The organism is Kribbella qitaiheensis (genome assembly GCF_042657745.1).
Classification (GTDB): Bacteria; Actinomycetota; Actinomycetes; order Propionibacteriales; family Kribbellaceae; genus Kribbella; species Kribbella qitaiheensis.
This window is the reverse complement of sequence record NZ_JBHSKE010000002.1, coordinates 1-56,731: the sequence shown is the minus strand read 5'-3', so window position 1 is coordinate 56,731 and position 56,731 is coordinate 1. Positions and strand designations below refer to the sequence as shown.

Sequence of the window (56,731 nt, the reverse complement as noted above, 5' to 3'; positions counted from 1 at the left end):
TCGCCATCGCCATCGCCATCGCCCAGACTGCTCCGCGCCATGACACCCACGCCAGCCCCACACTCGGCGATCAGAGGCGAAGCCTCACAGGTGCTTCTGGGGGTTCGCTGCCTCCTCTGGGTTTCGCTGCCTCCTGTGGGGGTTAGCCCACTGTTCTGACAGTGGGCGAACCCCTACGGCACGGGCGAAGCACACTCTTCGGCTGCGGCGGGCGAGGTTTCGCGCCCTCCGGGGGTGCGCTGGTGCTGTGGGGGTTCGCTGCTTCCTCGGGGGGTTCCCCACTGCTCTGGGGTTACCCCACTGTTCTGACAGTGGGCGAACCCCGTCGGCACGGGCGGAGCACACTGTGCGGCTGCGGCGGGCGAGGTTTCGCGCCCTCCGGGGGTGCGCTGGTGCTGTGGGGGTTCGCTGCCTCGTCGGGGGGGGTTACCCCACTGCTCTGGGGGTTAGCCCACTGTTCTGACAGTGGGCGAACCCCCTCGGCACGGGCGGAGCACATTGTGCGGCTGCGGCGGGCGAGGGTTCGCGCCCTCGGGGGTGCTAGCGGTGCTTGTTCCGTACTACGCACGCAGCCGCCGCGGCAGGTCTATCTGCCTCGGCGGCTGCTTTGTTGTGGCGCTCAGAAGCTTCCGGCCATCAGAAACTGTTCGGGCCGAAGCGGAAGATCGCGACCACCAGGGCCAGGATCAGCAGCACGGTGTTGATGCCGATCTGCGGGTACTCCTTGCGGCGGCCATGGGTGACGATCGCGCCGAGCATGATGATCGCCAGCCCGGTCGCCGCGAGCGGCACCAGGATCGTGGCGACGTCGAGGATGCCGGGCAGGATCAGGCCGAGAGCGCCCAGCACCTCCATCGTGCCGATGAACTTGATCGTGCCGGCGGAGAAGTCCTCGGTCCATTTCATCTGCGGGTTCGCCTCGAGCTTGGCCTTGGACTGGGTCAGCTTGGTCGCCCCCGCGGCGAGGAAGAACGCGGCCAGGACGCCGGCGACGATCCACAGGAAGACATTCATCAGTGACGGTCTGCTCTCGAATAGTTAGTTGATGTTTCAAGTCAGACGCTAGCCCGAATGACTTGAAGCGTCAACTAATCGCTAGACTGAGGGCATGACGGGGGAAGATGGCGGCATGGCAGCCGAGGGTGCCCGCGCCGCGGAGGAACCTCGACCGGCGGACGAGGAGGTTCGCTGGCTGGAGCCTGCTGAGCTGGAAGCCTGGCTGGCGCTCGCGGCGTTGCTGTTCAAGCTGCCGGGTGCGCTCGACTATCAGTTGCAGCGCGACTCGGATCTGACCCACTTCGAGTATCTGGTGATGGCCGGCCTGTCGGAGTCGCCCGGGCATTCGCGCCGGATGAGCGATCTGGCCGGCTTCGCGAACGGCTCGCTGTCGCGGTTGTCGCACGTGGTGAAGCGCCTCGAGAAGCGCGGCTTCGTCGTACGCCGTCCCTCCGAGGAGGACGGCCGGATCACGGTCGCCACCCTGACGGCCGCCGGCTATGCCCAGGTCGTCGCCGCGGCGCCGGGCCACGTCGCCACCGTCCGCGAGTACGTCATCGACGCCCTCACGCCCGAACAGTTGGCCCAGTTGAAGGCCATCGGCGCCGCGATCCACCAGAAACTCGATCCGAGCGCAGGTCCCTGCTGACCTGAAGCGGCGGTCCCTGCTGACCGGATCTGGCCGTCGCCCGGCAGAAACTCTATTGCCTCGAATAGAACGGCCGTGCTTTTATGGCCGGCATGAGCAAGGGCGAGCAGACGCGCGCCGCGGTGCTGGATGAAGCTGCGCGGCAGGTGAGCCTGGTCGGGATGAACGGCCTCACCCTCGGCCTGCTCGCCGAGAAGACCGGGCTGTCGAAAAGCGGGCTGTTCGCGCACTTCAAGTCCAAGGAGCAGTTGCAGGTCGCGGTGATCGACCGGGCCGTCGAGCTCTTCGCCGAACGGGTGATCCGGCCGGCCCTGAAGACGCCGCGCGGGGAGCCGCGGCTGCGGGAACTGTTCGACCGCAAGCTCCGCTGGGACAGCGGCGATCTTTCCCTGCCTGGTGGTTGTTTCTTCGCCAGCGTCTCGGCCGAGCTGGACGACGCTCCGCCGGGCCCGGTCCGTGACCGCTTGGTCGAGGTTGAGCTCGACTACGCGGACACGCTCGCCACCGTCTTCCGGACCGGGATCAGCGAAGGGCAGTTCCGCGCCGACGCCGACCCCGAGCAGTATGCGTTCGACATCAGGGGAGTGCTGCTCTCCTGTCACCACGCCAGCCGGCTGCTGGCTGACCCGAAGGCCCAGGACCGGGCGCGCACCGCTTTCGAGGCGCTGATCCGTGCGGCCAGGAACTAGACCTTGAACTGAGCTTCAATCCCTGTGAACGAGGAGCACTTCCGTGGCGGCAAAGAAAAGCACGAACGGTCGGTCTTTAGTCAGAGCCTTCCGCGTCCTCGAGAAGGTCGCCCCCGGGATCGGGGCCGAACTGCTGGACCGCGCCTGGTTCCGCTTCCCGCCGATCTCCGAGAAGGCCCGGCGGCTGCGCGTCGAGCTCCCCACGGCTGAACCCTTCGAGGTCCCGTTCCAGGGCGGAATGCTGCGCGGTCAGGCCTGGGGTGAAGGTCCGACGGTCTACCTCGTGCACGGCTGGGGTGGCTGGGGTCTGCAACTGGCCGCGTACATCCCGCCGCTGGTCGCCGAGGGATTCCGCGTCGTCACGTACGACGGTCCGAGCCACGGTGCTTCGGACGCAGGGCGGGACGGCCCGACCCGGAGCTCACTCCCCGAGCTCGCGGAGGCCTTCCAGGCGGTAGTGGCCGCGCAGGGTCCGGCGTACGGGGTGGTGGCTCACTCGCTCGGGGCGGCAGCCACCGCGCTGGCGCTGCGGAGCGGGCTCGCGCCGCGGCGGGTGGTGTTCCTCGCGGCGGCCACGGACTTCGTGCACACGCTCGACATGTTCCAGACGGCCTTCGGGTTCGGCCCGCGGGTGCGAGCGAGCTTCCTGCGCCGGTTCACCCGCAAGTTCGGCACGATGGAGAGCTACCGGATGGACCTGGTGATCGACGCGCTGGCCGAGGACCGCGAACTGCCCGCGCTGCTGGCGATCCACGACCGCGCCGACCACGAGACGCCGTACCAGGGCACGCTGGCGGCCGCCAAGGTGTGGCCGGGCGCGACCGTCCAACTCACCGACGGGCTCGGCCACCACCGGGTGCTCTGGGACAAGGAGGTCGTCGAGTCCACCCGGCGGTTCCTCGCCGCGGCCCACCCGTACGCGAGAGCCGGCCAACGCCCGCAGGTGTCCGGGGAACGGGCGGTCGCCGACGCGGCGTTCGCGGTACAGGAGACAATGAAGGGGTGACCTTCGCACCCACCTCCAGCCGTCTGCCCGACTTCCCCTGGGACAAGCTCGCCCCCTTCAAGCAGAAGGCGGCCGCGCATCCCGACGGCATCGTCGACCTGTCCATCGGCAGTCCGGTCGACCCGGTGCCGGACCTGGTGAAGAAGGCACTCGCCGACGCGGCCGACGCACCGTCATACCCGACCACGATCGGTACGTCGACCGCGCGCCAGGCCGCCGTCGACTGGCTGGCCCGCCGGCTGGAGGTGCCCGGAGTAGATCCGCTGGACGGCATCCTCCCGGTGATCGGCACCAAGGAACTGATCATGCTGCTGCCGACGCTGCTCGGCATCGGCGCCGGCGACACCGTGCTCATCCCGGACCTCGCCTACCCGACGTACGAGGCGGGCGCGGCGCTCGCCCGCGCGACGAGCATCCCGATCGCCGACCCCACGCAGTACGACGGTGGTCCGGTCCGGGTGGCCTACCTGAACTCGCCGCGGAACCCGTCCGGCGAGATCACCTCGGCGAACGACCTGCGCGCGGCCGTCGAGTGGGCGCGGGCCAACGACGTGCTGCTGGTCAGCGACGAGTGCTACGCCGAGTTCGGCTGGGACGCGAAGCCGGTGTCGGTGCTGCATCCGGACGTCTGCGGCGGCTCCTTCGACAACCTGCTCGCGGTGCACTCGCTGTCCAAGCGGTCCAACCTGGCCGGCTATCGCGCCGGATTCGTAGCCGGCGACCAGGCGGTCGTCGCGGAACTGCTGGCCGTCCGCAAGCACGCCGGGCTGATGGTGCCGTCGCCGATCCAGGCGGCGATGGCGGCGGCGTTCGCGGACGACACGCACGTCGAGCAGCAGCGCGAGCGGTACCTGCGCCGCCGGTCCGTCCTGCGGCAGGCGCTCACGGACGCCGGCTGGACGATCACCTTGTCCCAGGGCGGGCTCTATCTGTGGGCCGAGCACCCGTCGTACGATGCGTACGGATCCGTCGCAGCACTGGCAGATCGAGGCATCCTGGTCGCTCCGGGGGCGTTCTACGGAACAGCGGGCGACCGGCACGTCAGGGTTGCTCTCACCGGTACCGACGAGCGGGTGGACGCAGCGGTGAAAAGGCTGCAGGACTAGGCGAACCTTTCGGGGCCGGTGTGACGTCTTCCTTGGTGACTGCCTCTAGTAGGTAGTGGGGGTGCCAAAAGGGCTCTCCTGGGGTGGAGAGGACTGGCCATGAAGTTTCGTAGCCTCGGCTCGGCCGCTGTAGCGGCAGCGCTGCTGTCAGGACTGGTTCCGGGAGCGGCCCTCGCCGCCTCCCCGGAGCCGACAGACACACCTGCCGCGATCGACACGGGGTCGTCGGAGGCAGGCGCTGCCTCGGACGACCCGACCACCGTGCCTCCGTCGACCGTCACCAAGTCCGAGGCCGGCGCTGCCGCCGACGACCCGACGACGCCACCTCCGACGACGCCACCTCCGACGACGCCACCTCCGACCCCGCCACCGACGACGCCGGCCGCGGTGCCGTATGCGCTGACGCTGAACCAGCCGGCGGCAGCGTGGGAGGACCGGCCGATCACCTTCACCGGCAAGGTGCTCAACGGCTACAACGGCCTCTACCTGACCCTGTGGGAGAAGGTCGGCACGACCTGGGTGATGCGTTCTCGCACCCGCTCGACCACCGGCGGCGCCTACAAGTTCGTCTACATCTCGCCGAACCCGTCGAAGAACCTCTTCCGGGCCAACGTCGGCGTCCTCTTCCCCAGTTCGAACGGCGGCTCACCCGACCGCACCGTCACCGTTCTCAACCGCACCCTGGTGATGAACAAGCCGGCCGCGTCGTACGTCGTCGTGTCCGGCGTGAAGATGACGGGCCGGCTGACCCCGGCCGAGCCCGGCAAGAGACTTGTCGGCCTGCAGGACCGGTACGGCGGCGGGTGGCGGACCCTGACGAGCGCGTGGATCGCCCCCAACGGGACATTCGCCGTACCGGTCCCGGACAACCTGCCGGCGACCAAGACCGTCCGGGTGATCACCCTCGGAGTGGGGACCGCCTCGGTGGAGGCGTCGGCGTACGCGGTGATCACGATCAAGGCGCTGGTGAACGCGAGGGTCTTCGCGGTGACCACCGGGCTCGTGTCCAAGACCTATCGCGCGGGCTGCCCGGTCCGGCCGTCCTCACTGCGCCGGCTGCTGGTGAACTACTGGGGATTCGACCACGTCGTTCACCGTGGTGAACTGATCGTCCGCGACGCCGCGGTGGCGAAGATGATCTCCGTCTGGACCGCCTCCTTCAACGCGAAGTTCCCGATCCGGCGGATGCAGCGCGTCGACGTCTTCGGCGGCAGTGACATCCGGGCGATGGCGGCGGACAACACCTCGGTCTTCAACTGCCGTCAGGTGACGGGCAACCCGTATGCCCTGTCGCCGCACTCCTACGGCTTCGCGATCGACATCAACACGGTCGAGAACCCGTACCTCGCGGCGAACAACGTCTGGTACCCGTCGAACGGCCTGGCTTACCGCAACCGCAGCGTGTCCCGTCCCGGCATGCTGTTCAGCACCAGTACGCCGACCAAATCACTGCGGAGCCTGGGCTTCTTCTGGGGTGCCGGCTGGAGTAAGCCCGACTACCAGCACTTCGAGCCGAAGTGAGGCTCGCAGTCGCGGCAGTGGCTGTTCTCGGACTGCTGGTGGGTTGCAGCAGTTCCGAGACGCCCGCCGCTGCGCCCACTCCCGCGCCCCCGGCCAACGTGGGTGGAACGGTGCCCGTTCCGACGATCACCCTGAGCACGGCCAAGCCCACGGATGCTGCCGAGCCTCCGCAGATTCCGGAGCAGGCCACGGCACCTCCACCCGCCGCGGCCGGTCCGGTGTCGGCCAAGAACCTGCCTGCCGCCGCCAAGCTCGGTGCCGGGTGGAAGACCTACACGGATCCCGGTGGGGCCGAGGCGGGGTTCCAGGGCAACGAAACCTGGACGCGTCGCCGTGAGGCTCACCAGGCCGCATTCGAGGCGCTGCCCATCGGTTGCGCCAAGCAACTGCCAAAGGACTCGCTGCCTGTCCCGCAGCACGCCCTGCAGGGTTCTTATCGCACTAGTCGCGCCATGCCCGCCACTGCGCTGGTGCTTCGCTTCGGAGACGCGGACAAGGCCACCGCCTACTACCGCGGCTACCAGGCACGCATGAGCGCTTGTGGGTCCGACGCGAACGCCCAACTCGCAGTACAGAGTCTGTGGTCTGAGGACACTGCCGCTGCATCGGTACGCCGGTACGCCGGGGCCGAGGCTTTCGTGGAGGTGTCGGTGGTTGAGGGGGCCACGGTGGCCTTGCTGGCGGCGGAATCGGCCGCGCCTGCCGGGGAGGCCGCCTGGGCCCAGAGCGTCGTACCGGAACTTCGGGCTGTGATCGACTCACCTTAAAGCTGTACTACCTTTCAGTATTTGTTGCCCTTAAACTCCAGACATGGGTGACTTCGACAGGTATGAGCGTCTGACGGCTGATCTCGAGCCGCCGTACGCGGTGGTCGACCTGGCGGCCTTCCGGCGGAACGCGGACGATCTCGTGCGTCGCGCCGGAGGGACGCCGATCCGGGTGGCGTCGAAGTCGGTGCGCTGCCGTGCGCTGATCACGGCGGCGCTCGACCGGCCCGGGTTCCACGGGGTGATGAGCTACTCGCTGCCCGAGGCGCTCTGGCTCGCGCGCAACGGGGTCGACGACATCCTGATGGGCTACCCGACCGTGCACGGCGGTGCGCTGCGCGAGCTCGCCTCGGATGCGGAGGCGGCTACGCGGATCACCCTGATGATCGACGACTACGAGCACCTCGAGCTGATCAAGGCGGCGACCGGGGGAGGCGAGCGGATCCGGGTCTGCCTCGACGTGGACGCCTCGCTGCGGATCCTCGGCCAGCACCTCGGCGTTCGCCGCTCGCCACTGCGGACCCCGGAGCAGGTGCTCGCCCTTGCCCGTCGAGTGGTCGCGGACGACGCCTTCGAACTGGTCGGCGTGATGTTCTACGAGGCGCAGATCGCGGGCCTGCCGGACACGTCGCCGGCGGTTCGCCTGGTGAAGCGGTTGTCCGCCTCCGAGCTGTCGGACCGCCGCGGCGCGGTCGTCGACGCCCTCAAGCAGGTGGCGCCGCTGCGGCTGGTGAACAGCGGAGGCACCGGCAGCATCGAGGTCAGCAGCGCCGACCCGGCCGTCACCGAGGTCACCGCCGGCTCGGGTCTCTACGGCCCCACCCTCTTCGACAAGTACGACGTCTTCCAGCCGGAGCACGCGGTCGCCTACGCGCTCGGAGTGGTTCGCCGCCCGACGCCGCGGATCGCCACCCTGTTCGGCGGCGGGTACATCGCATCCGGGCCGGCCAAGAAGTCGCGGCTGCCTTCGCCCACCTGGCCCCTCGGGCTGAAGCTGCTCGGCACCGAGGGCGCGGGCGAGGTCCAGACCCCGGTGGAGGGCGAGAACGCCCGCGGACTGCGGATCGGCGATCGAGTGTGGATGCGCTATGCCAAAGCGGGCGAGATGCTGGAACGATTCGATCGTCTGCAGGCGATCGACGGCGACGAGCTGACCGAGCTCGTGACGTACCGGGGTGAGGGGAAGAACTTCGGATGAGCACCTGGCGCAACTGGGCCGGCACCGAGTCGGCGACCGGGGTGGAGATCCTCCGGCCGTCGTCCGTGGACGAGGTCGCGGCAGCGGTCAAAGCCGCCGCGGAGCAGGGCAAACGACTGAAGGCGGTCGGCGCCGGCCACTCGTTCACCGGCTGCTCGGTACCGGAGCAGGTGATGATCCGTCTCGACCGGCTCGGCTCGATCACTTCCGCCGACTCGGTTTCCGGCAAGGTGACTCTCGGCGCAGGCACCGGCCTGGCCAAGCTCAACGCGGGCCTCGCATCGTTCGACCTGGCGATGGAGAACCTGGGCGACATCGACAAGCAGACCATCTCCGGGGCGGTCTCCACCGGCACCCACGGCACCGGGGCCAAGCTCGGCGGACTCGCCACCCAGATCGTCGGCCTCGAGCTCGTCACCGCCGACGGCTCGGTGCTGAACTGCTCGGCCGAGGAGAACGCAGACGTCTTCAACACCGCCCGGATCTCGGTCGGCGCGCTCGGTGTGATCACCGCGCTGACGGTGCAGACCGTTCCCGCCTTCCTGCTCCGCGCGCAGGAGATGCCGCTACCGCTCGGCGAGGTGCTCACCGGGTTCAATGAACTTGCCGACGGCAACGACCACTTCGAGTTCTACTGGTTCCCGCACACCGAGATCGCGCTGACCAAGCGGAACAACCGGGTCGCGCCCGGCGTCGGCCCGGCCCCGGTCGGCCGGATCCGCGGCTGGGTCGACGACGAGCTCCTGTCCAACCGGGTCTTCGAGCTGACCAACCGCCTGTCCGTACGGCGACCCGGGCTGGTGCAGCGGATCAACCGGATCGCCTCCCGGGCGTTGTCGGCCCGCGAGTACGTCGACTCGTCGTACAAGGTGTTCTGCTCCGAAAGGAACGTGGTCTTCCGCGAGTCGGAGTACGCCGTACCGCGGGAGCACGTGGTCGAGGTGGTGCGGCAGTTGCGGGCCTGGATCGACAGGTCGGGCGAGCGGATCCCGTTCCCGATCGAGGTGCGGGTGGCCGCCGCCGACGACATCTGGTTGTCCACCGCCTACGGGCGCGACACGGCGTACGTGGCGATCCATCAGTACCACCGGCTCCCGCACGACAAGTACTTCGACGCGTTCGAGCAGATCGTCGCGCCGTTCGGCGCCCGGCCCCACTGGGGCAAACTGCACAAGCTCGGCGCGGAGCAGCTCCGCGAGCGGTATCCGCGGTTCGACGACTTCCTCGCTGTCCGCGACCGCGTCGACCCGCAGCGGGTCTTCGGTAATTCGTACACACGGCAGGTGTTCGGGGCTTAGCCTTCGAGCATGACTGCACCTGAGCCGCTGGAAGCGCTGCCCGAGGACTGGACCAAGGCCCTGGCCGTCGTGGCGCACCCCGATGACCTGGAGTTCGGCGCAGCCGCCGCGATCGCCCGCTGGACCGCGCAGGGCAAGGAGATCATCTACTGCCTGCTCACCTCCGGCGAGGCGGGTATCGACGGCGTCTCGCCGGCCGAGTGCGGCCCGCTGCGTGAGGCCGAGCAGATCGAGTCCGCCCGGATCGTCGGTGTCCCCGTGGTCGAGTTCCTCGGACAACCCGACGGCACCATCGAGTACGGCGTAGAACTGCGCCGGCTGATCGCGAGTGCGGTGCGGCGGCACCAGCCGGAGATCGTCATCACGAACAACTTCCGCGACACCTGGGACGGCGACGTGATGCTGAACCAGGCGGACCACGTCAACACCGGCCGCGCCACCCTCGACGCCGTCCGCGACGCCGCGAACCGCTGGATCTTCGAGGGCGACGGCGAACGCTGGAACGGAGTACGCCAGGTCTGGGCCGGCGGCTCCCCTCGTTCCCGGCACGCCGTAGACACCACCGACACGTTCGAACTGGGCGTCCAGTCCCTGAAGGCCCACAAGGCCTACATCGAAGGCCTCAACTGGCCCCACTTCGACCCCTCCGAATTCCTGGAAGGCGTCTCCCGCACCGCCGGCACCCGCCTAGGCACCACCTACGCCGCCGCCTTCGAAGTCCTAACCCCCTAACTCCTCACCCACTCCGCCGGCAGCCGGGGGTTTCCGTCCACCCCCAATCCCGCCGCCACCCTCTCCGCCCACCGCGGGGGAGTCCGCTCACCCCCCAATCCCACCCGTACCCGCTCCGCCAACCGCGGGGGAGTCCGCTCACTCCCCAATCCCACCGCCACCCTCTCCGCCCACCGCGGGGACTCCGCTCACTCCCCGTTCCCCCGCCGCCGCCCACTCCGACCACCGCGGGGGACTCCACCCACCCCTCCCGCGCCACCGCCCCTTCCGGGCTGGTTCGTCGAGTCGTGGATCTCGGGGCGGGAAAGCGATTGCCTGGAACGCTAATCCACGAGTGAGTGGCGGCTGACGGTGTCTCGGGGGGCGGGTGTCAGGCGGCGTGGGGGGTCTCCGCTGACCCCTGACCCCGGCCGTCACCGACCGCCAGGGATCGCCAGGGAACTCCACCCACCCCTGCTCCTGCGCCACCCGCCGCTTCCGGGCTGGTTCGTCGAGTCGTGGATTTTGGGGCGGGTAAGCGGTTGCCTGGAACGCTAATCCACGAGTGAGTGGCGGCTGACGGTGTCTCGGGGGGCGGGTGTCAGGCGGCGTGGGGGGTCTCCGCTGACCCCTGACCCCGGCCGTCACCGACCGCCAGGGATCGCCAGGGAACTCCACCCACCCCCTGCTCCCGCGCCACCCGCCGCTTCCGGGCTGGTTCGTCGAGTCGTGGATTATGGGGCGGGTAAGCGGTTGCCCGGAACGCTAATCCACGAGTGAGTGGCGGCTCACGGTGTCTCGGGGGGGCGGGTGTCAGGCGGCGTGGGGGGGGGTGGGGTCTCCGCTGACCCCTGACCCCGGCCGTCACCGACCGCCAGGGATCGCCAGGGAACTCCACCCACCCCCAACTCCCGCGCCACCCGCCGCTTCCGGGCTAGTTCGTCGAGTCGTGGATTTGGGGCGGGAAAGCGGTTGCCTGGAACGCTAATCCACGAGTGAGTGGCGGCTCATGGAGTCTCGGGGGTTCTCAGGCGGCGTGGGGGTGGTGGGAGGTGGGGTAGTTGCGGGCGCGGAGGTCCTCGAGGATTCGGGCGACGACGGTTTCGGGGGCGCGGTGGAGGTCGGCGGCGGTGATGACGCGGACCAGCCAGCCCTCGCGTTCGAGGTTCTCGCGGCGGCGGATGTCCCGCTGCCACTGCCGCGCATCCTGCAGGTGGTGCCGCCCGTCGTACTCGATGGCGATCTTCAGCGCCGGGTAGGAGAGATCCGGTTGCGCGAGCCAACCCCCGTCAGCGGAGTAGACCGGACGACCGACCTCGGGCTCGGGCAGTCCCGCAAGCACCAGGAGAATCCTGAGACGAGATTCCATCGGAGAGTCCACGCCACGCCGAATAAGAGCAGCCGCCTCCCGTGCTAGCCGAATCCCCCTCAGCCCGGCAGCCGATTCCGCCGCCTCGATGAAGGCCTCGGGGCTGGCGCCGGCGTGGTGCACCAGTGAATCCCCGGCCGCCACGAGATCGCTCAATCCGCAACAGTTGGCCAAGTCGATAAAGGTCCGCACGGGTGGTGTCAGTCGCAACCCGGCCGACGTTCCGACTTCCAGGTCCCGTACTTCGTGCACCCGCAGCCCGCGAACGCGTGGCACCACCGCCTTCGGATCACGCCGCACGCTCACGTGCAACTGATCGTCCACGGGACCGCCGCCACCCCACAATTCGAGCGCCGTGTGGTGGCTCAACACCCCCTCCGGGCACCAGCGCCGCTTCAGCCCGAACCCGTGGGGAAACGACTACCTCGGCGCGCACGTACACCGAGCGCAGTACCTGCTTGTACTGATCGCCGCGGAGCATCTGTCGCGTGATCCCCGCCGCCCGTGCCTCACTCACCCTGAACGGCTTCCCCTCCTCCCTTTCCACCCCACCACGATCGCCCATCCCGCCGTACCGCGTCGCCGCTTATCCACACCCCAGCGCACCCCGCCCCCGAGTCGTGGATTTCGGGGGCAAGCAACCGATTTCCCGCAACCTCAATCCACGACTCAACGGAACTGGGGAAAGGGAGAGCGGGGCGTGAGCGATGGCTCGTGGGGCGTGAGAGCATGTCGTGCCGATGGTGGTGGCGCCGCGCTGATGGCGGTGTCGTGACAATCGGCATGATCGAGCGCCGGGGCTGCTAGGGGTTGCCAGTGTCTGTGGATGATGTGCGGGATGCGTATGGCCGACGGGCGGAGGAATACGCCGACCTGTTCGCCTCGACGGAGGCTATGGACGAACGGGACCGCAAGCTGGTGTCCCACTGGGCCGGTGAGATCACGGGCCACATCATCGACGCGGGGTGCGGGCCTGGGCAGTGGGCTGACTTCCTGCGCGGACAGGGCTGTGACGTCGAGGGCGTGGATCTTGTACCGCGCTTCGTGGACATCGCCCGATCGCGGTTTCCCGCCGTCTCCTACCGTGTTGCCGAGCTGACGGACCTCGGCGTGCCCGATCGCTCGGTGTCAGGGATCCTGTCGTGGTACTCGGTCATCCACACAGATCCGGACGACCTGCCCCGCATTCTCGGCGAGTTCGCACGCTGCCTCTGCGACGGCGGCAGCTTGCTGCTCGGCATGTTCGAAGGCCCGCAGGTCGAGCCGTTCGCGCACGCTGTGACGACCGCCTACTTCTGGTCGATCGATGAGATGTCGCAGCGGCTCATGGACTCGGGCTTTCAGGTCGAAGCAACGGAAACCCGCGCTGACGGGAAACGACCCCATGCCGCCATCGTCGCGCGGCGTGTAAGTCTCGACGAGATCTGAGGGGACTCCCGTGTCGAGTCGACGCACAGTGAAGATCCTGCTCCTTGACCAGTCGGATCGGTTGCTTCTCCTCCAGGGTGCAGAGTCAGCCGCCGGCGAATCCGTCTGGTTTCCCGTCGGCGGTGGCATTGAGGACGGTGAGGACGCCGTCACTGCGAGCCTGCGCGAGATCGGTGAGGAGACCGGCTGTCGTGAGGTGCGGTTGGGCCCGGAGGTCTGGCGCCGACGACACCTCTACTCATGGCGAGGAAAACAGACGGATACACACGAGCGGTGGTTCGTGGCGCGGACCCTGCACTTCACCCCCAAGCCACATGCCCTCACTGAGCATGAGCAGAGTTACATCACAGGGTTCCGTTGGTGGACCGCCGAGGAGCTTGTGTCGACGACGGAGCGGGTGTTTCCGCCTGATCTGGGCGCGCGCCTGACGGATCTCTTGCGCGACGGAGCACCGGCATCACCTCTCGACATCAGCGAAGGTGAGCACGCTCGGCCGTAGCCTGCGCCAGAGTGAGCGGAAGGGGTCAGCTTTCGGGGAGGTCGAGGGAGACTTCGAGGTGGGGTGGGTTGGGGAGCGGCTTGCGGGGTTCGCGGTCGCCGGCGGAGCCTGGGCCGGGTGGGTTGTCCGGACCTCGCCAGGAGCGGACTAGGGTGCGGCCTTTGCGGGAGAGGCGGTGGAGGTCGATCTGCTGGACCTGCGCGGCCGGGATCCCGAGTTGGGCGAGGCTGCGGTTGGCCATTGCGGCCGCCGCGTCGTGCTTGCGCTTGCTGAGGTTGTGCTGCAAGACGACGGCGATCCTGCCGTCGGGCAGGTCTTCGATCCGCTGCAGGTGCATGCCCTTGTCCAGCAACTGCGACATCAGGGCCAGGTCGATGTAGGTGGAGTTGGACAGGCGCCGGTCGACCTTGGCGCGGGCGATCACTTCGTAGCGGGCCATGGTTCGATCATGCGTCGCCCGCGGGTCGATTTCCAGTAACGCCGGCCGGACGCGAGGGGTCGTGGGTTAGGCCGGGTGGGGCTGGACGTCCAGGACGCGGTGGGCGTCGGCCAGGACCGCGGGGGAGGCCAGGGACTGCCAGCGGGGGACTTGTTCCTGGAGGAAGGGGCGGAGCTTGGGCTCGAGCTTCGGGGCATGCTCCAGGACGTCGAGTTCGTTGACGATGGTGAGGTCGACGAAGTCGCGGAGTTCCGCGGTGGTCAGTTCTTCTGACGTGCCGGTGAAGCGGTCGGTGACGGTGTTGTGCTCGGCGAGGTCGCGCCAGGTGGTTTCGCGCTCGCAGGAGCCGTAGCGGTAGACCAGCAGTTCCGCGTCGGTGCCGATGACGGCTTCCAGGACGGGACGTTCCTGCTGCCAGTCGAACAGGTGGGTCGGGAATCCATCCGTCCCGTACGCCGCGTGGGCGAGGCCGGCGATCACGAGGGTCTCGGAGGCGCCGAGTGTTCTGAGTCGCTTGGCGACCCGGTGGAGGTGCACGTACAAGGTGCCGCCGGCGTGGTCCAGCTCGTCCGCACCGCGAACCATCAACAGCGATCCCAGGTCTTGGAATGTGCTCATCTGACCTCTTCTGTACGGAGCGGTCAGGGCCCAACGGGACCGGCCCAGGCCAACACGGTACGTCGGGCGACACCGGCTCGCCCAGGGAAGCGGCGTGCCGGATCGGTCACACTGTGGATCACCACAGGTCACCGATCCGGCACCTCCTCATTACCTTCTCGACCACTCCGCGCCGGACGCCTCGGGCCCGGGTGGTCGAGAAACCAGATGAGAAACCACTCGCGAAGCCAATCGACAAACCGATTGGGGAACTACTCGGCGAGTTCGGCGAGCGCCTTGCGGGCTGCTTCGAGCTCGGCCTCCAGGGCGGCGACCTTGGCGGCCTGCTGCTCACGGGCCGCGTCGATGACCTCGTCGATCGGGCCGGACAGGTCCTCGTGCAGTTCCTTGGCGGCGCGCGAAACGGCGGCGGCCGCGACCGCGAGGTTGCGGGCGAGGTAGCTGCTGCCCTGCTTGAGCTCGGCGTGCCACTCACCGTCGGCCGTGCCGGTCACCGTCAGGGTGAGCTCGAGCGTCTTGGTCTTCTTCGCCGCGGGCGCCTTCTTGGCGGCGCGCTTGGGCTTATCCGCGACGGCCGCCGGGGTGTCGGCGTCCGTCGAAGAGGTGGCTGCCGAGTCGCCGGAAGTCGCTTCCGTGGCAACGGCGGAGTCGGCAGAAGTGGTGACACCTGCGTCGTCGGGAGTGTCGGCGACGTCGGTCTGCGGTTCTACTGCCAAAGTGTCTACAGTCATCGTTGCGGCGATCTCCCTGGGTGACATGTCCCCGCCGAAGCGGGCTGGCGCTGAGAGTGTATTAGAACACACGTTCGACCCAGAAAGCCAATCACGCCACGCGACGAGCCCTGCCCGCTCGGTGAGAACCGACATGGCTCGCCACCAAGATCACCCTCGGAAGATCAGCAACACCCAAGAAGCTCAGGCCTGGTGTTCCTTGCGGTCACCGGACCAGTCGAGGTGGAAGGTGCCCTCGCGGTCGGTACGGCGGTACGTGTGCGCACCGAACAAGTCGCGCAGCCCCTGGATCAGCGCAGCCGGCAACCGCTCAGCCCGCAGCCCGTCGTAGTACGACAGGGCGGCCGAGAAGCCCGGAGCCGGTACGCCGACCGTGGCGGCTGTCGCGACCACGCGGCGCCAGGCGTCCTGGCCGTTGGCGACGGCGTCCTTGAAGTAGTCGTCCACCAGCAGCGACGGCAGGTCGGCGTCGCGGTCGTAGGCCTCCTTGATCCGATCCAGGAAGCGGGCCCGGATGATGCAGCCGCCGCGCCAGATCGTCGCCATCGCACCGAGATCGATGTTCCAGTTGTACTGGTCGCTGGCGGCCCGGATCGCGTCGAAGCCCTGCGCATAGGCGACCAGTTTCGACGAGTACAGCGCGTGCCGGACATCGTCGATGAACGCGTCCCGGTCGACGTCAGCCTTCGCCTCCGACGGCCCGGGCAGCACGCCTGCGGCCGCGCTCCGCCGTACGACGTCGCCGGACAGGGAGCGGGCGAAGACTGCCTCGGCCATGCCGCTGACGGGGATGCCGAGGTCGAGCGCGACCTGCACGGTCCAGCGGCCGGTGCCCTTCTGCTCGGCCTGGTCGAGCACCACGTCGACGAACGGGCCGCCGGTGGACTCGTCGACCTGGCTGAGCACCTCGGCGGTGATCTCGATCAGGAACGACTCCAGGTCGCCCCTGTTCCACTCGAGGAACACGTCGGCGATCTCGGTCGCGCTGAGGCCGAGCACGTGCCGGAGCAGGTCGTACGCCTCGGCGATCAGCTGCATGTCGGCGTACTCGATGCCGTTGTGCAGCATCTTCACGAAGTGGCCGGCGCCGTCCGGGCCGACGTGCACGCAGCACGGCTCGCCGTTCACGTGCGCGGAGATCTTGGTCAGCATCGGCTCGAGCGCGGCGTACGACTCCGGTGAACCGCCCGGCATGATGCTCGGGCCGTTCAGCGCGCCCTCCTCGCCGCCGGACACGCCGCTGCCGACGAAGTGCAGGCCCTTCTCGCGCAGCGCGTTCTCCCGCCGCCGGGTGTCGGCGAAGTGCGCGTTGCCGGCGTCGACGACGATGTCGCCCTCGTCGAGCAGCGGCACCAGTTCGTCGATCACGGCGTCGGTCGGCTCGCCGGCCTTGACCATGATGATGATCTTGCGCGGCTGCTCCAGGGAGGCGACCAGCGCGGGCAGGTCGGCGGCCGGGGTGAACTCACCTTCGTGGCCGAACTCCTCGATCAGCGCGTCCGTCCGGGCCTGGGACCGGTTGTGGACGGCGACGCGGAACCCGTTGCGCGCCAGGTTCCTGGCCAGGTTGCGGCCCATCACCGCGAGGCCGGTGACGGCGATCTGGGCTGGAGCAGAACTCATGGAATTCTCCTGCGGGTGGGTGCTGGGAAAGAGTGCCGGGACCCAGTCTGTCGCTGCTGCCGACGGCCCCGTCTACCGGGTGCCAACTCGTGGACGGACAGGTCGATTCCGGTTCTGTCGCAATTGCGCGAGGGCGCGCGTAATAGCAGTTCGCATGCAGGAAGTAAACGCCTTCGAACCCTTCTCAAGCACCGCGCTCCGATGGTAAATATCTGAGAAATCGATTTCCCAGATCGTGAGGTCCGCCCATGACCAGGTTGCTCAGACGCACCGCCGCGGTGCTGCTCGGAGCAGTTCTCGTGCTTCCCACCGCCGCCCTGTCGACTGCCGCCGCCACACCAACCGCCCGTACCGCAGGCGCCACGCAAGCCCGTACTGCGGACGCCGCGTCCCTGGCCGGCGGCAACGGCCCGGTCGGGTGGGACGTCTACCGGCGGCTCGACCGCCTCCCCGAACTGCCGACGGCTGTCCGCAGCAAGCAGTTCTCCAGCTTCGGCCGCGACGGCACCAACAACGACGGCTTCGACGGCAAGTACTCGTGCCTCAAGACCACCTCCGCGGGCTGCGTGCTCGCTGAAGACTCCGGCCCGGGCGAGATCGCCTCGATCTGGTTCACCCGCGACGAGGGTGACGTCCGCAAGACCGGCAAGCTCACGGTCGAGGTCGACGGCAAGAAGGTCGTGGACGCGAGCCTGCAGGACGTCGTGGACGGCAAGCTCGGCTCGCCCTTCGTTTACCCGCTCGTCGCCAACGCCCTGGAGACGAGTGGCGGCGTGTACATCCGGGTGCCGATGCCCTACCAGAGCTCGATGCGGGTGACGGTCCAGAACAACCCGCTCTTCTACCACGTCGACTACCGCGAGTTCCCGGACGCGAGCGGCATCACGACCTTCGACCCGACCGACAAGGCGGCGGACGTCGTCGCACTGCTGAAGTCGTTCGGCACGAAGGACCCGAAGCCCGCCAAGCCGGGTGCCAAGACGACCGGCAAGCCGGTGGACCTTGCCCCCGGCAAGCAACTCACACTGGCCGACAACCAGGGACCGGGTGAGCTGAGCGCGCTCCGGCTGAAGTTGCCGCAGATCGTCGGGCTCGACCTGCAGTCGTTCGCCGACGACGGCCGCGCCTTCCTCGGCGGCAGCCAGTTCACGCTGAAGATCGACCCGGCCAACACCGGCGTCCAGCTGATCCGCCGGATGGATCTGCGGATCGGCAACCAGCGCGCGAAGATCTTCGTCGACGGCGTCCAGGCCGGCGAGTGGGCACCACTCCCGGCCAAGGGCGCGCAGTGGGCCGACCAGGTCGTCGACCTGCCGGCAAGCGCGACCGCCGGCAAGTCGCAGATCCAGATCCGGAACGAGTTCGTCTCCTCTGACCTCGACTTCAACGAGTTCACCTATTGGGCCGACTCGATCGTCGGCGGCACCGCCAAGCGCACCGACACCCTCGACGTCGGACCGGCACACGTCGCCGACGAGCAGGCGCACGGCTACACGATCACCAAGCAGAACTGGGAAGGCTCCCACTCGATGCCGTACGCCGCCACGGCGGAGGACGCGGCCCGGGTGAAGTCCTCGGACGCGCTGCTCTCCGGCGTACGGGTCCAGGTCACCGTCGACGGCAAGAAGCGGGTGGACTCGCCGATCGGCGAGTTCTTCGGCTCCGGCCTCGGCGAGAACGAGGTCCGCTCGCTGTTCTTCGCGATGGATCCGGACGGCTGGTACTCCTCCTGGTGGCCGATGCCGTACCTCGCCCGCGCCACCGTCACCCTGGTCAACACCTCGCAGTACAAGCTGTCGGGTGGTCAGGCGGAGGTCACCTCGGCGCGGGACGCCAAGGTCGCGGCCGATCTGATGACCGGCAAGAGCGGCTACTTCACCACGATCTCGCACCGGGCCGAGCCGGCGATGGGCAGCGACTGGACCATCGCGGACACCACCGGACGCGGCAAGTTCGTCGGCGTCTCGCAGACCATGGAGGGCCTGCAGCCCGACGGCAACACCCGCGGGTACCTCGAGGGCGACGAGCGCGTGTACGTCGACGGCGAGCGCACCCCGGCGATCCACGGCACCGGCACCGAGGACTACTACGAGTCCGGCTGGTACTTCAACCAGGGCACCTACTCGACGCCCTTCCACGGCAACTCCGGCCACGAGGTCCAGGCCGGCGAGTGCAAGAACGAGTGCGACAGCGCCTTCCGCCTGCACATCACCGACGCCGTCGACTTCCAGAACCAGCTCACCTTCGGCATCGAGCACGGCCAGCAGGACGACCATCCGGCCGTCTACGGCTCCACCGCCTACCTGTACTCCGCGGGGCAGTTCGGCGCCCGGGAGACCGACCGGATCGACGTCGGCTCGGCGCAGAGCCGCCAGCAGCACGGGTACACCGACGGCCAGGCGACACAGGCCGATCTGACCAGCGTGTACGAGGGCGATCACGACGACACGGTGCTCACCGACCAGGTGCGCGCGACGACCTCGCCGATCCGGTTCACCGTCAAGGTCGATCCGGTCAACCGCGGCGTGACGCTACGCCGTACCAGCGACCAGAACGTCGGCTGGCAGTCGGCCAAGGTAGTTGTCAACGGCAAGGAAGCGGGTACCTGGTTGCAGCCGCTGGGCAACGGCCGGCAGCGCTGGCTCGACGACAACTTCCAGTTGCCGGCGGCACTCACCTTCGGCCGGACCAATCTCACCGTCGAGCTCCAGCCGAGCGGGCCGAGCTGGACTGCGGCGAGCTACGTGGTCCAGTCCTCCGTCATCCCGTACTCCGACCGGCAGGCGCCGGGGCAGGTGCAGAACCTCACGGCCACCGGGCGCACCGACAACGCGATCACCCTCACCTGGTCCGACACCGCGGACGACAGCGGCATCGCGAAGTACAACGTGTACGGCGCGAAGGCCGGGGCGGCCGAGAAGCTGATCGGCACGAGCAACACCCCGGGATTCCTGCACAAGCGAATCGGACTGAACGAGACGTGGATGTACCGGGTCTCCGCGGTCGACCTTGCCGGGCACGAGGGCGGCAAGTCCGCCACCGCCGAGGCGACCTCGGGCAACACGGTCCGGGTCGAGGCAGAGACTCTGCTGCCAGTGGTCTCCGGGACGGTTCCGGCTGATCCGCAAGGCAACTGCTGCGGGGTCAGCTGGTCCGGTGGCGCGCAACTCTGGGTGCACGGCACCAAAGCCGGCGACAACGTCGTCCTCGACTTCTCCGTGCCGAGTGCCGGGAACTACAAGCTGTCGACCGTGCTCACCAAGGCGGCGGACTACGGCATCGCCGACCTCAGCGTCGACGGCAACAAGCTCGCTTCGTTCGACGGTTACGCCGCCGCGGGTGTCTCCACCCAGACGGTTGACCTCGGCAACGCAACTCTTGCGGCGGGCAAACATCAGCTGAAGATCACCATCACCGGCAAGAACCCGGCCGCGATCGGCTACCTCGTCGGTGTCGACCTGCTCGACCTGGAGCTGAACTGATGACTCGACGGTGGAACAAGTTCGTTGCCGCGCTCGCGGGACTGATGCTGGCGGCGGTACCGCTCTCGGCGGCCGCCAGCAGCGGGCCGAAGGTCAAGAGCGTGCCGTTCGTCAAAGTGGACAAGGTGGTCGCGGCCGGCAAGTTCGTGAAGGTCTACGACCCGAGCGTCGGCGAGACCAGTCCGTGGTACTACAACGACCACACGCTGGTACAGGACCGGAAGACCGGCACCTGGCACGTCTACGCGATCACGCACGCCGAGCCGGCGAACCCGCTCGACGAGAAGAGCTTCGGCCACGCCACGGCACCCACGCCGAACGGCCCGTGGACGAAGCAACCACCGGCCCTGGTCGCGGATCCGGCCGACGGGGAGAGCCACATCTGGGCGCCGTACGTCACGTACGACGCCGGGACCTACTACATGTTCTATGCCGGCGGAACGCCCGACCACACGGCGTACCGGATGCAGTTGGCGACCTCGACGGATCTGGTCAACTGGACCAGGGATGCCGCCAACCCACTGTTCACGGACGGGTTCGACGGCCGAGACCCGATGGTGCACAAGGTGGGGGACCAGTGGGTGATGTACTACACCGCCAACTCGACCCCGAGCGGCGGCAACCACATCGTTGCCTACCGCACCAGTCCGGACCTGCGGCACTGGAGTGACCGGCAGACGGCGTTCGAGCACCCGGCCACCGGCACGTTCGGCGGGCCGACCGAGTCGCCGTTCGTGGTGCAGCGCGGCAGCGACTGGTACCTGTTCATCTGCTGTGACGGCGGGTACGAGGTCACCAAGGTCTACAAGAGCAAGGACCCGCTGCACTTCACCATCGACCAGCAGGTCGGCACGATCGCGGCCCACGCCGCCGAAGTGGTCCAGGACGGCAGCAATTGGTACGTCACGGGCGCGGGTTGGGGGAAGGGCGGCCTGTACCTCGCGCCGCTCGACTTCGACTCGCTGCAGATCACCAAGGGCCGGGTCGTCAGCAGCAAGTACTACCGGGCCACGGTGCAGAGCCAACCAAGGGCCGCGTTGACCAAGCTCGAGGTGGACCCGTCCGGCCGGGGTAGCTACAAGCCCGCGCTGGACTCGTCCTCGCGATCCACCGCGCCTTATCTGGCTGTTGGAACGTTCGGTGCCACAGATACTGCGGGCGCCGCGGCCAGCGTCATGGCGAAGAAGGCGAGTATGGAGCTGAAGGGCATTCCCTTCGGCGACGAGCCGGTCACCGCCGACTGGTCGTTCTCCTTCGGCACGAAGACGTTCGACACCAGCCTCCGGTGGAATGTGGACGGCCAGACCACGGCACCCGTCTGGGAGGTCGCGCTCAACGTCGACTCGGCACTGGGCGACCAAGGCGATCCCGGCGGCTTCGGGCGCAACGGCGACGTCGCGGGACTACCGGACTGGTCGATGGCGACCGGCTCAGGTCTCAGCGTTGTCACCGCCTACCAGCAGGGGTCGGCCTGGTCGGCGGACAACCACTGGTACGACCCGCCCAACGGAGCCGTCGCCTGGCAGCCCCTGTGGCAACCCGGTGGCCGCGCGCTGCCCCCGGGCTCGTACTCCGGTGGTACCTGGCGCTTCGGCTTCTCCGGCGCCGAGAAGGACACCACCCTCGCCAACCTATTGGCCGACGACCTCAACTAATGTCGGCAGACGTGACCACTCTCGAGCTGGAACCGCGTCGTACCGCACTCGTCCTGATCGATCTGATGCCCCGGATAGTGGCGCTGGAGACGGCGCCACTGTCCGGGCCGGAGGTGCTGGAGCGGTGCGTCGCGCTGGCCAAGGCGACCCGGTCGGTCGGCGGGCTGGTCGTCAACGTCCGGGTCGAGCGACCGGGGGTCGACGTCCAGCCCGAGGGCAGCGGACTCGCGCCGGAACTCGACCCGCAGCCGGGTGACGTGGAGATCGTCAAGCACACGGTCGGCGCGTTCCACCAGACCGGCCTGGACGACGTGCTGCGGTCGCGGGACATCGAGACGGTCGTGCTCGGCGGGATCGCGACCAACTTCGGCGTCGAGTCGACCGGGCGCGCGGCCGACGAGCACGGCTACAACACCGTCTACGTCACCGACGCGATGACCGGCCTGGACGGACCCGCGCACGACTTCGCGGTCAGCTACATCTTCCCGCGCTTCGGCACCACCTGCACCGGCACGGAGTACATCGCAGCCCTGAGCCCACAGTGAAGGTCTATGGAGTATGCGTATCCAGATAGCGGAGCCGTCGGCGGATCGCCTCGGAGACCTCGGGTAGCAGTTCGTTCGCCTGCTGGTTGAGCTGCCAGTTCGAGTTGGACGCGCGATCCACCGCGAGTTGGCAGTCGCGCATCCAGTTCTCGGCGCTCTGCTCGGCGGCCCGGGGGAGCGAGGTGTACATGGCGGCCAGGCTGAGCAGCACGCTGTCGCCGAGCACACGGTCGGAGAGATCCATCCCCGTCATCGCCTGGTACTCCGCGATGAACGGCGCCAGCACCGCCAGCGCTCGCGTCCGGGGGCTCCGGGCCAGCCAGAACAGCCGTACCCGGTCCAGCAACTGGTTCACCGCGCGACCTCCTCGGCTACTCATACCCCTGCGACGCTACCTGCTTCCACCGCCGCCCGGGTAGGAAGTAGACCCTTAGTCCACGAATGCCGACTCCACCCGTGGGTACCGGTGCGCCGCACGACTATCGGACCCGGGAGGGGCGGAGATGCGGCGGAGACTCGCGGCATTGGGGATGACGGCCGGCCTGATTGTGAGCCTGATCCTGGGCCTGGCCGCCTGCGGTGATCCGGACCAGCAGATGCTGTCGGAAGGTGCCCGCTCCGCGCGGGAGGCGGTGTCCGGAGTCAGGACCGCACAGCTGGCGGCGCAGTCCTTGCTCGACGGCAGGATCTGGGCCCAGCCGGCAACAGTGATGGTCACCGATGCCGAGGATGCCCTCGGCCAGGTCGCCACCATCTTCGAGGCACGGCAGCCGGAGACCGACGTGTCCCGCCAGACCTACGATCTGTACTCCGAGGCGCTGGCGAACGCGGCGGACGGCGTCACCGAGCTGCGAATCGCGGTGCGCAGCGGAGACCTCGAGACCGTGCGGCAGCAGGTCGGGCAGCTGGACAAGACCGCCGAGCAACTGGAGCAGCTCGGGGAGCGCGCCCAGTGAAGAGGCTGTTCGCGGTCACCCTCGGCATCCTCACGGCCATCGGCGGCTTCGTCGACATCGGCGACCTGGTCACCAACGCACTCGTCGGCGCCCGCTTCGGGATGCGGCTGGCCTGGGTCGTGGTGGTCGGCGTGATCGGCATCTGCCTGTACGCCGAGATGTCGGGCCGGGTGGTCGCGGTGTCCGGGCGGCCCGTGTTCGACCTGATCCGCGAGCGGCTCGGGCGGCGTACCGGTCTGTTCGCGTTGATCGCGTCGTTCCTGGTCACGCTGCTGACGTTGATCGCGGAGATCGGCGGTGTCGCGCTGGCGTTCGAGCTGGCCAGCGGGGTGAACTACCTGCTCTGGATGCCGCTGGCCGCGTTCGCCGTCTGGCTGGTGATCTGGCGGGTCAAGTTCTCGCATCTGGAGCAGGTGTTCGGCCTGCTCGGCCTGCTGCTGATCGTGTTCGCCGTCGCGCTCTGGAAGCTCGGCCCCGACTGGGGCGAGCTGATGCAGCAGGTGACCAGTCCCGGCCCGATCGGCCACGAGACCTGGGCCACCTACGCCTACTACGGGATCGCCCTGTTCGGAGCCGCCATGACGCCGTACGAGGTGTTCTTCTTCTCCTCTGGTGGGGTCGAGGAGAAGTGGGGGCGCAGCGACCTGGTCACCGAGCGGTCGAACGTGTTCATCGGCTTCCCGCTGGGCGGCCTGCTGTCGCTCGCGATCGCCGGGTGCGCGGCGGTGCTCTATCTGCCGATCGGGGTCCAGGTCGAGACGCTCGGCCAGGTGACGCTCCCGGCAGCGGTCGCCTTCGGCAAGCTCGGGCTGGCGATCGTGCTGCTCGGGGTGTTCGCGGCGACCTTCGGCGCGGCGCTGGAGACCGCGCTGTCTTGCGGCTACACGATCGCGCAGTACTTCGGCTGGCAGTGGGGCAAGTTCGTCCGGCCGCGGCAGGCGTCGCGGTTCCACGTGGTGATGATCATCTGCCTGATCCTCTCGATCCTGGTGCTGATGACCGCGGTGGACCCGGTGAAGGTGACGGAGTACTCCGTGGTCTTCGCGGCGGTCGCGCTGCCGTTGACCTACCTGCCGATCCTCATCATCGCCAACGATCCCGACTACATGAGCGAGCAGAAGAACGGCCGGGTGCTCAACTTCTTCGCCCTGGTCTACCTCGGGTTGTTGCTACTGGCATCGATCGCCGCGATCCCGCTGATGATCCTGACGAGAGCGGGGCGTTGAGATGGCCGCCGAAGGAAGGGTGCTGCACGCACAGCTGCAGCTGCTGGACCGGCAGCTGATCCACGAGCGGACCGGGGAACTGCTCGGCAAGGTCGACGACGTCGAGCTCGACCTCGACGCCGGGATCCCGGTCCTGACCGCGCTGATCTCCGGGCACCAGCGGATCCCGGCCACCCAGATCGTCGCGATCGACTCGGCGATCAAGATCCTGCCCGGCGAGCTGCACCTGACCAAGGGCGACGACTGGGTCGAGCAGCACATCATCGACAAGATCCCAGGAGCCGGCGATGCGACTGAATGAGCTGCTCGGCCATCGGGTCCTCGACCGCGCCGGTGACGACATCGGCGGCGTGGCGGACGTCCGCCTGGTCCAGGACGGCCCGCTCCAGCCGTCGATGCAGGCCGCCCTCCGCGTCGACGGTCTGATCGTGGTGGAGAATCGTGCCACCCGCCTCTTCGGCTACGAACGCCACGTCGGCCCTGCCCTGCTCCGCTGGCTGGTCCACCGCCGCCTCGGCGCCGTCTGGTACCTGCCGTGGGAGGACGTCGCCGCCATCAGCGACGGCACCGTCCAAGCCCGTGCGGGCCGCGATGACCTCAAACCCCTCGACGAGATGCCCCGCTATTAGTGCCCTGCGTCGGATGTTCTTTGGCGCTTGCGGCGCCCAGGCACGCACCTCGCGGCACTGGCCAACCATCCACGATGCTCCGCATCGAGGACGCTCGTCCAGCACCGCGATGCACGCACCTGACCACCGCAATCACTCAAACAACATCCGACGCAGGGCACTAGTTGAGCAGCTATAGGTGTGGCGGCCACTCGGCGAGGGGTTTGCCGATCTCCCAGTGGTGGCCGAAGGGGTCGCGGACCCGGCCCAGGCGCCAGCCGTGTTCGTCCGCCACCCGCGCCACCTCGGTCGCGCCGGCTGCGACGGCCTGCGCGACCGAGGCGTCAGGATCAGCCACGATCAAGAGCATCCTGACCGTGCCGCCGCCGATTGACTCCGGGCTGAAGTTCTCGTGTTCCGGTGATTCGTCGGAGACCCAGAACAGGTCCTCGCCGATCCTCAGTTGCGAGACCACCTCCGGGTTCTCGTCCGTGCCGCCGACGCGGTAGATCTCGATCGCGCCGAAAGCCTGTCGGTAGAACTCCATCGCCGCCCGGCCGCGACGTACAGACAGCTGAGGCTGGATGCCCATGCGAAGGTCCTCCCCTCATCGAGGACACCCAGTCTGACATCAGACGGCGAGGCGGCCGCCGTCGATGGGGAGGGTGCTGCCGTGGATCATCGCGGCGGCGTCGGAGGCGAGCCTGAGGTCAGCTGAACAGGCCGGCGTTCTCGCTGGTCCAGTCCTGCAGCGTGCGCGCCGGATGACCGGTGACGCTCTCGATGGTCGGCGTCACGCTGGTCTCGTCGACGATTCCGTCGCCGAAGAAGCTCTCGATCGCGCTCGCGTACTGCGGAGGCATCGCGGCGGCCAGTTCGTCGTGGGACTCGGACCGGCTCAGCTCGTAGGCCACCAGTGGACGCCCGAGTGCCTGGCCGAGGATGTCCACCTGCTCGGCAGGCCTCAACGCGACCGGCCCGGTCAACCGGTACGCCGTACCCGCGAGGCCGTCTTCCGTCAGGGCGGCGACGGCGACATCGGCGATATCGGCCGGGTGGATCGTGGAGATCGGCACGTCGGGGAACTGGACGCGGACCACATCACCCGCCCGGAGTTGATCGAGCCAGCGCAGCGTGTTCGACATGAAGGTGTTCGGCCGCAGGAACGTCCACTCCAGCCCGGAGTTCTGCACGGCGGTCTCAGCGGCCAGGTGGTACTCGGCGATCGCGTTCGCCGTGTCTGTCCCGGTCACCGCGCTGCTCGACAACAGCACGATCCGCTCCACCCCGGCGGCGACGGCGTTGGCCAGCAACTCGTCAGTGCGCTCGTACCCGCTCATCAGGAAGATCCCGGATGCACCCTGCAGCGCATCGACGAAGGTGTCCGGCCGGTTGAGATCACCTAGCACGGGCTCGACCCCTGCAGGCAGCTCGACCTCACGCCGTACCAGTGCCTTGGCAGCAACCCCCTTGTCCGCAAGAGCCCGAACCACCGCCCCACCCGCATTGCCCGTCGTACCGGTCACCAGCACAGTCATCGCATCCCCCTCTGGTCATTGGTCGCCAGCCTGCCAGATGGTGGGGGTGAACCGGTTGAGGGTGGGCTGGCGTAATGGGTGGGGACGAGAGGGGAACATCATGAGTGACGTGAAGTGGATCGATCCTGGCAACGCGGATCAGCTCCGAGCCTGGGACACCGCCGAAGGTGTCTTCTGGGCCGAGGAGGCTGAGCTGTTCGAGCACGCGCTGCACCGGTACGACGACGCGCTGCTCCGCGCGGCGGGGATCCGGGACGGCGACCAGGTGCTCGACCTCGGCTGCGGAACGGGCAGTACGACGAGAGCCGCAGCCTGGCTCGCCGGTTCCGGTACTGCGCTCGGGGTGGATCTTTCGTCGCCGATGCTGGCGATCGCCGAACGAACGGCCGCCGCCATCGGCCTGCCCAACGCACACTTCGCACACGTCGACGCGCAGGTTCATCCGTTCGCGGACGACGAGTTCGACGTCGTGCTGAGTCGCACCGGCAGCATGTTCTTCGCCGATCCCGCCGCTGCCTTCAGCAATCTCGCGCGGGCGACCAAGCCGGGCGGACGGCTCGTCCTGCTCACCTGGCAGCCGCCCCCGCGGAACGAGTGGTTCACCTCGTTCACCACCGCACTCGCCGCCGGCCGGCAACTGCCCGTGCCGCCGCCGGACGCACCAGGCCCGTTCTCGCAGTCCGACCCGGACGCGGTGAGCCGCATCCTGGTCGACGCCGGATTCGCCGCCCCGACCTTCGAGGCCCAGGCCGAGCCGATGTACTTCGGCCTCGACGTCCGCACCGCCGAGCGTTTCGTCCTGGGTGTGCTCGGCTGGCTGCTGGCCGACCTGGACGACGACGCTCGCCACCAGGCACTGGATGCCCTGCGCAATGATCTCGCGAAGCACCAGACGACGGACGGAATCGCCTACGACTCCGCCGCCTGGCTGATCAGCTCTCACCTACCTGGATAGCCCGGTGGGCTAGGTAGCCGGGCGCCGAGATAGGTGACGGTTACCGATGTGGCGCAGGCCCGCGGAAAACCTACAAAGGATGCATGGGTTCTGACCGCGGACACCGTGGTGTTCGGCCCGGCCACGACGGTCACCGCCGACCAGTTGCGTGCCGTCGGCAACGACCTGACGTTCAAGGTGCACCCGGGGGTCGACCAAGACGGCCTGATGGCCGCCGCCAAGGCCGAGATCCTCGCCTGGGCAGCCGAGCGGATGCGCTGAACCCACCCCGCAGTACGGCGCGCATCACCTCAGCGGGTGACGCCCGCCGAAGTCTGTCCGGGCAACGAGACTTCACCAAAGCTACTTCGCTAGCGGGGCACCAGCGTTCTTCATCCACAGTCTTGTTGCCGTTGTGGACAAGGTGACCAGATCCGGCCAATCACGGAGTCCCTTGAAAATAAGGGCTTTCGAGTCGGAAAGTGTCGGAGCTGGGTTGTAGTGTCATCGGCATGGAACTCGTGGAGATGCGGCCGGCGTGGTCGATGAGTGGCAGCCAGCAGCTGGCCACTCTCGACGCCGTGCAATCCACGATCGCGTCCTTGCAGACCTATTGCCTGCAGCTGATGGCGGAGCTCGAGAAGTCCGGATACGCAAAGGAGATCGGCGCCCGTGACACGGTCCGGTTGCTGTCGTTTCGGCATCGCCGCGATGTCAAGGAGGTCCGGCGCGACCTGAAGCTGGCCACCAAACTGTCGAAGTACCCAGCCATCGTTGCTGCCCTGCCTGATCCGCTAGCCGGTCCGCTAGCCGACCCGCTCGTCGAGGAGCCGGCGGTGTTGCTGCACCCTGCGCAGGCCGAGGCGATCGTGAGCACCTTGGAGCAAGTGCCCGACACCGTGCCCGTCGATGACCTGGTCGTCGCCGAGGAACAGATGATCCAGGCCGCCCGGCACCTGTCGCCGTCGGACCTGCGGAGTCTGGGGAAGAAGGTCCGCGACACCCTCGACGCCGATGGTCTGGAGCCGGCCGAGGACAAGGCGGCCCGGCGGGAGAAGCTGTGGTTGAAGAACGCCGACCAGGGGGTCGAGTTCGGTGGCTTCCTGGCCAACGAGAACGCCGAACTCCTCAGAACCCTGATCCACGCCGGCGCGAAACCGCACAAGACAGTCGACGGTCAACTGGATCCGCGGTCCCGTGACAAGCGGCAGGCCGACGCCTTGGTGGTGGTGCTCGAACTGGCCGCCGGCAGCAACGGCATTCCTGGCCGCCCGCGGCTGGTGGTGACCATCGACTACGCCGACCTGTGTGATGCCACCGCCGGTGCGACCAGTGACGTCGTCTTCGGCGACGGCCTGTCCGCCGCGGCCGTCCGCCGACTGGCCTGTGACGCCGGGGTGATCCCGATCGTGCTCGGTTCCAACTCCCAACCGCTGGACGTGGGCCGCGAGGAACGGTTCGTCACCTCCGCGATCCGCACTGCCCTGATCAAGCGCGACGGCGGTTGCGTCATTTGCAAGGCACCGCCCCCGAACTGCCACGCTCACCACCTCGTGCCCTGGTACGAGGGCGGCAACACCCGCCTCGACAACCTGGTGTTGCTCTGCGGCGCCAACCACGCAGACGTCCACGCCGGCCACTGGACCATCCGCATCGCCGACGGCGTCGTCCACGTGTCCCGGCCCACCTGGGCCGAACCATCTCCGTGCAGCCGGCTGAACCTCAGACCGAACCGCCAATCATCCGCGACCGACCCACAGCGGCCGCCTACCCCTTGGCCATGGACCGGCGACAACACCTGGCCGACCTCTGCGGAGTCCGCCGCGCTCAACGCGTGGGGCGATGACCCCAACCCCCAAAACACCACACGAACCCTGCATCACCCAACCAACCACCCGGCCCCCGGCTCATCCTGGGCAGACGACAAGGCGACCTCGGCCCAAGGCCCGTAGCAGGAGCCGAGACGCAGGCCCATACGCCTGCGCCTGGATTTCCCAAGACCACGCCGGACCCCGTCTCGCGGGAGCCCGCCCTTCGCCATGCCCGCCCTTCGCCATGCCCGCCCGTCTCCACGGCCGCCCGTCTCCATGACTCCGAGATCCCGGTCCGCTGGCATGAGAAGCCGAGCTTCCTCGCTCAGGGCACCACCGACACCGTCGTCTTCCGGCCGAGCGCCAGTTGTCTGGACGGAAGTCGCCGTGAACCAAAGTGATGGGAAGGCCCGACGAGTCGAGCTCGGCGATGATCGCCGGCAGCGCGGCCCCCCAGTATGCGTGCTTGCTCTAGCTCGTCAGTGGACAGCCGTTCGCCGACCTCCCGCCAGCAGCCCGGCCAGTTCAGTGGGAAGGTTTCGGCGCGCGCAGCTCTTCAACGGCGATGGCCGCCTGTACTTCGACCCAGCGACCGAGCACGTCTTGCAAGGTGGGCAGATCTGGTTCCCAGCAGTCGATGCCGGGTGCGTGGGCCAGGAGGACCATCGGTTCTCGAGGTCGACACCGAGGACGGCGAGGCGCGAGCGCGGCGTCGTACTGGTGGACGTAGCAGATGATGTCCGCGTCCACGCTGCAGAAACCGCTGGTCGCTTTGCCTAACCGCCATGTACGGGGTGGGCAAGCGGATCAGGCAGGACAGGTTCCACGTCTTCGCCTGAGCAGGCGCCCGAGTTCCGCGTTGTCGGCGTGGAGCGGGCGCAACACCATCGCCTGGACGCCGAGGAGTTCGTCGAGGTGCCTGGTGGTCGCCTCGATCTCCGACCACCAGGGCCGATCCGCCTCGAACGTCGGCGCGCGACCGACGTATCGATCGCCGACGCTGATCAGTGCTTCTACGGTTTTCGTCTCCACCTGGTCAGTGTGGAGTCCGCCCGGACCGCCGCCAACCGGGTTTCCCGCTCAGCCACGGAAGCTAGGCAGACTCCGCCGGGAAGTTGGGTATCAGGCCGGGGGAACGAGACGGTGCCAGGTACGACGGCCCGAACGGAGGGTCGTCGGTCCGGTCAAGGTGATCGGCTCGTTCGGGTCGCTGAGCTTGCGGCCGTCGAGGGATACCGCACCTTGACTGATCAGCCGTCTCAGCTCGGATCTGCTGTCGCTTGGACGTGCTGCCAGCAACAACTCGAGCACCGTGGTGTTCGAGACGATCACCTCGGGCAGTTCTGGTGGCATGCTCCCTTCGCTGAAGAGCTGGATAAACGTTTCTCGCTCGGCCTTGGCCGTGTTGGCGCCGTGGTAGCGGGTGACGATGGCCGAGGCGAGACGGAGCTTGGCGTCGCAGGCGGGTGGACCGCCCTGCGTCGCTGCCTCGCCCAGGCCAGCGACGACGTCCAGCGGGAGTTCTGTGTAGACGCGGGCGTAGAGCTGGACGAGCGAGTCCGGCAGGCTCATCACCTTGCCGAACTTGTCCCGCGGCGAGTCGGTCAGCGCGATGTAGTTGTTCAGCGACTTCGACTGCTTGGCGCCGCCGTCGATGCCCGGCGTGATCGTGCTGGTGATCACGACCTGCGGAGCCGCCCCGAGCCGTTGCTGGAAGTGCCTGCCCAGTTGCTCGTTGAAGAGCTGGTCGGAGCCGACGATGGTGAGGTCACTGTTCATCGCGAAGCTGTCGTATCCCTGCAGCACCGGGTAGGTCAGCTCGTGCAGCGCGATCTCCCGGCCCGCGGCGACCCGCTCCCGGAACATGTCCCGCGCCATCAGTTGGGCATGCGTCACCTGGCTGAACAACCCGAGCAGCGTCGCCACGTCCATCGCGTCGTACCACTCCGAGTTCCGTCGTACCTCGAACACCTCCGGCTCGGTCCGCAGTACAAGGGAGACCTGGGCGAGGAAGGACGCGGCGTTCGTCTCGATCTCCTCGGGGGTCAGCACCGGGCGGGTCTCGGAACGGCCGGTGGGATCGCCGATCCGGGTGGTCAGGTCGCCGAGAAGGAACACCACCTTGTGGCCGAGATCCTGCAGGTGCCGCATCATCCACAGGTTCACGGCGTGGCCGAGGTGGAGGTCGGGCGCGGTGCAGTCGACGCCGTACTTGATTCGCAGCGGGCGGCCGGAAGCCAGCCGTTCGGCCAGGTCGGCCTCGCCGACGATGGTGTCGGTCGTCCGCCGCAATCGCTCGAGCACGGCACTCACTTCGGTCATCGCAAACCTCTCGGGGAATCAGGGGAGAGGCACCCAGTTCGATGCCTCCGGCAACGGAAAGAGGCAGGAACCGCAACGGGTTCCTGCCTCGGAGGCTCTGGGTAAAAGCGAACTACAGCAGGCCGGCTCGTCCCAGAGCCGGTCGATACTGCGCGAGTCGCTTGATCACGCGGTCAGGCTAGCAGCTCCGAGCCCGACCAGATACCGAGTTAGCTCCAACCGCTTCGCAACGTTCGCTGCGAGTTCGTCAGTCAGCGGCTCGGCCAACTTGTCCAGCGGCACGGACAGGAACGCGTTCCGCGCGATCAGCGAACCGTCCAGACCAGCCCGTACGTCGTCCTCGCCGATGTCCGCGCAACCCTCGGAGACCAGGCCGGCGTGGTAGCGGCGGATCACCAGTTCGCGCAGTTCCGCGAGCTCCGCGACGTCGAGCTCGCCGGCATGCGCGCGGCCGATCAGCAACTGACCGAGGTCGTCCCCGGCCGCGACCAGTCCGCTCGCGGTCCAGTCGATCGCGACGAAACCGTCCGGCTGATCGGCCGGGACCAGCAGGTTCTGCGGACACGCGTCGCCGTGGCTCATCAACTGCGGCCGGCTCGCCAGGTCGTCGAGCAGAGCCGGAACTCGGTCGGCGAGGTCGGCCAGATCCTGCCGGAGGTCGGACTCGGCCAGCAGGGGATGGGTCCAGGTCGCTGGATCCAGCAGCGGCGGGAGGGCGAATCTCTCGACGAAGCCGCTGAACATGCTCCGGGTCAACCAGCCGGGCGTGCGGACTGCTGACGCGGGCAACGCGTCGTTCCTGGTCAGGCGGGCGTTCAGCTTGCCCAGCAGTTCGGCGGCATGGCCGTAGCGCTCGCGGTCCCACGGAGCCGGCGCAGTCGCGACATCCTCCACCACCATGACCAGGTGATCGCGGTCGAGTTCCTCGACGCAGTACACCTGCGGTAGCCGAAGGCCCACCGGGAGTGAGCCGTTCAAGCCGTCCAGATATACGTCCGCCTCGTAGCGCCACAGGTCCGTGCCGAGTGCCACCGCGCGGAAGTCGTCTGCCAGGAGGTGAACCATCGGCCAGCGCTCGTAGGTGCTCAGGACCTTCACGAACAACGAGTTCCACCCGCTCGTGTACCGGATTCGGTACAGCCCGGCCGTCGTCGGCGAGTTCGCCACGTAGCCGACCTCCTCCAGCGCCCAGCCAGGGCCCTCGCCGCTCGATTCGCCCGCGTGGTCCAGGCCGAGCAGCTTGGTCAGCCGCTCTGCGAGCTGGTTCTTGATACCGCGATCCATGGTCTGTCCTCCTTGTCAGTCCTTTCTAAATGGACATGGGGAGAGTCGGCATCGGTAGTGATTGCCTATGTCTGAGCGGATACCCTCGGTCGGTGACGACGGAGAAGGTGGTGCTGGTCGATGAGACCGGCCGGGCGATCGGTAGCCAGGACAAGGCGACGGTCCACCATGCCGCGACCCCGCTGCACTTGGCCTTCTCCAGCTACGTCTTCGACGAGGCCGGGCGGCTGCTGCTGACCCAGCGCGCTTTCGGCAAACGGACCTGGCCGGGCGTCTGGACGAACAGTTGCTGCGGGCACCCACTCCCGGGCGAACCGCTGGAAGACGCCGTACGCCGGAGGCTGTCCGACGAGCTCGGGCTGATCGCGACCCAGGTGGACCTGGTGCTGCCCGCGTTCCGGTACCGCGCGGAGATGCCGGACGGGGTGGTCGAGAACGAGTTGTGCCCGGTGTACCGGGTTAGCTGCAGCGGGGAACCAACCCCCGACCCCGACGAGGTCGCCGCCTACCAATGGACCGCCTGGGCCGCTCTCGACGTACAGCTTGATGCTGATGGATCGCCCCGGGTCGTCGGATCGGGCGTACCAGCTGGGCTTTCGCCGTGGTGTCTGCTGCAGGTGGCCGAGCTGCGGCGGCTGGGGGACTCGCCGGGTGACTGGCCGGTGGCGGATCCGCGGCTGTTGCCGCCCGCGGCTCAATTGGGCACCCCTGGGCAGGTTGATAGGTAGGGCTTACCGATGCCCTGCCCACCCCGTCGCCTCAACTCTGGAGAGGACACCAGGGGAGGGGTTCGGAATGACATCGGCGGATACACAGCCGCGGGGCGAGGAGTCGCTGGGCGTGCGGTTCCAGCGAGGCGAGGACGACGCGCTGCACGAGCTGTACCGGCGGTACGCGGGGCCGATGTTCGTCACCGCGATCAGCCTGCTGGGCGATCGTGAGCAGGCCGCCGACGCGGTCCAACGGGCGTTCGTCCAGGCGTGGCGGGCCGCCGACGGGTTCGACCCGAACCGTGAGCTGAAGCCCTGGCTGTACGCGATCACCCGGCGCGCGGCCGTCGACGTCTACCGGCGCGAGCGGCGCAGCGCGGGGCACGTCTCGCTCCAGGTGGTTCGTGAACTGTCCGACGACGGCCCTTCGATGGATCGGATCTGGCGGTCGTGGCAAGTCCGCGAGGGGCTCGACCAGTTGTCGCGCGAGGAGCGTCAGGTGCTCGAGTTCGCCTACTTCCAAGGCCTGTCTCAGAGCGAGATCGCCGGCAGGCTCGACATCGCCCTCGGCACGGTGAAGAGCCGTACTTCGCGGGCCCAGCGCCGGCTCGCCGCCCTGCTCCCACACCTGCGCGAAACCGCCCAGGCGGTGGCGTCGTGACCAGGGCGCAGTCATGGGCAGCGTGATGGGGTTCGGGGCGGCGATGCGGTTGGCAAATTGCCGCGCCGATTCCGGGCGGCTGGGGCAAGCTGAGGAGGTGACGACGATGATCCGGACCAGCGAGGCGATCACTGACGCCGACTACGAGGCGTGGCGCGGCGTGCGTCTCGCAGTACTGCCGAACGAGCGGTGCCCGACCGTGCTCGAAATGCGAGAGATGGACCGGCCGGGACGGCTGCTGCTGTTGGCGGAACTCGGTGACGAGGTGGTCGGCAGCGGTCTCTCGGACAGGTCCGACGAGGCCGGCCGTGCCGGGCTCGCGCCGCGGGTGATCCCGGGCGCGCGCCGCCGGGGCATCGGGACGAAGTTGCTGCTCGCGCTTGCCGAGCATGCCGTCGGACAGGGCTATGACCGGGCTGGTTCTGGCGTGGAGGACGACGGCTCGCTCGCCTTCGCCGAGCGCTTCGGCTTCGTCGAGACCAGCCGGCAGGTCGAGCAGGTCCGCAGCATCGGGGTCGAGCCGTGGCCGGATTCGCCGACCGCGTTCGAGGTGTTCACCGTGGCCGAGCGGCCGGAGCTCTGGCCGCTCGCGTACCACCAGGTCGCGCTGCCGACCTTCCCCGACATGGACGTGTCGAGCCTGCTCAACGTGTCCGCGGTGGACTGGGAGAAGGAGTGGATCAACGACCCGGCGGCGATGTTCGTCGCGGTCGATGGCGACCAGGTGATCGGCGTGGCCGGACTGATGCTCGACGAGGACCGCCCAGAGCACGCGGAAGTCGCCTACACCGCGGTACGGCGGGAGTGGCGCGGCAAGGCGGTCGCGTCGACGCTCAAGCGAATGAGCATGGCCTGGGCCGCCGAGCACGGCATCACCGACATCTACACCTGGACCCAGCGCGGCAACGACTCGATGCGACGCCTGAACGAGCACCTCGGCTTCACCTACGGAGCCGTCAGCATCGACGTCCGCGCCTCCCTGCCGCTCACTCCCTGACGCTGGTTCCCTGACGCCCGCGTGGGTCAGTGAGCCGAGGTGAGTTCCCTCAGCAGGTCGGGTCCGGTCATGCCCCTTGCGCGACCGGACTCGGCCGCACGGATCAGCTCGATCAGCTTGGCGTTCACCGGCGCCGTCCGCCCGAGCGACTCGGCCAGCCGGACCACCTCGCCGTTGAGATAGTCGATCTCGGTACGACGGCCCGCCTGCAGGTCCTCCCACATCGACGTACGGGCGAGGGGATCGATCGCCAGCATCTTGCTCGCGAGTCGCCGGAAGAGGAAGTCCGGCAACCGCAACAGCATCGGCAGCCGCTGCGGTGGCACGGCCATCAGCCGCGCGGGCCTGATGTCGGCCGCGGCCAGCAGTTCGAGGGTCTCGGCCTGCGCGGCGGCCAGGCAACGCCGGTATGCGCGCTGGGCGAGTTCGTCGCGCAACGGGAGGTCCGAGAGGGCGTTCACCGGGTTGTTCAGGTTCAGCAGCAGCTTCGCCCACTGCACCGGGAGGATGTCGTCGTGCTGGGTGAGCGGCAGCCCGGCGCGCGCGAATGTCTCGACGTACGGGTCGAGCGCCGGGTGCTTTGCGATGTCGAGGCCGCCTTCGGTGCCCTGGTGGAAGGCGCCGCCGCCGCGGTTGAGGACGTTGAACGGGACCATCCCGGTCAGCACGACCCGGTCGGGGAGTCGCTCGCGCAGGATCTCGCCGTTCCGGATGCCGTTCTGGAAGCTCACCACAACTGCGCCGGGCTTGAGCACCGCGGCGAGTTCGTCCGCGGCCGTCGCGGTTGCGGCGCTCTTCACGGTCACCAGCACCAGGTCGGCCTCGGCGGCAGAATCCGGCGTTGTCTCGAAGTGGATCTGCTCCGCCGGCAGGCGAAGGTCCGCGCCGAGGTAGTCGGTGAGGTGGAGCCCGTGCTCGGCCAGCTCGTCGGCCAATCGTTGACGCCCGATGAACGTCACGTCGGCTCGGGCCGCAGCCAGCCGGCCGCCGACGTAGCACCCGATCCCGCCGGCGCCGTACACCACGATCCTCACAACAACCTCCTCGTCGGCACCGGGTCCTTAGGGATCTGGCGGTGCGGTCAGTCCCCATCCAAGCGGATCACTGGGTACTCGAGCCGGGGGCCCAGCCTGCGCCGGCCGGTAGCGAGGCAACTCAGGACCGGCCGAGGCTGGTTGGGATCAGTGCTCGGCGCCGGCTCGGGCGGTCTTGGGGAGCAGGAAGCCGACCGCGAACGCGAGCAGGATCCCGCCGACGGTTACGAGGAGAGCCGCCTGGGTGCCGTCGAGTGCGGCCAAGGCGCGGGTCGTGGGCGTGGCGTGGGCGACCTTGCCCATAAAGATGGTTCCGATCACCGCGATACCGAGCGCGATACCCACCTGCTCCAGCGAGCCCAGCATTCCCGTGGCCGAGCCGACCTCCTCGTCCCGGACGCCGCTCAGGATGATGTCGAACAGCGGGACGAAGACCATGCCCATACCGGCTCCGCCGATCAGGTTGGGGACCACGAGATCCCAGTGCCCGACGTTCAGGCCGGTCAGCGCCAGCACGCCGTACAGTCCGATCAGTCCAATCGCCATCAGCGCCAGGCCGATGTGCAGCAACTTGCGACCGTACTTCTGCATCGCGATCCCGGAGACCGCCGAGCCGATCAACGCCCCGAAGGCCCAGGGCGCCATCGCCAGGCTCGCGTGGATCGGGGTGTAGCCGAGGCCGACCTGGAGGAACATACCCAGGACGAACGTGCCGGCCATCGCGCCGAAGAAGACCACCGCGAAGAGCACGCCGGACAGGTACGAGCGGCTCCGCAGCAGCCGGGGCTCGATCAGCGGGGTCGCGCCGCTGCGGTGCCGACGGGACTGGTAGACACCGAACCCGGCGAGCACCGGTACCGAGGCGACCAGCAGCGCCTTCGACCACAGCGGCCAGCCGATCTCGTGACCCTGCACCAGCGGGTAGACGAGGGCAACCAGGCCGGTGCCGGCGATCAGCAGTCCGGGAATGTCCAGCGAGATCCGGCGGCCAACGGGCTGGGTGTTCGGCAGGTACTTGGCCGCGACGATGAAGGTGAAGATGCCGACCGGGATGTTCACCAGGAAGATCGCCCGCCAGCCGGTACCCAGCAGGTCCGCGTCGAGCAGCGTGCCGCCGACGATCGGGCCGATCACCGCGGACAGACCCATCACCGGACCGAAGAACCCGAACGCCTTGGCTCGCTCGTCCGGTTCGAACAGGTCTCGGGCCAGTCCGAAGCCCTGCGGCAACATGATCGCGGCGAACGCGCCCTGGGCGACGCGCGCGCCGATCATCATCTCCGACGACACCGCGAGGCCGCAGAGGAACGAGGTCACGGCGAACCCGCCGACGCCGATCAACAGCGCCTGCTTCCGGCCGACCAGGTCACCGAGGCGGCCGCCGACGAGGAGCAGGACGGCCAAGGCCATCGTGTACCCGGCGGCCATCCACTGAAGGCTCGCGTAGGAGCCGCCGAGGTCGGCGCGGATGGCGGGGGCGGCGACGTTCATCACGGTCGAGTCGAGCAGGTCCATCACCGACGCGGTGATGACCGCGGAGAAGGCGAGCCAGCGCTGGCGAAGGCGCCGCGGGGCGGCCTCGACGACGTCGGCGGCTGCGCTGCGGGGGAGTTCTACGACTGCGGTCATCATCGGCTCCAAGTTGGAACGGAACGAACTGTTCTGTTCCAACTCTAGCGGAACGGAGCATTCCGTTCAAGTGGTAGGCTGGGTGACATGACGAAAGCTCTCAGTGGCCGGCAGGCGCAGGCGGCCCGCAACGACGAAGTGATCCTGGCCGCCGCGCGAGCGGTGTTCATCGCCGATCCCGGCGCCCCGATCTCCGCGGTGGCGGAGCGCGCCGGCGTCGGCATCAGCGCGCTCTACCGGCGGTACGCGAGCAAGGAGGAGTTGCTCCGCAAGCTCTGCAGCGACGGGCTGGCCCGGTACATCGAGGAGTCGGAGAAGGCACTCGCCGATGACCGCGAGCCGTGGGTTGCGTTCGGAGCGTTCCTGCAGGCGCTGGTCGACGCTGACACCAACTCACTGACCCAGCGGCTGGCGGGAACGTTCACCCCGACGCCCGACCTCTGGCAGGACGCCGCCCGGGCGGCTGAGCTGAACGAGGCCATCTACGCGCGGACGAAGGAGTACCTCCGGCCGGGGATCGTGGTCGAGGACTTCGGAGTGATCCTGGAGCAGATCACGTCGATCAAGCTCGGCGACGAGGCTCGGACGAACCAGCTCCGGCATCGGTACCTCACCCTGATGCTGGAGGCGATGCATCGGCCCGGGGAACGACCGCGCGGCGGTTCGGAACTCCCGGGACCGCCGCCCAGCAACGACGAACTGACCGACCGTTGGCGGGCCTGACTGGTGGTGCGACCGTGCGGTCGCGTCTGTCCGGGCAGGGCTGTTCCCGGGGTCGGCGCCCGGCTGGCGGGCATCGGGGGGCTTGGTACAGTCGGCCCGGTGAAGGGACTGCTCATCCCCGTGGAGAGTGAGCCCACGGTCATCGAGATCCGTGGCGCGGCTCCGGGGTTTCCTGCGTGATCTCTGTGCCGTGGTGGCGGCCATGGCGGTCGAGGCCGTGTCCTTGACGCGACCAGCGCGCGCCCGGCGGATAGACGTGGGCGCGTCCGCCTTCGGCGTCAGGATGTCGTATGACCGAGCAGCTACCGGGTATGCCGGCGGCTGCATTGAGGTCCAGCAGGAGGAAGCCCTCGCCTGCTGGGAACCCGCCATGGGTGTCGCTGGCGTCGGGTATGGCGGTCTTGGTAGGAGCAGAGAAGGGGCATGGGCGTGACAGGGAGAGACGACGGCTTCGATCGCCTGGTCGAACCGTTCCGAACGGAGCTGCTGGCGTACTGCTACCGGATGCTCGGCTCGGCTCACGACGCCGAGGACCTGGTCCAGGACACGTATCTGAGGGCTTGGCGGGCGCGGGAGCAGTACGACGCTACTCGCAGCTCACTGCGCACCTGGCTCTACCGGATCGCGACGAACGTCTGCCTGACCGCCTTGGAGGTTCGCGGCCGTCGGCCGCTGCCGTCGGGACTGGTGGCCGCGTCGGACCCGCTCGGGCCGCTCGTCCAGGGAGAGAACACCTGGCTTCAGCCCTTGCCGGACTCGTTGCTGGACGCGGGCGATCCGGCTAGGGCCGTGGTCGACCGCAGCAGCCTGCGCTTGGCGTTCGCCGCCGCCCTGCAGCACCTGTCGGCGCGTCAGCGCGGTGCGCTGATCCTGCGTGACGTACTCAGCTTTTCCGCGTCCGAGGCGGCGGAAATCCTCGGCACTACCGCCGCATCGGTGAACAGCTCCCTGCAGCGGGCGCGTGCCCGGGTGAGGGAAGTCGGGGTCCGGCAGGAACCTCTCAGCGAGCCGTCCGTAGCCGAGCAGCGCGCCTGGGTCGATCGCTACATGAAGGCGTTCGAGCACGCCGACGTCGAGGGGCTCAAGCGGCTGCTCACCGAGGACGTGCTCATGGAGATGCCGCCGATGCTCAACTGGTTCGTCGGCCGCAGCAACTACGGCCTGTTCATGGAGTGGGTCTTCGGGGCCGCCGGGAAGGACTGGCTTCTCAAGGAGGTCGCGGCCAACGGCGGCCAGCCCGGCTTCGCCGCCTACCGGCGCGTCGGTGGCGGATACGAGCTGCACACGCTCCAGATCTTCACCGTCACCGCCGAGGGCATCAGCCGGAATTCGGTGTTCCAGGATTCCGAGGTCTTCGCGTCTTTCGGTCTGGCGACCGGCCTCGACGCCCAGGGGTTTGTCAACGGCGGGGGTGGTGTAGCCGGCTGAGGGCAGGTCGAGTAGCAGCGGGGCACTCGGCGACTGCTGCGGCAGCCTCTCTGTCGAGCACGCCTCGAGAATCTCTTGACCGCGGCGCGATGAGTTTCGACCCCGCCGCCGGTATGTATCGACGAGTTCGCCGGAACACTTCGGGCGAGCCAATCACAAGGGAGATCCGATGTCGAACAGTCGTGCGGAAGACGAAGCTGCGATCCAGGCCGTGCTGGTTGATTCCTACCAGGCGTGGGAGGCCGGCGACGCCGACGGCATGGTCGCCAACTACACCGCGGACGCGACCGCCATCATGACCGGCTCGCTCCGCGACAGCCGTGACGTCATCCGCAAGAACATGGCCCTGGGCTTCGAGGGGCCACTCAAGGGCAGCTCGACCTACAACAAGCAGCTCAGCATCCGCTTCGTCGGGAGGGACGGCGCGATCGTCATCAGCGAATCCGGCATCCTGTTCGCCGGCGAGACCGAGGTTCCGGACGACGTGCGTAAGGTGAACGCGACCTGGGTCTTCGAGAAGCGGGACGGCCACTGGCTGATCGCCGCCTATCACAACAGCCCGGTGCTGGCGCCTGGGCAGTGAGCCGCGGCGCGAAGTGAGCCCCGGGACATTCGATACTGAGGCCACCGCGGATTCGCGCTGAGCAGACTGAGCCCCGTCCTGTCAGCCAGGACGGGGCTCAGTGCGCTCCTCGACATCCCGTACTGCGGGGTTGTGGTTGGCGCAGGTAGGTGCGGTTGCTGTGGATCAACCGTCTCGGGGCGGCTGATCGCTGGCGCGCCTGTACAGGTAGGTGCAGGCTGGTACTTCTTGCCCTCCACCCGTCGCCTACACGTGCACGCACGCTTCTCGGGCAAGAAGCACCACCCAACTCCTGGTGCGGGTGGGCCGTGGCCTTCCTCAACTTCACGGGCGGAGGGCTCTGACGCACCACCTGCCCATGCGTCCGCCCACGCGGGCACAGCGGTTCCCACAGCGGGGGGTGGGAGGATTGGGTGGGGTTTGTGGAGGTTTTCGGATCGGGGGTTGTTGTGGGGCGGTTGGTGGAGCGGGATCGGGTTGTCGCCGAGGTGGTGGGGGCCGTTGAGGGGGCCGGCCGGGGGCTGGGGGCTCTGGTTCTGGTTACCGGGGAGGCGGGGGTTGGGAAGACGAGTGTGGTGAAGGAGGTGGTGGCTCGGCTGGGGAGTGGGATTCGGGTTTTGCGGGGGGCCTGTGACGACATGCTGGCGCCGCCGCCTTTGCAGCCGTTGCGGGATGCGGTTCGGGGATCTGGGGGGCCTTTGGAGGCCGCGCTTCAGGCGGAGGCGACGGATGGGTTGTTCGAGGCGATAGTGGCCGAGTTCGACGGGGCCCAGCCGACGGTGCTGGTGGTTGAGGACCTGCACTGGGCTGATGACGCCACTTTGGACCTCCTGCGGTACCTCGCTCGCCGGCTGCAGCGTCTCCGCGCAGTACTGGTTCTGACCTACCGGGCGGACGAGATCGACCCGCGTCACCCGTTGCGGTCGTTGCTGGGTGCACTGACGGATGTGCCGGTGCACCGAATCGGCCTGGAACCGCTTTCCGCTGAGGCTGTCAGGGTGATGGCGGTCGGCACCGGCCGGGACGTCGAGGAGTTGTACCGGCTGACCGGCGGCAACCCGTTCTACCTGACCGAGGCACTCGCCGGCCCCGCGGACGCAGTACCGGCGACCGTGGTCGACGCTACGCTCGCCCGGCTCCACACCCTGGACCCCGAGAGCGTGGCCGTGGTGGAGCAACTGTCGGTTGTGCCCACGCCGGTCGACCTCGAGCACATCGGGGCGCTGGTGGGCGATCGGATCGACGCCCTCGCCCGCGCCGAGCAACGGGGCGTACTGGAGACCGACGAGCAGGGCGTTCATTTCCGGCACGAGCTCGCACGGCGGGCGATCGAGCAATCGCTCCCCGCGATCCGCAGGCGAGCGCTGAACGCAACCATCGTGCGGCTGATCCTCGGCTGCGACGTCGACGGCGAGCTCTGCGCCCTCGTGCACCACGCGGTCGGCGCGGGCGACATCGCGACCATTGTGGAGTACGCGCCACGTGCAGCACGCCAAGCCACCCGCGCCGGCTCGCACCGCCAGGCGCTGACCCAGTACGAAGCGGTCTTCCCGTACTGCGACCGCCTGCCGCCCGCCCTGAGGGCGGAGGTGCTGGCGGGGTACGCGTGGGAGTTGCACATCGCCCACAGGTTCCCTGAAGCGGTGGAGCGGTGCAGGGATGCCGTCGAGCTGTTCGAGCAGCTGGGCGAGCCGGTGCCCTGGGCTGAGACGTTGCTCCAGCTGTCGAGGCACTGCTACCTGGCCGGTGAGACGGATGCAGCGCTGGCCTCGGTCGACCGTGCTCTGGAAGTTGCTCAAGGCAACGATGAGGTCTTGCCGGCCGCGATCGGTTGCCGCGGCATGCTGCTGGTCCTGACCGGGTCCGCCGAGGAGGCGATCCCGGCGCTGGAGCAGGCACACGCTCTCGCGCAACAGGCCGGCCGTACTGATCTCGCCGCACTCTGCCTGAACTATCTCGGTCTGGCGTACTGCGACCTGGACCGGCCGGGTGGGTTGGAGAACCTGCGGATCAGCATCGACGCGGCGCTGGCCACCGGGGACTTCGAAGCCGTCGCCCGCGGGTACACCAACCTGGTCGAGATGCTCTACCGCGCTCGTCGGTGGGATGAGCTGGACGAGACGATCTCGGCCGGCCTGGAGTTCACCCGGGAGCGCGGGTTCGGCTCGCACACGTACAACCTGGAGACCCATCGTGGGTTGCTGACCATGCGCCGAGGGGACCTCGCTGCCGCGGAGGAACACCTGCGGTGGTTGATCGACACCGTGGAGGAGCCCGGCATGCTGTCGGTGCTCAGCGCCTCGAGCCTCGGCCGCGTTCTTGCTCGTCGGGGTGATGCCGCGGCGGAAGAGTTGCTTGCCGATGCGTGGGATCGGGCTCGCCGTCAGCGGTCGGTGCTCGGGTTGGCCTATGCCGCGACGGCCTACGTCGAGTGGGCGTGGCTGAACGATCGACCCGCTCTGGCGGAATCCGTTCGCGACGATCTGGGCGACGAGGTGCTGACCGCCCCGGCGTACCGTGAGCTCGGCCGGTATCTCACCCTCGCCGATGCCACGGCCGAATGGAGTGAAGCCTTGGGGAACGGCGGTCGAGGGTGCACCGGGTTGGAGTACGCCGGCGCGTGGGAGGACACGCCGTACGAGCAGGCGCTGGCGATGGGAGGGTCGGGGGAGCGTGAACCGACGTTGCAGGCGCTCCAGATCCTGCTCAACCTGGGCGCGGCACCGGCCGCCTCGCTGGTACGCCGGCAGCTCAGGCGGCTCGGTGTGAGCCGCATCCCCCGCGGCAGCCAGGCCCGGTCCAGGAACAACCCGGCCGGCCTCACCGACCGCCAGGTCGACGTACTGCGCCTGCTGGTCGAGGGCCACACCAACGCAGAGATCGCGGAGAAGCTGGTCGTCTCGGTGCGCACGGTCGACCACCACGTCTCGGCCATCCTGTCCCGCCTCGATGCCCGGACCCGCCGAGAAGCAGCCACTATCGCCAAAACCCTCGACCTAGCTGAAGAGTCCCGCCAGTCGGCCTGAGAACGAGGCGAGCCAGCTGAACGAGGCCCGCCGACACCCCGCGAGTGCGGGATGGCGGCGGGTGGGGACTAGGAGATCGGCCGGTTGCCTCGGATAGTGCCCCGAGGGTCGACCCGGTGCTTGATCGCGCGCAGCCTGTCCAGTGACTCCGCCGAGTACAGAGTCGTCAAGGGCTCGGCGGTGCTGAAGTTGGGGATGTTGTGGCCGGTGATCCACGGCGCCATCTTCGCCTCCACGCCGTCGATAGCCCCCTCGATCATCTCCGCCATCCCCGGACCAGCGACGAAACCGCCGAAGAGAAGGAGGTACGGCTCCTCGATCACCCCGGCGACCCCCTGGGATTCGTCCGAGCGTGCCAGCGCACCGCCGAGGTGCCGGACCTCGAACGCGAACAGCGAGGACGGCGTACCCGGGGCGGCGACCTCGAGGAGCGAGTCGATCGCGTCGGAGTCGAACCCTGACAGCAGCACCGTCTTGATCAGCCCGGGCACCGGCTCGTCCGGCTCCTGCGCGATCGACCCCAGCCCACTCAGCGGAACCCTCGCAACGGTGTCGGCGATGGGCTCCGCCACCGCGCGCAGCGGCGCGAGCAGCTTCTCGTTGTCCTCCTCGGACCCGAGGAACGTCGAGTCGACGGCCGCGACCCACTTCCCCCGCAAGGGCTCGGGCACGAACGACACGTCGGGCAGGTTCAGCAACCAGGCCCACAGCGTCAGCTCCTCGGGCGCGGTCGCGGTGACGTCGGCGAACGCCCGCAGTACGTCGCGCGCGTGCTCGATCGGCCACAGCATCCGGCCGCCCTGGATCTCCGGCGCGAGCCGCGGTTCCAGCTCCATCGCGACGATGATCCCGAACTCGCCACCGCCGCCACGCAGCGCCCAGAACAGCTCCGGATCCGACTCGTGGGTGACCCGATGGAAGTCTCCGTGCGCGTTGACCAGCTCGAAAGACCGCACCGAGTTCGCGGCCTGCCCGTACTTCCGGCCGAACCAGCTCAGCCCACCGCCAAGGGTGTATCCGACGACGGTCGTGTCACCGGAACTCCCCGGCAGGCTGGTCAGCCCAGTCCCGGTCAGCGCGTCGTTCAGGTCACGCCAGCGAACGCCGGCCTCGACCCGCACCACCCCTGAGGCGATGTCGACGTCGATCGCGGTGAGCCCGCCGGTGCGGAGCAGGATCGTCCCGTTCACCGCAGGCGAGGCGCCGTGACCGACCGGCTGGGCGGAGACCGCCAGCTCTTGCCGACGGGCGAAGCGGATCGTGGCTGCGATGTCGTCCGCGCCGGTGACGTGTACGACGGCCGCAGGCCGCTGGTCCGCGAGCAGATGCCACGCACCCCGCTCCACGTCCCACGCCGGGTCATCTGCCCCGACGACCCGGCCCGCGACGTGCGTCCGAAGTACCTCGAGCAACTGAGGTGTGAGCGTCATTCGTCGTCCCCTGGGAAAAGAATCGTGTGAAACCCGGTCCCTCGAGGAACCGGCGATTCTTTTGTACGGCGCTCAGGGCACCCCGCTCATCGGCAAGAGCTACCTACATCTGGCGACCACCCACCCACATCAGGCGGCCGGGTGACGCCAGCTCTGATCGGCCTGGAGCCACGCGGGATACCTCAGCGGAGTACGGCTGCCTCGTCCAGCCCGCTGAGCAAAATCGCCAGCTCGTCCGCTGAGCTGTCCCATCAAAGCTCAGCGGACGAGCTGACTTTCATATGGGCGCCTGACCCCTCGGGCGCCTCCCCCTGGTGCCGCGGATCCCCAGAACCGCGACCCGGGGGCTGTTTAGTGCCCTGCGCTAGTGCAACCGCACCCGCGGATCGAGTACGGCGTACACGATGTCGACCAGGATGTTCGCTGCCACCACACAGGCGGAGGCGAACAGCACGATGCCGATGATCACCGGGAGGTCCTGCTGGTTGATCGCCACCACCGCGGTCTTGCCGAGCCCTGGAAGGCTGAACACGGACTCGATCACGACCACACCGCCGATCAGCTGGCCCAGGTCGATGCCGAACTGGGTGACCACCGGCGTCAACGCGCTCCGCAGCCCGTGCCGCACCACCACCCGGCTCTCCCGGATGCCCTTCGACCGCGCGGTACGGATGTAGTCCTCGCCCAGCACGTCGAGCATCGACCCGCGAGTCAACCGCGTGTACGTCGCCGCCAGCAGCAGCGCGAGCGCGATCCACGGCAACACCAGATGCTGCACCCAGGACCCCAGGCCCTCGGTGATGCCGGTGTAGCCGCCGGCCGGGAACCACTCGTACCCGGCCAGGGTCAGCCGGAAGTACAGGAAGTACAGCAGCAGCAGACCGAGCAGGAACGACGGGAACGAGTAGAAGAACAACGAGAACAGGGTGAGTCCGCGATCGGCCAGCGAGCGCGGATACACCGCCGAGATCACCCCGTTGAACACCCCGAGGAGCAACCACAGTACGGCGGCGCCGAGGGCGAGTGACACCGTCACCGGTAGCGCCTGGGCGATGATCGTCGTCACCGGCACCTGGTGGTAGTAGTCGAAGCCCAGGTTGCCGTGCAGGGCGTTCTCGAGGAAGTTCAGGTACTGCCGCCAGATCGGCAGGTCGAGTCCCAGCCGATGCTTGACCAGGGCGATCGTCTCCGGTGTGGCCTGCCGGCCGGCGAGCGACTGCGCAACGTTGCTCGGGGCAACGAAGAACAGGCCGAAGACGGCGATGGTGATCAGCCAGAGCACCAGGATGCCGTGACCGATGCGGCGGATCAGGAATGCCAGCATGTCGGAACCTCCCTCACCGGAGCCGGTCCGCCCGCGGGTCGAACGCGTCCCGGACGCCGTCGCCGAACAGGTTGAAGGCGAGCGTCGTGATCAGCAGCGCGAGACCGGGGAAGAGGATGAACCACCAGGCGGTGGTGTAGTAGTTCTGCGAGGCGCTGATCATGCCGCCCCAGTCGGCCGTGGGTGGCGGCAGCCCGAGCCCCAGGAAGGACAACGTCGCCTGGGTAACGATGACCACCGGGATCAGCAGCGTGGTGTAGACGATCACCGGCGCGAGCACGTTCGGCAGCACGTCGACGAACATGATCCTGGTGTCCCCGGCGCCGAGCGAGCGCGCCGCCTCGACGAACTCGCGCTCGCGCAGCGACAGCACCTGACCGCGGACGATCCTGGCCACCGAGGCCCAGCTGAAGAACCCGATCACCAGCACGGTGATCGACAGGCTCGGCCCGGTCACCGACACCAGCGCGATCGCCACCAGCAGGAACGGCACCGACAGCACCACGTCGATCAGCCGCGCCAGGATGGTGTCCACCACCCCGCCCAGGAAGCCGGCCGCCAGCCCAAGCACGATGCCGACGGCAACGGTGATCGCCGTCGCGGCGACGCCGACCAGCAGCGAAACCCTGGCTCCGTAGGCGATCCGGACCAAGATGTCCCGGCCGAGATCGTCGGTGCCGAGCCAGAACGTCCCGTTGGGACCCCGCGGCAGACCGTCGGGCGTCAGCCCGATGTCGCGGTACTGCTCGTTCGGCGGGTGTCCGGTGATCATCGCGAACAGCGGCGCGAAGACCGCCATCAGCACGATCAGCACGATCACCACGAGCGAGACCATCGCCACCTTGTCCCGGCGCAGCCGCCGGAACGCCAGCAGGAACGGGCTCCGCCCCTCGATCGCCGGCGCCGACGTCTCGAGCATCTCCAGGGACGCGGTCATGACGCCTTCAGATCCGGTACGGCGGTCGACAGGTCCTCGCCGATCGTCAACGGGAAGAAGCAGGCGGTCCGGTGCGCCGGGCCGTCGTCGAGCACCGGGTCGAGCCCGGGCTCCGCGGCGGCGCAGGTTGCCCGGGCCTTCGGGCACCGGGTGTGGAACCTGCATCCCGCCGGCGGGTTCGTCGCCGACGGGATGTCACCGGCGAGAATGATCTGCTCGCGGCTGTCGGCCGTGTCCGGGTCGGCGACCGGGAGCGCCGAGAGCAGCGCGCGGGTGTAGGGATGGCGCGTCTGCTGGAACAACTCCTCGGTCGGCGCGACCTCGACCAGCTTGCCCAGGTACATCACCGCGATCCGGTCGCTCACGTGCCGGACCACCGACAGGTCGTGCGAGATGAACAAGTAGGTGAGGTCGAACTCCTTCTGCAGATCGGCGAGCAGGTTGATGATCTGCGCCTGGATCGACACGTCCAGGGCCGACACCGGCTCGTCGCAGATCACCAGCTTCGGCCGCAGCGCCAGCGCCCGGGCGACCCCGATCCGCTGCCGCTGGCCGCCGGAGAACTCGGCCGGGAACCTGTTGTAGTGCTCGGGGTTGAGCCCGACCACCTCCATCAGTTCCTGCACCTTGCGCTTCCGCTCCGCCCCGGCGGAGATGCCGTGGATGGCGAACGGGTCGCCGATGATGGAGCCCACCCGGCGGCGCGGGTTCAGCGAGCCGTACGGATCCTGGAAGATCATCTGGATCTCGCGGCGCAGCGGCCGCATCGCCCGGCGGGACAACCCGGTCAGCTCGGTCCCGTCGAACTCCACCGAGCCCGACGTCACGTCGTACAGGTGGGCGATGCAGCGGGCCAGGGTCGACTTGCCGCAGCCGGTCTCGCCGACCAGGCCGAGAGTCTCGCCCTTGCGCACCTCCAGCGAGACTCCGTCGACCGCCCGGACGACCTCCCGGCCGTGCGTCGGGAACTCCTTGCGGACGTCCCGTACGCGCAACAGCGGTTGGGTCACCGGTTGCGTCACGGGTTGGGTCAAGGCCTCCGTCATGAAGCCACCGCCTCGCTCACGTTGTGGTCCAGCCAGCAGGCCGACTGGTGCCGTGGATCCCCCCAGACGTCGGTCGCCGGCGGGGTCTCCACCCGGCAGCGGTCGAACACGTGCGGGCACCGGGCCGCGAACGGGCAGCCCTTCGGCAGGTTGATCAGGCTCGGCGGGCTGCCCGCGATCGGGGTCAGCCGCTTACCGCTCTGTGCCGGCAACGAGGCCAGCAGCCCTTGGGTGTAGGGGTGATGGTTGCGGTAGAAGATGTCCCGGCGCGGCGCCCGCTCCATCATCGCGCCCGCGTACATCACGATCACCTCGTCCGACATCTCCGCGACCACCCCGAGATCGTGGGTGATCAGGATGATCGCGGTGCCGAACTCCTCCTGCAGCCGGCGCATCACGTTCAGCACCTGGGCCTGGACCGTCACGTCCAGTGCGGTGGTCGGCTCGTCCGCGATCAGCAGCGCCGGGTCGAGTGCCATCGCCATCGCGATCATCACCCGCTGCCGCATCCCGCCGGAGAACTGGTGCGGGTAGTCGTCGATCCGCTCCGCCGCCCGCGGGATGCCGACCAGCGTGAGCAGGTCGGCGGCCCGGCGGCGGGCCGCCCGCTTGGAGATCTCGTGGTCGTGCGCCTGGATCATCTCGACGATCTGCCAGCCGATCCGGTAGTGCGGGTGCAGGCTGGACAGCGGGTCCTGGAAGATCATCCCGATCTCGGCCCCGCGCAACCGCCGCAACGTCGCGGCGTCCGCGCTGATCAGGTCGGTGCCCTCGAAGTACGCGGTACCGGAGATCTGCGCGCCGCGGGTCAGACCGGTGATGGTCTGGGTGGCGACGCTCTTGCCCGAACCGGACTCGCCGACCACGGCCAGGGTCTGGCCGCGGTCAACGCTGAAGGACAGCCCCCGGACGGCGCGTACGGTGCCGTCCGGGGTGTCGAACGAGACCCGGAGGTCCTGGACTTCGAGTAGAGCCATCGATCAGCCCTGCTTGCCCTTGGTCAGCCAGACGTTCGTCGGGTCGAAGTTCTGCAGCGACGGGACGTAGACCGCGTTGTTCACCTGCTCGGCGTGGTAGTTCGCCTGCTTGTTGTTGGTGAGCGGGTAGAACGCCGCGTCCGCCATCACCTGGGCGTCCGCCTTGGCCCACAGTGCGGCTGCCGCGTCGGCGGTCGGTGCCGCGACCGCCTGAGCGATCAGGGCGTTGGTCGCCGGGCTGTTGTAGAGGCCGAAGTTGCTGCCCACCGGCGGGAAGGACGGCTGGCCCGAGAACAGCGGGTTGAAGAAGGACACGGCCGCGTTGCCGTACCAGTCGGCTCCCCAGCCGGCCAGCGAGACGTCCCAGACGCCGCGCTGCGCGACGCTCGGCACCTGCAGGTACTTCACGTAGAAGTCCGCGTTGGGCGACGGTACGCCGACCACGGTGATGCCCACCTTCGACAGGTCCTGCTGGATCGTCTGGAAGGACTTGCTGCTTCCCTCGGTGGCGTTGCGGTACAGGAACTTCAACGTCAGGTGCGGGAAGCCGGCCTCGGCGAGCAGTTGCTTGGCCTTGTCCGGGTTGTAGGGGTACGGGTCGATCTGCTTCGAACCGACGATCACGTCCGGCAGCACGTGGGTCAGCGGCGGGTTGAGCGTCGGGCCGCCGAGCACCTGCAGGATGTGGTCACGGTTGATCGCGAAGCTGAGCGCCTGGCGGACCTTGGGGTTGGCCAGCGCCTTGTTGTTGTTCGGCGAGGCCGTGTTGTAGACGACGTACGGGTTGCTGCTCGCGGTGTCGCCCAGGTTCAGGTTCGGGTCCTTCTTCGCCTGCAGCGCGGGGATCTGCGACGGCGGCGGCGCGACGTCCCACTCGACGTCGGCGCTCGGCGTACCGGTCTGCAACTGCTGCTGGACCGAGTCCTGGCTGGTCGTCTCGTTCACCACGACCTTGTCCACGTAGGCCTTGCGGACCGGGTCGGTGGACGCGTTCCAGGCCGGGTTCCGGGAGTAGTTGACCGACTTGGTCGGCACCCAGGAGTCCACCTTGTACGGACCGTCGGAGGGGAAGTTGTTGCCGAGCTCGGTGCTGGCCGGCAGGTACTTGAGCACCTCGACCGGAGCCGGCGAGAAGGCCGACAGCGTCAGCATGTCGACGAAGTAGGTGGCCGGCTGGGTGAGCTTGAAGACCACCGTCGTCTGGTCCTTGGCGACCACGCCCGGCAGCGGCGTCTTGTTGATGTAGTCCGCGATCGCGGCCGGCGTCTTCGCCACCTTGGTGAAGCCGTCCGCGAACGCCTTGTAACCGACGATCAGGTTCGCGAAGTCCGGGATGCCGCCGAAGGGCTGCACCGGGTTCGCGGTCCGCTTCACACCGAGCACCATGTCGGCGGCGGTGACCTGGCGGGCCGGTGAGGTGTTCCACTGCGCCCCGGGCCGGATCTTGATCGTGTAGGTCTTGCCGTCCGCGCTGATCCCGCCGTTGGCCGCGGTCGGGATCGTGGTGGCCAGGTCGGCCACCGGCGCGGTGTTCTTGCCGCCCGGATCGGCCGGGTAGGTGAACAGCTGGCGGCTCCACATCCGCAGGTTCAGGTAGCCGACTGAGTAGTAGCTGATGTTCGGGTCCATGTAGTCGACGTCACCCGCCCCGAGCATGTTCAGGGTGCCGCCCGCGACCGGGTTGCCGGTCGTACCTCCACCCGCCGCGCCGACGGTGCCGCTGTTACCGGCGTTGCAGGCTGCCAGCATGAGGCCCACGACGGCAAAGATGGATGCGGTCGCGAAGCGTCTTGCGGAACTGGCCATTGGTCCTCCTCGGAAACTCGATGAGGCCGAACGTAGGGTCGGCCGGCCAGAACCCGGGGGTGTTTCACGGAACTGTCAAACCCTTGTCATCGGCGCCGCGCGGGCAGATGACGAAGTCATGACGGATGTCACCCTTTCGTTCGCGTTTTCGCGAGCAACACTTGGGCGGTGGCGCATAGCTTGCTGTTGGTGGACGACGAACCGCGGATCCGGAGAGTGCTTCGGCTCGCCCTCGAGGACGAGGGCTACCAGATCTCCGAGGCGGCCAACGGGTTCGATGCCCTGGCCGCCCTCCGCCGGGAGCCGCCGGACGTGGTCCTGCTGGACCTGATGCTGCCGGACCGGGACGGCTTCACCGTCTGCCGGGAGATCCGCCGGACCAGCGACGTCCCGGTGATCATGGTGACGGCCAGGACCGACAGCCACGACGTGGTCGCCGGGCTGGAGGCCGGCGCGGACGACTACGTGACGAAGCCCCTGGTGGCCAAGGAGCTGTCGGCCCGGATCCGCGCCCTGCTCCGGCGGGTGGAGCCGGCCAGCAGCCGGACGTCCGACCGGTACGTCGTCGGCGACCTGGAGATCGACCTGGCGGCCGCCGAGGTGGTCCGCGACGGCGAGGTGCTGCCGCTGACCCGGACCGAGTTCAAGCTGCTCGCCGAGCTGGCGGGCGCGGAGGGCAAGGTGTGCAGCCGCGAGCACCTGCTCTCCCGGGTCTGGGGCTACGGGTACTTCGGCGACAGCCGGATCGTCGACGTCCACATCCGCCGGCTGCGCCTGAAGATCGAGCACGACCCGGCCACTCCCAAGCACCTCGTCACCGCCCGGGGCCTCGGGTACCGACTGGTGAGCTGACGTTGCGTCGGCGGTTCGGCCTGCGGGACCGGGTGATGCTGGCGTACGGCCTGCTCGCCCTTGGCCTGTCGGGTGCCCTCGCGCTCGTCACCTTCAACGTGGTGTCGGGCTACCTCACCGAGCAGCGGATCTCGTCGGCCATTGTGGAGACGGCCGACAATGCTGCGGCCTTGCACTACGGCCTCTTCGCCACCGCGCCGCCCTGCCGGCCGAGCCGCAACAATCCCGCCGAGTGCACCACCGTCGCGATCCCGAGGCCGGACCCGGATGTGATGGCACTCCTCGACCAGCTGCCCTCGACCGACTCGGCCGCCTCGCTGCTGTTCTTCAACAACCGTTGGTACTCCGCGGTTGGGCGGCCGGTCGATCTTCCGGCGGACATGGTGAACGCCGCCAAGTCCGGGACCGAGGTGAACCGCCGGATCGAGGTGGCGGGTCAGCAGGTGCTGGCGGTCGGCGTACCGCTGACGCGGTCCGGCGAGGCGTTCTTCGAGTGGCATCCGCTGACCGGTCTCGACAAGACCCTGCGGCTGCTGAAGATCACCCTCATCGTCGGCGCCCTCGTGACCGCCCTCCTCGGCCTGGCCGTCGGCAGGCTCGCCAGCACGTTGGCCCTGCGGCCGTTGGCTGAGCTGACCCAGGTCGCGGCGGCGGTGGCTCGTGGTCGGCTCGATTCCAGGCTGCTGGCCGAGAACGACCCGGATCTGGGGGGTCTGGCGCGGTCGTTCAACCAGACCGCCGCGGCCCTCGAGCAGCGGGTGGTGGCCGATGCCCGGTTCGCCGGGGACATCAGCCACGAGTTGCGGACGCCGCTGATGACGATGATGAACTCGATGCAGTTGATCCAGAACCACCGGACCGAACTGCCTCCGGTGGTGCGGGAGCCGGTCGAACTGCTCGGCGACGACCTGGACCGGTTCCGCCGGCTGGTGATCGACCTGCTCGAGATCTCCCGCGACGACGGCGGCGACCAGGGTCTGCGGGAGACCGTCCGGATTGCGGATCTGGTCCGGGCCGCCGCGGATGCGACCGCGGGGCGGTCGATCACCGATGTCGCCGAGGACGCGGCCGACCTGACCATGGAGGCCGACAAACGACGGCTCGAGCGGGTGATCGCGAACCTGGTCGAGAACGCCGAGGACCACGGCGGCGGCTGCAAGGGTGTCAGCGTCCGGGCCGGTGGCCGCGGCGTCATCGTGTACGTCGACGACGCGGGCCCGGGAATCCCCGAGGCCGACCGGGAGCGAATCTTCGAGCGGTTCGGCCGGGGCGGCGGCGACGGTCAGAGCCGGGGGATCGGCCTCGGCCTGGCGATCGTCGCCCGGCACGTCGAGTGGCACCACGGCCTGATCACGGTCACGGACCGCCCCGAAGGCGGCGCCCGCTTCATCGTCGAACTCCCCACCAAAGCCCGCTGAGTCCACTGCGGCCCGGGCTGACCGGCGGCCGGAAAATCACCTGACGTGCTCTTGGGGCCGGATCTACTCTGGGGGCATGGCTACTTGCCTCTGTGTCTAGCTGCGCGACCCGCTTCCACACCAGAAGTGCGTCCACCAGCTACCACGGAGAGTAACCATCATGATCACCGTCCGCGGTGTCGACATCCGCGTCGGCGCCCACCTGTTGTTGTCCGACCTGTCCTTCCACATCAGCCCCGGCGACCGCATCGGTCTCGTCGGCCGGAACGGCGCGGGCAAGACCACCCTCCTGAAGACCCTGGCCGGCGAGGACCGCCCGGCGGCCGGCTCCATCAGCGCGACCGGTTCCATCGGCTACCTGCCGCAGGACCCGCGCGCCGCCGACCCCGACATCACGGTCACCGCCCGGATCCTGTCCGCCCGCGGCCTCGACGTCGCCGTGCAGCGGCTCCGTACGGCCGAGGCGGCCATGAGTCACGCCGTCGGCGAGGCCCAGGAGCGCGCGATGGCCGCCTATGCGCGAGCTGAAGCGCAGTTCCAGGCCGGTGGCGGCTACGCGGCCGAGGCCGAGGCGGCCCGGCTGGCGGCCGGCGTCGGTCTGCCGAACCGCGCGCTCGAGCAGCCCGTCGGGGAACTCTCGGGCGGCCAGCGTCGCCGGGTCGAGTTGGCCCGGATCCTGTTCGCCGAGCACGACACCCTGCTGCTCGACGAGCCGACCAACCACCTGGACGCCGACTCCGTGCTGTGGCTGCGGTCGTTCCTGCTCGGCTACCAGGGCGGCCTGGTCGTGATCAGCCACGACCGGGACCTGCTTGCCGCCACGGTCAACCGGGTGTTCCACCTGGACCCGCAGCGCACCACGATCGACCTCCACAACACCGGCTGGAAGAAGTACCTCGACCAGGTGGAGACCGACGAGCGCCGCCGCGCCCGCGAGCGCAGTACGGCTGAGCGGAAGGCCGCGGTGCTGCACGCCCAGGCAGACAAGATGCGCGCGGGAGCGACCACAGCCGTGGCCGCCCGGAACATGGCCCGCCGCGCGGACAAGCTGCTCTCCGACCTGGAGCCGGTACGCCGGGTGGCGCGGGTGGCCCGGATCAGGCTGCCCGAACCCGCGCCGTCCGGACGGACCCCGCTGGGCGCGATCAGCCTGACCAAGGCGTACGGCGGACTCCAGGTGCTCAACGGCGTCGACCTCGCCGTCGACCGGGGGAGCCGGCTGGTGATCCTCGGGCTCAACGGCGCGGGCAAGACCACGCTGCTGCGGATCCTGGCCGGCCGGGAACTGCCCGACTCCGGCCGGGTCGTCCACGGCCACGGCCTGCGACTCGGGTACTTCGCGCAGGAGCACGACACACTCGACCTGGCCGGCACGGTCCGGCAGAACCTGGCGTCCGTAGCTCCCGGGCTGACCGACGGGGAGGTCCGGAACGTCCTCGGGTCCTTCCTGTTCAGCGGCGACGACGCGGACAAGCCCGCCCGCGTGCTCTCGGGTGGCGAGAAGACCCGGCTGGCCCTGGCCGGCCTGGTCCACTCGGGCGCGAACGTGTTGCTACTGGACGAGCCCACCAACAACCTCGACCCGGCCTCCCGCGACGAGGTACTCGGCGCAGTCGGCAACTACCCCGGCGCGATCGTCATGGTCACCCACGACGAAGGCGCCATCGAGGCCCTCCGCCCCGACCGGGTCCTCATCCTTCCGGACGCCACCGAAGACCTCTGGACCAACGACTACCTAGACCTGGTCTCCCTGGCCTGACCCGCTTCCCCACGGACCGGCATACTCGCCACCGCACGAGTACGTCGGTCTGTGGCTCGTGGGTACGTGGGTTCACGGGGTCGGCTGGTACGTCGGTGGGTGGGGCGGGAGTGGTCGTCCCTGCATGAGGGCGGGTGGTTGCCCCTGGCATAGGCGGAGGTGGTTCGCGGTCTCCGCTGCGTGATGGTGCTAGTCGGGATGGGGTGCGTCAAGAGCGCTCCGCGTCCCTTCGGGATCGGAACAAGTTCCGACTCTTGACCCACCCCATCCCGACCAGGGAAGGACGCAGCTACGCGGATCCCGCGGAGAGGTATGAGCCGAGTCGGGGTGGTGTTTTCGGAGGTGGCGTGTACCGAGCGACAGGTAGTGCTGGGGTGGTCGCGGAGGTTCCAGGCGTGGGGGCACACGTCGGGGTGGTGTTGCGGCGACTACTTCCTGTCGGCCGGTACACAAGGGGCTTCCGGGGCTGGGTTTTCGCCCCCGGTGGCTGGTGGAAGTGCCGATGCGGAGCTGCCGCTGACGGGATGGTGGACCACTGGCAGGTTCTTCGACCACTGGCCGGTTGTTGGCCGGCTGGTGGCTCGTCGCGGCGTCCGCTGGATGGTTGTTCGACCACTGGCGGCTCGTTAGGCGCCAGCGGCCGCACAACCTGTCATCGGGAGGCCGATCGCCGGGCCGGGGCTGACGGCCGTGCGGCGGTGGGGACCGCGGACACCTTCTCGGGGTGTGACAGCCAGTGGCAGTGCGGTTGTGGGGACCTCGGACACCGTGTGGGGACAGGGGACAGGTCATTTCCTGTCCGAGGTCCCGACTTGGTGTCCGAGCCCGCACCTTGTGCACCAGTTGAGCGTCCGGGTCGCCGGGATTTGCTCAGGTGGTGCACAAAGTGCCAGTTCGGGAGTCTCGCGAACCCTGCGGGCAAAGAGAACACCCCGAACCTTCCGGACTAGGAACTCCCCGACCCGTCCAGGCGGAGGAGCTTCCTGGACCTTGTCTCCGAACCTCTCAGCGGCTCCGGGATAGCTGCGTTCCTTCCCTGGTCGGGGTGGTGTGTGTCAAGAGTCGAGCTTGCTCGATCCCGAAGGGACGCCGGAGGCGCTCACTGGTGCAGCATGGCTGGTGTCGGTGGCTTTAGATGGGTTGCCGATGCACCCGAGGTGGCTGCTGGGTTACCGCCCCAAGCGCTTGACGAGTCGACGTCCATCAAGAGATCTGCGGGACTCGGCAGTAACCCCGGGACGTGCCGACCGTCAACAGGGCTATAGCGCCTCCGAGCGCCGTTCAGTGAGCGAACCGGCAGCCGCGTCCCGGCACCGGTCAAGTCCAGCGGGGTGGTGTAGCGGTTGTGTCGCGTGATCCTCTGGTTGGTTAGGCGCTGAGCG

51 protein-coding genes are annotated in these 56,731 nt (G+C 68.5%); 31 read left to right on the top strand and 20 right to left on the bottom strand.

The features are described 5' to 3' along the window. Positions 1-636 precede the first annotated feature (636 nt). Positions 637-1,014 carry a DoxX family protein gene (locus ACFPJ1_RS00355; protein ID WP_380100629.1) on the bottom strand — a complete coding sequence of 126 codons (378 nt, stop codon included), beginning with the start codon at positions 1,012-1,014 and terminating at the stop codon, positions 637-639. A 94-nt stretch (positions 1,015-1,108) separates the two neighbouring features. Between ACFPJ1_RS00355 and ACFPJ1_RS00350 the strand changes: the two genes are divergently transcribed. From ACFPJ1_RS00350 to ACFPJ1_RS00310, 9 genes are all read left to right on the top strand, one after another. Then, entirely contained in the window at positions 1,109-1,645 is a 537-nt protein-coding gene (locus ACFPJ1_RS00350) for a MarR family winged helix-turn-helix transcriptional regulator (RefSeq protein ID WP_380100627.1), read from the top strand. Between the two features lie 92 nt (positions 1,646-1,737). After that, positions 1,738-2,334: a TetR/AcrR family transcriptional regulator gene (locus ACFPJ1_RS00345; RefSeq protein WP_380100625.1), complete on the top strand. Its 597-nt coding sequence runs from the start codon at positions 1,738-1,740 to the stop codon at positions 2,332-2,334. A 43-nt stretch (positions 2,335-2,377) separates the two neighbouring features. Then, complete coding sequence (locus ACFPJ1_RS00340) at positions 2,378-3,340, top strand: alpha/beta fold hydrolase (protein WP_380100624.1); 963 nt, start codon at positions 2,378-2,380, stop codon at positions 3,338-3,340. Further along, positions 3,337-4,446 carry a succinyldiaminopimelate transaminase gene (gene dapC / locus ACFPJ1_RS00335; RefSeq protein WP_380100623.1) on the top strand — a complete coding sequence of 370 codons (1,110 nt, stop codon included), beginning with the start codon at positions 3,337-3,339 and terminating at the stop codon, positions 4,444-4,446. The genes ACFPJ1_RS00340 and dapC overlap by 4 nt, the downstream gene beginning before the upstream one ends. Positions 4,447-4,545: 99 nt before the next feature. Continuing rightward, complete coding sequence (locus ACFPJ1_RS00330; protein ID WP_380100621.1) at positions 4,546-5,967, top strand: M15 family metallopeptidase; 1,422 nt, start codon at positions 4,546-4,548, stop codon at positions 5,965-5,967. Positions 5,968-6,077: 110 nt separating this feature from the next. Then, on the top strand, positions 6,078-6,734 hold the full coding sequence (locus tag ACFPJ1_RS00325; RefSeq protein ID WP_380100619.1) for a hypothetical protein: 657 nt from the start codon (positions 6,078-6,080) through the stop codon (positions 6,732-6,734). 43 nt (positions 6,735-6,777) lie between these two features. Then, entirely contained in the window at positions 6,778-7,932 is a 1,155-nt protein-coding gene (locus ACFPJ1_RS00320) for an amino acid deaminase/aldolase (RefSeq protein ID WP_380100617.1), read from the top strand. Further along, positions 7,929-9,230, top strand: a complete 1,302-nt coding sequence (locus ACFPJ1_RS00315) for a D-arabinono-1,4-lactone oxidase (protein WP_380100615.1) — start codon at positions 7,929-7,931, stop codon at positions 9,228-9,230. Before ACFPJ1_RS00320 ends, ACFPJ1_RS00315 begins: the two co-directional genes overlap by 4 nt. A gap of 9 nt (positions 9,231-9,239) precedes the next feature. Further along, positions 9,240-9,962 (top strand): PIG-L deacetylase family protein, encoded by a 723-nt coding sequence (locus tag ACFPJ1_RS00310; protein ID WP_380100613.1) that lies wholly within the window; start codon positions 9,240-9,242, stop codon positions 9,960-9,962. Positions 9,963-10,968: 1,006 nt separating this feature from the next. On the opposite strand, the gene ACFPJ1_RS00305 is transcribed toward ACFPJ1_RS00310, so the two are convergent. Then, complete coding sequence (locus ACFPJ1_RS00305) at positions 10,969-11,310, bottom strand: endonuclease domain-containing protein (protein ID WP_380100611.1); 342 nt, start codon at positions 11,308-11,310, stop codon at positions 10,969-10,971. A gap of 816 nt (positions 11,311-12,126) precedes the next feature. Between ACFPJ1_RS00305 and ACFPJ1_RS00300 the strand changes: the two genes are divergently transcribed. Together ACFPJ1_RS00300 and ACFPJ1_RS00295 are read left to right on the top strand one after the other, a co-directional pair. After that, the gene (locus ACFPJ1_RS00300; RefSeq protein ID WP_380100609.1) at positions 12,127-12,738 is read left to right on the top strand and encodes a class I SAM-dependent DNA methyltransferase; all 612 of its coding nucleotides are present in this window, start codon (positions 12,127-12,129) and stop codon (positions 12,736-12,738) included. A gap of 28 nt (positions 12,739-12,766) precedes the next feature. Next, positions 12,767-13,237, top strand: a complete 471-nt coding sequence (locus ACFPJ1_RS00295) for an NUDIX hydrolase (RefSeq protein WP_380100606.1) — start codon at positions 12,767-12,769, stop codon at positions 13,235-13,237. Positions 13,238-13,262: 25 nt separating this feature from the next. Here ACFPJ1_RS00295 and ACFPJ1_RS00290 read toward each other — a convergent pair whose 3' ends face one another. The 4 genes from ACFPJ1_RS00290 to gndA all read right to left on the bottom strand — a co-directional run bounded on the left by ACFPJ1_RS00290 (position 13,263) and on the right by gndA (position 16,648). Next, the gene (locus ACFPJ1_RS00290; RefSeq protein ID WP_380100604.1) at positions 13,263-13,676 is read right to left on the bottom strand and encodes a hypothetical protein; all 414 of its coding nucleotides are present in this window, start codon (positions 13,674-13,676) and stop codon (positions 13,263-13,265) included. A gap of 66 nt (positions 13,677-13,742) precedes the next feature. Further along, positions 13,743-14,294, bottom strand: a complete 552-nt coding sequence (locus ACFPJ1_RS00285) for a DUF6817 domain-containing protein (RefSeq protein ID WP_380100602.1) — start codon at positions 14,292-14,294, stop codon at positions 13,743-13,745. Positions 14,295-14,545: 251 nt separating this feature from the next. Continuing rightward, the gene (locus ACFPJ1_RS00280; protein ID WP_380100600.1) at positions 14,546-15,025 is read right to left on the bottom strand and encodes a DUF6319 family protein; all 480 of its coding nucleotides are present in this window, start codon (positions 15,023-15,025) and stop codon (positions 14,546-14,548) included. A 183-nt stretch (positions 15,026-15,208) separates the two neighbouring features. Then, positions 15,209-16,648, bottom strand: coding sequence for an NADP-dependent phosphogluconate dehydrogenase (gene gndA / locus ACFPJ1_RS00275; protein WP_380100598.1), 1,440 nt, complete (start codon positions 16,646-16,648; stop codon positions 15,209-15,211). Positions 16,649-16,896: 248 nt separating this feature from the next. Between gndA and ACFPJ1_RS00270 the strand changes: the two genes are divergently transcribed. From ACFPJ1_RS00270 to ACFPJ1_RS00260, 3 genes are read left to right on the top strand one after another with little or no spacing between them, the layout of a single operon-like run. Next, positions 16,897-20,130, top strand: a complete 3,234-nt coding sequence (locus ACFPJ1_RS00270; protein WP_380100596.1) for a DUF2961 domain-containing protein — start codon at positions 16,897-16,899, stop codon at positions 20,128-20,130. Further along, the gene (locus ACFPJ1_RS00265) at positions 20,130-21,785 is read left to right on the top strand and encodes a glycoside hydrolase family protein (RefSeq protein ID WP_380100594.1); all 1,656 of its coding nucleotides are present in this window, start codon (positions 20,130-20,132) and stop codon (positions 21,783-21,785) included. The genes ACFPJ1_RS00270 and ACFPJ1_RS00265 overlap by 1 nt, the downstream gene beginning before the upstream one ends. An 11-nt stretch (positions 21,786-21,796) precedes the next feature. Then, a complete protein-coding gene (locus tag ACFPJ1_RS00260) occupies positions 21,797-22,330 on the top strand; it encodes an isochorismatase family protein (RefSeq protein ID WP_380100592.1) in 534 nt (177 codons plus the stop codon). Between the two features lie 4 nt (positions 22,331-22,334). Here ACFPJ1_RS00260 and ACFPJ1_RS00255 read toward each other — a convergent pair whose 3' ends face one another. Continuing rightward, positions 22,335-22,685 (bottom strand): hypothetical protein, encoded by a 351-nt coding sequence (locus ACFPJ1_RS00255; protein WP_380100591.1) that lies wholly within the window; start codon positions 22,683-22,685, stop codon positions 22,335-22,337. Between the two features lie 148 nt (positions 22,686-22,833). Between ACFPJ1_RS00255 and ACFPJ1_RS00250 the strand changes: the two genes are divergently transcribed. The 4 genes from ACFPJ1_RS00250 to ACFPJ1_RS00235 are packed head-to-tail and all read left to right on the top strand — an operon-like array spanning position 22,834 to position 25,141. Continuing rightward, the gene (locus tag ACFPJ1_RS00250; RefSeq protein ID WP_380100588.1) at positions 22,834-23,286 is read left to right on the top strand and encodes a hypothetical protein; all 453 of its coding nucleotides are present in this window, start codon (positions 22,834-22,836) and stop codon (positions 23,284-23,286) included. Next, positions 23,283-24,512: an NRAMP family divalent metal transporter gene (locus ACFPJ1_RS00245; RefSeq protein WP_380100586.1), complete on the top strand. Its 1,230-nt coding sequence runs from the start codon at positions 23,283-23,285 to the stop codon at positions 24,510-24,512. The genes ACFPJ1_RS00250 and ACFPJ1_RS00245 overlap by 4 nt, the downstream gene beginning before the upstream one ends. Before the next feature lies 1 nt (position 24,513). Next, the gene (locus ACFPJ1_RS00240) at positions 24,514-24,813 is read left to right on the top strand and encodes a hypothetical protein (protein ID WP_380100584.1); all 300 of its coding nucleotides are present in this window, start codon (positions 24,514-24,516) and stop codon (positions 24,811-24,813) included. Then, positions 24,800-25,141 carry a hypothetical protein gene (locus ACFPJ1_RS00235; protein WP_380100582.1) on the top strand — a complete coding sequence of 114 codons (342 nt, stop codon included), beginning with the start codon at positions 24,800-24,802 and terminating at the stop codon, positions 25,139-25,141. Before ACFPJ1_RS00240 ends, ACFPJ1_RS00235 begins: the two co-directional genes overlap by 14 nt. Before the next feature lie 172 nt (positions 25,142-25,313). On the opposite strand, the gene ACFPJ1_RS00230 is transcribed toward ACFPJ1_RS00235, so the two are convergent. Both ACFPJ1_RS00230 and ACFPJ1_RS00225 read right to left on the bottom strand, forming a co-directional pair. Further along, a complete protein-coding gene (locus tag ACFPJ1_RS00230) occupies positions 25,314-25,712 on the bottom strand; it encodes a VOC family protein (protein ID WP_380100580.1) in 399 nt (132 codons plus the stop codon). Positions 25,713-25,830: 118 nt separating this feature from the next. Next, positions 25,831-26,658, bottom strand: a complete 828-nt coding sequence (locus tag ACFPJ1_RS00225; RefSeq protein WP_380100577.1) for an NAD(P)H-binding protein — start codon at positions 26,656-26,658, stop codon at positions 25,831-25,833. A gap of 100 nt (positions 26,659-26,758) precedes the next feature. On the opposite strand from ACFPJ1_RS00225, the gene ACFPJ1_RS00220 reads away from it, so the two are divergent. From ACFPJ1_RS00220 to ACFPJ1_RS00210, 3 genes are all read left to right on the top strand, one after another. Further along, positions 26,759-27,613 (top strand): class I SAM-dependent methyltransferase, encoded by an 855-nt coding sequence (locus ACFPJ1_RS00220; RefSeq protein WP_380100575.1) that lies wholly within the window; start codon positions 26,759-26,761, stop codon positions 27,611-27,613. Between the two features lie 33 nt (positions 27,614-27,646). Next, positions 27,647-27,874: a hypothetical protein gene (locus ACFPJ1_RS00215; protein WP_380100573.1), complete on the top strand. Its 228-nt coding sequence runs from the start codon at positions 27,647-27,649 to the stop codon at positions 27,872-27,874. A 230-nt stretch (positions 27,875-28,104) separates the two neighbouring features. Next, entirely contained in the window at positions 28,105-29,544 is a 1,440-nt protein-coding gene (locus ACFPJ1_RS00210) for an HNH endonuclease signature motif containing protein (RefSeq protein WP_380100570.1), read from the top strand. Positions 29,545-30,210: 666 nt separating this feature from the next. Here the strand turns inward: ACFPJ1_RS00210 and ACFPJ1_RS00205 are convergent. The 3 genes from ACFPJ1_RS00205 to ACFPJ1_RS00195 all read right to left on the bottom strand — a co-directional run bounded on the left by ACFPJ1_RS00205 (position 30,211) and on the right by ACFPJ1_RS00195 (position 33,009). Then, entirely contained in the window at positions 30,211-30,435 is a 225-nt protein-coding gene (locus ACFPJ1_RS00205) for a hypothetical protein (RefSeq protein WP_380100568.1), read from the bottom strand. A 90-nt stretch (positions 30,436-30,525) separates the two neighbouring features. Next, positions 30,526-31,725 carry a tyrosine--tRNA ligase gene (gene tyrS / locus ACFPJ1_RS00200; RefSeq protein ID WP_380100566.1) on the bottom strand — a complete coding sequence of 400 codons (1,200 nt, stop codon included), beginning with the start codon at positions 31,723-31,725 and terminating at the stop codon, positions 30,526-30,528. Positions 31,726-31,890: 165 nt separating this feature from the next. After that, positions 31,891-33,009 carry a phosphotransferase gene (locus tag ACFPJ1_RS00195; RefSeq protein WP_380100564.1) on the bottom strand — a complete coding sequence of 373 codons (1,119 nt, stop codon included), beginning with the start codon at positions 33,007-33,009 and terminating at the stop codon, positions 31,891-31,893. A gap of 92 nt (positions 33,010-33,101) precedes the next feature. On the opposite strand from ACFPJ1_RS00195, the gene idi reads away from it, so the two are divergent. The 3 genes from idi (at position 33,102) to ACFPJ1_RS00180 (ending at position 35,377) form a co-directional block, all read left to right on the top strand. Further along, positions 33,102-33,737 (top strand): isopentenyl-diphosphate Delta-isomerase, encoded by a 636-nt coding sequence (idi, locus tag ACFPJ1_RS00190; RefSeq protein WP_380100562.1) that lies wholly within the window; start codon positions 33,102-33,104, stop codon positions 33,735-33,737. Positions 33,738-33,804: 67 nt separating this feature from the next. After that, a complete protein-coding gene (locus tag ACFPJ1_RS00185) occupies positions 33,805-34,380 on the top strand; it encodes an RNA polymerase sigma factor (protein ID WP_380100560.1) in 576 nt (191 codons plus the stop codon). Positions 34,381-34,486: 106 nt separating this feature from the next. Next, on the top strand, positions 34,487-35,377 hold the full coding sequence (locus ACFPJ1_RS00180) for a GNAT family N-acetyltransferase (RefSeq protein ID WP_380100939.1): 891 nt from the start codon (positions 34,487-34,489) through the stop codon (positions 35,375-35,377). Between the two features lie 26 nt (positions 35,378-35,403). On the opposite strand, the gene ACFPJ1_RS00175 is transcribed toward ACFPJ1_RS00180, so the two are convergent. Continuing rightward, positions 35,404-36,411 (bottom strand): 2-dehydropantoate 2-reductase, encoded by a 1,008-nt coding sequence (locus ACFPJ1_RS00175; RefSeq protein ID WP_380100558.1) that lies wholly within the window; start codon positions 36,409-36,411, stop codon positions 35,404-35,406. Positions 36,412-36,558: 147 nt separating this feature from the next. Further along, a complete protein-coding gene (locus ACFPJ1_RS00170; RefSeq protein WP_380100556.1) occupies positions 36,559-38,040 on the bottom strand; it encodes an MFS transporter in 1,482 nt (493 codons plus the stop codon). Between the two features lie 87 nt (positions 38,041-38,127). Here ACFPJ1_RS00170 and ACFPJ1_RS00165 point away from each other — a divergent pair, with 87 nt between their 5' ends. The 4 genes from ACFPJ1_RS00165 (at position 38,128) to ACFPJ1_RS00150 (ending at position 43,800) form a co-directional block, all read left to right on the top strand. Next, positions 38,128-38,763 (top strand): TetR/AcrR family transcriptional regulator, encoded by a 636-nt coding sequence (locus ACFPJ1_RS00165; protein WP_380100554.1) that lies wholly within the window; start codon positions 38,128-38,130, stop codon positions 38,761-38,763. Positions 38,764-39,186: 423 nt separating this feature from the next. Further along, positions 39,187-40,191 carry a sigma-70 family RNA polymerase sigma factor gene (locus tag ACFPJ1_RS00160; RefSeq protein ID WP_380100552.1) on the top strand — a complete coding sequence of 335 codons (1,005 nt, stop codon included), beginning with the start codon at positions 39,187-39,189 and terminating at the stop codon, positions 40,189-40,191. Between the two features lie 169 nt (positions 40,192-40,360). Then, a complete protein-coding gene (locus ACFPJ1_RS00155; RefSeq protein WP_380100550.1) occupies positions 40,361-40,774 on the top strand; it encodes an SgcJ/EcaC family oxidoreductase in 414 nt (137 codons plus the stop codon). A gap of 413 nt (positions 40,775-41,187) precedes the next feature. Further along, positions 41,188-43,800 carry an ATP-binding protein gene (locus tag ACFPJ1_RS00150; RefSeq protein ID WP_380100548.1) on the top strand — a complete coding sequence of 871 codons (2,613 nt, stop codon included), beginning with the start codon at positions 41,188-41,190 and terminating at the stop codon, positions 43,798-43,800. Between the two features lie 68 nt (positions 43,801-43,868). Here the strand turns inward: ACFPJ1_RS00150 and ACFPJ1_RS00145 are convergent, their stop codons facing one another. From ACFPJ1_RS00145 to ACFPJ1_RS00120, 6 genes are all read right to left on the bottom strand, one after another. Next, positions 43,869-45,230, bottom strand: coding sequence for an FAD-binding oxidoreductase (locus ACFPJ1_RS00145; protein ID WP_380100546.1), 1,362 nt, complete (start codon positions 45,228-45,230; stop codon positions 43,869-43,871). 364 nt (positions 45,231-45,594) lie between these two features. Then, positions 45,595-46,554: an ABC transporter permease gene (locus tag ACFPJ1_RS00140; RefSeq protein ID WP_380100544.1), complete on the bottom strand. Its 960-nt coding sequence runs from the start codon at positions 46,552-46,554 to the stop codon at positions 45,595-45,597. Positions 46,555-46,567: 13 nt separating this feature from the next. Beyond that, a complete protein-coding gene (locus ACFPJ1_RS00135; protein ID WP_380100541.1) occupies positions 46,568-47,491 on the bottom strand; it encodes an ABC transporter permease in 924 nt (307 codons plus the stop codon). Further along, positions 47,488-48,537: an ABC transporter ATP-binding protein gene (locus tag ACFPJ1_RS00130; protein WP_380100539.1), complete on the bottom strand. Its 1,050-nt coding sequence runs from the start codon at positions 48,535-48,537 to the stop codon at positions 47,488-47,490. The genes ACFPJ1_RS00135 and ACFPJ1_RS00130 overlap by 4 nt, the downstream gene beginning before the upstream one ends. Next, positions 48,534-49,514 (bottom strand): ABC transporter ATP-binding protein, encoded by a 981-nt coding sequence (locus tag ACFPJ1_RS00125; RefSeq protein WP_380100537.1) that lies wholly within the window; start codon positions 49,512-49,514, stop codon positions 48,534-48,536. The genes ACFPJ1_RS00130 and ACFPJ1_RS00125 overlap by 4 nt, the downstream gene beginning before the upstream one ends. A 3-nt stretch (positions 49,515-49,517) precedes the next feature. Next, complete coding sequence (locus tag ACFPJ1_RS00120) at positions 49,518-51,320, bottom strand: ABC transporter substrate-binding protein (protein WP_380100535.1); 1,803 nt, start codon at positions 51,318-51,320, stop codon at positions 49,518-49,520. A 189-nt stretch (positions 51,321-51,509) separates the two neighbouring features. Here ACFPJ1_RS00120 and ACFPJ1_RS00115 point away from each other — a divergent pair, with 189 nt between their 5' ends. The 3 genes from ACFPJ1_RS00115 (at position 51,510) to ACFPJ1_RS00105 (ending at position 55,349) form a co-directional block, all read left to right on the top strand. Continuing rightward, a complete protein-coding gene (locus tag ACFPJ1_RS00115) occupies positions 51,510-52,172 on the top strand; it encodes a response regulator (protein ID WP_380100532.1) in 663 nt (220 codons plus the stop codon). A gap of 2 nt (positions 52,173-52,174) precedes the next feature. After that, a complete protein-coding gene (locus tag ACFPJ1_RS00110; protein WP_380100530.1) occupies positions 52,175-53,590 on the top strand; it encodes a HAMP domain-containing sensor histidine kinase in 1,416 nt (471 codons plus the stop codon). A gap of 160 nt (positions 53,591-53,750) precedes the next feature. Further along, positions 53,751-55,349 carry an ABC-F family ATP-binding cassette domain-containing protein gene (locus ACFPJ1_RS00105; protein WP_380100528.1) on the top strand — a complete coding sequence of 533 codons (1,599 nt, stop codon included), beginning with the start codon at positions 53,751-53,753 and terminating at the stop codon, positions 55,347-55,349. Positions 55,350-56,731: the final 1,382 nt, after the last annotated feature.

Coding starts and splice junctions, on each gene's coding strand:
- ACFPJ1_RS00145 (WP_380100546.1), bottom strand. CDS start 45,230: ATGACGCTCACACCTCAGTTGCTCGAGGTACTTCGGACGCACGTCGCG.
- ACFPJ1_RS00355 (WP_380100629.1), bottom strand. CDS start 1,014: ATGAATGTCTTCCTGTGGATCGTCGCCGGCGTCCTGGCCGCGTTCTTC.
- ACFPJ1_RS00290 (WP_380100604.1), bottom strand. CDS start 13,676: ATGGCCCGCTACGAAGTGATCGCCCGCGCCAAGGTCGACCGGCGCCTG.
- ACFPJ1_RS00320 (WP_380100617.1), top strand. CDS start 6,778: ATGGGTGACTTCGACAGGTATGAGCGTCTGACGGCTGATCTCGAGCCG.
- ACFPJ1_RS00180 (WP_380100939.1), top strand. CDS start 34,487: ATGATCCGGACCAGCGAGGCGATCACTGACGCCGACTACGAGGCGTGG.
- ACFPJ1_RS00240 (WP_380100584.1), top strand. CDS start 24,514: ATGGCCGCCGAAGGAAGGGTGCTGCACGCACAGCTGCAGCTGCTGGAC.
- ACFPJ1_RS00330 (WP_380100621.1), top strand. CDS start 4,546: ATGAAGTTTCGTAGCCTCGGCTCGGCCGCTGTAGCGGCAGCGCTGCTG.
- ACFPJ1_RS00160 (WP_380100552.1), top strand. CDS start 39,187: ATGGGCGTGACAGGGAGAGACGACGGCTTCGATCGCCTGGTCGAACCG.
- ACFPJ1_RS00285 (WP_380100602.1), bottom strand. CDS start 14,294: ATGAGCACATTCCAAGACCTGGGATCGCTGTTGATGGTTCGCGGTGCG.
- ACFPJ1_RS00230 (WP_380100580.1), bottom strand. CDS start 25,712: ATGGGCATCCAGCCTCAGCTGTCTGTACGTCGCGGCCGGGCGGCGATG.
- tyrS (WP_380100566.1), bottom strand. CDS start 31,725: ATGACCGAAGTGAGTGCCGTGCTCGAGCGATTGCGGCGGACGACCGAC.
- ACFPJ1_RS00105 (WP_380100528.1), top strand. CDS start 53,751: ATGATCACCGTCCGCGGTGTCGACATCCGCGTCGGCGCCCACCTGTTG.
- ACFPJ1_RS00225 (WP_380100577.1), bottom strand. CDS start 26,658: ATGACTGTGCTGGTGACCGGTACGACGGGCAATGCGGGTGGGGCGGTG.
- ACFPJ1_RS00170 (WP_380100556.1), bottom strand. CDS start 38,040: ATGACCGCAGTCGTAGAACTCCCCCGCAGCGCAGCCGCCGACGTCGTC.
- ACFPJ1_RS00265 (WP_380100594.1), top strand. CDS start 20,130: ATGACTCGACGGTGGAACAAGTTCGTTGCCGCGCTCGCGGGACTGATG.
- ACFPJ1_RS00135 (WP_380100541.1), bottom strand. CDS start 47,491: ATGACCGCGTCCCTGGAGATGCTCGAGACGTCGGCGCCGGCGATCGAG.
- ACFPJ1_RS00155 (WP_380100550.1), top strand. CDS start 40,361: ATGTCGAACAGTCGTGCGGAAGACGAAGCTGCGATCCAGGCCGTGCTG.
- ACFPJ1_RS00280 (WP_380100600.1), bottom strand. CDS start 15,025: ATGACTGTAGACACTTTGGCAGTAGAACCGCAGACCGACGTCGCCGAC.
- ACFPJ1_RS00310 (WP_380100613.1), top strand. CDS start 9,240: ATGACTGCACCTGAGCCGCTGGAAGCGCTGCCCGAGGACTGGACCAAG.
- ACFPJ1_RS00315 (WP_380100615.1), top strand. CDS start 7,929: ATGAGCACCTGGCGCAACTGGGCCGGCACCGAGTCGGCGACCGGGGTG.
- ACFPJ1_RS00185 (WP_380100560.1), top strand. CDS start 33,805: ATGACATCGGCGGATACACAGCCGCGGGGCGAGGAGTCGCTGGGCGTG.
- ACFPJ1_RS00220 (WP_380100575.1), top strand. CDS start 26,759: ATGAGTGACGTGAAGTGGATCGATCCTGGCAACGCGGATCAGCTCCGA.
- ACFPJ1_RS00270 (WP_380100596.1), top strand. CDS start 16,897: ATGACCAGGTTGCTCAGACGCACCGCCGCGGTGCTGCTCGGAGCAGTT.
- ACFPJ1_RS00195 (WP_380100564.1), bottom strand. CDS start 33,009: ATGGATCGCGGTATCAAGAACCAGCTCGCAGAGCGGCTGACCAAGCTG.
- ACFPJ1_RS00165 (WP_380100554.1), top strand. CDS start 38,128: ATGACGAAAGCTCTCAGTGGCCGGCAGGCGCAGGCGGCCCGCAACGAC.
- ACFPJ1_RS00345 (WP_380100625.1), top strand. CDS start 1,738: ATGAGCAAGGGCGAGCAGACGCGCGCCGCGGTGCTGGATGAAGCTGCG.
- gndA (WP_380100598.1), bottom strand. CDS start 16,648: ATGAGTTCTGCTCCAGCCCAGATCGCCGTCACCGGCCTCGCGGTGATG.
- ACFPJ1_RS00210 (WP_380100570.1), top strand. CDS start 28,105: ATGGAACTCGTGGAGATGCGGCCGGCGTGGTCGATGAGTGGCAGCCAG.
- ACFPJ1_RS00250 (WP_380100588.1), top strand. CDS start 22,834: ATGCGGCGGAGACTCGCGGCATTGGGGATGACGGCCGGCCTGATTGTG.
- ACFPJ1_RS00235 (WP_380100582.1), top strand. CDS start 24,800: ATGCGACTGAATGAGCTGCTCGGCCATCGGGTCCTCGACCGCGCCGGT.
- ACFPJ1_RS00140 (WP_380100544.1), bottom strand. CDS start 46,554: ATGCTGGCATTCCTGATCCGCCGCATCGGTCACGGCATCCTGGTGCTC.
- ACFPJ1_RS00120 (WP_380100535.1), bottom strand. CDS start 51,320: ATGGCCAGTTCCGCAAGACGCTTCGCGACCGCATCCATCTTTGCCGTC.
- ACFPJ1_RS00130 (WP_380100539.1), bottom strand. CDS start 48,537: ATGACGGAGGCCTTGACCCAACCCGTGACGCAACCGGTGACCCAACCG.
- ACFPJ1_RS00350 (WP_380100627.1), top strand. CDS start 1,109: ATGACGGGGGAAGATGGCGGCATGGCAGCCGAGGGTGCCCGCGCCGCG.
- ACFPJ1_RS00305 (WP_380100611.1), bottom strand. CDS start 11,310: ATGGAATCTCGTCTCAGGATTCTCCTGGTGCTTGCGGGACTGCCCGAG.
- ACFPJ1_RS00125 (WP_380100537.1), bottom strand. CDS start 49,514: ATGGCTCTACTCGAAGTCCAGGACCTCCGGGTCTCGTTCGACACCCCG.